The sequence below is a fragment of the Yersinia sp. Marseille-Q3913 genome (assembly GCF_963892745.1).
Lineage (GTDB): Bacteria > Pseudomonadota > Gammaproteobacteria > Enterobacterales > Enterobacteriaceae > Yersinia > Yersinia bercovieri.
This window is the reverse complement of sequence record NZ_CAWQAF010000022.1, coordinates 1-57,105: the sequence shown is the minus strand read 5'-3', so window position 1 is coordinate 57,105 and position 57,105 is coordinate 1. Positions and strand designations below refer to the sequence as shown.

Sequence of the window (57,105 nt, the reverse complement as noted above, 5' to 3'; positions counted from 1 at the left end):
TACCACCGATAGCACCCATCAGGCTGCTGGCCTCCAGCGGCATCATGATCACTTTGCTGTTATTGGCTGAACCAATGTGTTGCAGTGCGTCGGTATATTTCTGCGCCACAAAGTAGTTGATGGCTTGAATATCACCGGCAGCGATGGCTTCAGAAACCATTCTGGTGGCTTGAGCTTCAGCTTCAGCGCCACGCTCACGGGCTTCCGCCTGCAAGAATGCAGATTGACGTTCACCTTCCGCTTTCAGGATCTGTGATTGCTTCTCACCTTCAGCACGCAAAATTGCGGCCTGACGAACCCCTTCGGCTTCCAGAATGTCGGCACGTTTAGTACGTTCCGCTTTCATCTGCGCATTCATCGCAGAGATCAATTCAGCAGGTGGGCGCACGTCGCGGACTTCAATACGGGTGACTTTGATGCCCCATGGGTTGGTAGCTTCATCAACGATATGCAACAGGCGGCCGTTAATGTTGTCGCGTTGGGACAACATTTCATCCAGCTCCATGGAGCCTAAAACGGTACGGAAGTTGGTCATGGTCAGGTTGATGATGGCCGATTCCAAATTGCTGACTTCATAAGCGGCTTTCACCGGGTCAATAACCTGGATAAAGCAGACAGCATCGATCGCCACGTTGGCGTTATCGCGGGAGATGATCTCTTGGGATGGGATATCCAAGACTTGCTCCATCATATTGATTTTACGACCAACACGATCCATAAATGGCACAACGATATTCAGGCCCGGCATCAGCGTTTTGGTATAGCGACCAAAACGTTCGACAGTCCACTGAAAACCTTGCGGGACGATTTTGATTGAAGAAAACACCACAATCAGGGCGACAACGATAAGAACAGGGATGACCGTAAACATATTTAACTTCCTGTCAGCAATGATATTTGTATCTTAATATTACGTGACGGGTCGTTAAATGCCTAACTAAAGGCAGGTAAAAGCGTGTAAATGAGAGAAAACTCGACTGGAGCAGAGTAAAACAGCGCGGGATGACCCCGCGCAGGAGTAAATAAGGGTATCGCCAAAAAAGGTTATGGCGATTAACTTTCGCGGTCAGTACAGCAATGAATAAAGTTGACGGCGATATTTGGCGGCCAGTGCATCACCTGTACCTAATGCGGCCAAAATATCCATTAATGTCTTGCGCGCCGTGCCGTTGGCGGCGGCTAAATCTTTTTTCAAATGGCCCAGCAACAGCTCCAGTGCCTCTTCGTTGCGGCCGACCTGATGCAGCTGCAATGCCAATTGCACCGCCAGCTCCACGTTATCCGGCTGCTCTGTCAGTTGTTGCTGTAACTGCTGGATCTCCGGGGTGTCGGCCGCCTGTTTCAGCAACTCGATTTGAGCAATCAGCCCTTGATAGCGGGTATCGCGGTCTTGCAGTGGAATGGTTGCTAACACTGCTTCGGCATCTTCACTGCGGTTCAACTGGATTTGTACTTCAGCCAGTTGCAGGCCAATTTCACTTCTTTGCCCACTCAGTGCCCAGGCATCTTTCAGCAACGGCAGGGCTTCCTGCACTTTACCTTCGCTGATTAATTGCGCGGCTTCAGCGGTTTTCAACTCTTCCGGTTTTGGCAGCACTCGTTGCAGCAGCTCGCGGATAACCTCTTCTGGCTGCGGCCCTTGGAAACCATCAACCGGCTGACCATCTTTAAACAGATACACTGCCGGAATGGAGCGCAGGCCAAACTGTGAAGCCACCATCTGCTGCGCGTCACAATCGACACGCGCCAGAATAAATTGACCCGCATATTCAGCGGCCAGTTTATCCAGCACCGGGGTCAATTGCAGGCAGTGCTGGCTGCGTTCGGACCAAAAGTAGAACAGCACTGGCACAGCCATGGATTGTTCTAAGGTCTGGTGTAGGTTCGCTTCAGTAATATCAATCGTAGTAGGTGCTAGCATAAAATATTTCTCTCATCCGTTTTATACCCGTCATACTTCAAGTTGCATGTGCGTTGGCTGCGCCCGTTACTCGGCCCATCCTTGGGCCTCGCCTCTACGAGGCCGCTGCGAGCAGCGTTCAAATCTGTTTCCGACAGATTTGTCACCCGGATCATTTACTGGAGTCAACTCCGGGACTCACTCAGTTGCCGCCTTCCTGCAACTCGAATTATTTAGGGTATAGCAGTTAATTGGGGCGAGTTAGGTTGCTTCAACCCTCAACCCTCATCACTATTATCAATAATTACCACGTATCAAGAGTTACCACGCAAGACTTTATCTAACATTCGCCCCGGCAAAATGCGGCGCAGTATCGTCAGTGCATGGGCGACCAGGGTGACCGGATAACGCAATTTCGGGCGTGGGCTCTCCAGTGCGTGGCGCAATTTCGGCAATATAGCTTCCGGTGGCAGCGTAAAACGCTGCGCGATACCGGGATTATTGACCGGTTTATTGGCTTGCGCCTGATTCACATTTTGCGTGAAATGGGTGCTGATAGGGCCGGGTTCGATCAGGCTGACATGGATCCCGCTGTCGTGCAGCTCCATGCGCAGTGCGTCCGACCAGGCCTCTAGCGCATATTTGCTGGCCGCGTAAGCACCACGCCCGGCGGTCGAAACCAACCCCATCACCGAGCTGGTTTGGATGATACGCCCTTCGCCATGGGGTAGCATGGCCGGTAACAGTAATTGTGTCAGTTGGTGGGTGCCGAACAGATTGGTGGAGAATTGCTGCTCCAACTGCTGGCGGGAGATAGTTTGCAATGGGCCATATAAACCAAAACCACCATTGTTAAACAGACCATACAAGCGCCCGCCCGTCAGTGCGATAACCTCTGCTGCCGCACGCTCGACACTGGCACTGTCATCCAAATCCAGCTCAATACCTTCCAGCCCCAACTGTGTCATCTTTGCCACATCATCGGGTTTACGGCAGGCCGCCAGTACGCGGTAGCCTCGGTTTTTCAACTCTTGTGCCGCGACCAGACCAATGCCACTGGAACAACCGGTAATTAATACTGCTTTTTGCATAACTTTACCTAGTGAGTGAATCTATTTGCTTGAACAAGTGGTTAACTAAAGCATTATTACTGTTTATTAGTCACTAACGGCTTGAGTTGTTGTGCCATCCAATCAGCGATGAACGGCTGAGCCTCGGCGTTAGGGTGTAAACCATCATCCTGCATCCACTCGGGCTTTACGGCAACTTGTTCCATAAAGAAAGGAACCAGCGGAATGCCAAATTGTTGTGCAAGCTGTGGATAGATATCGGTGAAGGCATCAGTATAACGGCGACCATAGTTAGGTGGAATGCGGATTTGCATCAATAAAGGTTCGGCTTTCGCTTCCTTTACCAGATTGATAATTTGTGTCAGATCCCGTTGAATATCCTGCGTTGGAAAACCGCGCAGCCCGTCATTGGCACCCAGTTCAATCAGCACCCAGCGTGGCTGATGTTGCTTGAGCAGCGCAGGCAGGCGGGCCAAACCTTGGGCGGCAGTATCGCCACTAATACTGGCGTTGACCACTTTCGGTAATGAGGAGCTGGTCTGCCATGTTTTATCCAGCCGTGTAGGCCAGGCCTCGGCAATGGGCAAGCGGTAACCGGCGCTCAAACTGTCGCCGAGAATCAAAAGTGTATCGGTTGCGGCGGCACGCAAACTGAATAATCCCAACAGTAATAGGAAGGGAAGATGCCAGCGGAAAACGTTCTTGAAGTTCATCATCTTAATAAGCACGTCGGTCAGGGTGAGCAACAGCTCTCCATCCTTACCGGAGTTGAGCTCGTTGTCAAACCCGCTCAGACAATCGCACTGATTGGCGAGTCAGGCTCAGGTAAATCCACCTTACTGGGCATACTGGCGGGTCTGGATGACGGCAGCAGTGGCGAGGTGAGCTTACTCGGCCACTCTTTGACGGCGATGGATGAAGAGGGGCGCGCGCAACTACGGGCAGAGAATATTGGCTTTGTCTTTCAATCGTTTATGCTAGTGCCGACACTCAATACATTGGAAAATGTCCAACTCCCAGCCTTGCTGCGGGGAGAGAGCGAGCGCGAAAGTAAAGCACATGCGATCGAGCTGTTAAAGCTGGTGGGGCTGGACCAGCGCCTTCATCATCTTCCGGCCCAGCTTTCTGGCGGCGAGCAGCAGCGGGTGGCACTGGCCCGCGCCTTCAGTGGGCGGCCTAAAGTGTTATTTGCCGATGAACCCACCGGTAACCTCGATCGCCATACCGGTGACCGCATCGCCGATTTGCTGTTTTCCCTTAATCGCGACTACGGCACCACGTTAATTCTGGTCACCCATGATGTGCAACTGGCGGGTCGTTGCCAGCGCCGGCTGCGCTTACAGGATGGTAAATTGTGGGAGGAAGCATGATTTGGCGCTGGTTTTGGCGTGAGTGGCGCTCACCCTCACTGTTAATTGTCTGGCTGGCATTAACGCTGGCGGTGGCCTGTGTGCTGGCGTTAGGCACCATCAGTGACCGCATGGAGAAAGGGCTGAGTCAGCAGAGCCGCGATTTTCTGGCGGGTGATCGGGTGCTGAGTGCCGCGCACCCTGTGCCAGAGGGCTGGTTGCTGGAGGCGAAGCAGCAAGGGCTGGCTGTCAGCCGCCAGCTCTCCTTTATGACTATGACTTTTGCCGGTGATCGTCCGCAGTTGGCGGATGTCAAAGCCACCGATTTGGCTTACCCGCTGTATGGCAAGCTCGAGACACAGCCCGCCGGCGCGGTACTTGAACCGGGCACAGTGCTGGTGGCTCCAAGGCTTTTATCGCTGCTGGGGGTGAAGGTCGGTGACAGGTTAGAGGTGGGGGATACCTCGCTGAAAATTGTCGGCGAAGTGATTCAGGAGCCGGATTCTGGGTTTAATCCGTTCCAAACCTCGCCGCGTATTTTGATCAATCTGGCCGATGTGGAGAAAACGGGCGCGATACAGCCGGGCAGCCGCCTGACCTATCGTTACATGTTTGCTGGCTCACCGCAGGCGGTGGCGCAGTTCAGCGACTGGCTCACCCCGCAATTGAAGCCGGAGCAGCGCTGGTATGGCCTGCAAGAGTCCGGTGGCGCATTGGGGAAATCCCTGCAACGGGCGCAGCAATTCTTGCTGTTATCGGCGCTCTTGACGCTATTACTCTCGATTGCCGCCGTGGCGGTGGCGATGGGGCACTACTGCCGCAGCCGCTATGACTTGGTTGCGGTGCTGAAAACCTTAGGGGCCGGGCGCCGTGCGCTACGGCGGCTGATTATTGGTCAGTGGCTAGCGGTGCTGGTGCTGGCGGGCCTGTGTGGCAGCCTGATTGGTCTGCTGTTCGAGGGCATTCTGGTGCGCTTATTGTCACCGGTATTGCCGGCGGCACTACCCGCCGCGGGTTTATGGCCATGGGTATGGTCAATGGGATCGCTGATATTGATTTCGTTGCTGGTGGGTATTCGCCCCTATCGGCAACTGCTGGCGACCCAGCCATTGCGGGTCTTGCGCCGCGATGTTTCCGCCAATGTCTGGCCGCTGCGCTACTTTATTCCGGTGATGATGGCTATCGTGGTGGGGCTGCTGGCGCTACTGATGGGGGGCAACTCCCTGCTGTGGGCCATTCTCGCGGGCATGGTAGTTTTGGCGTTACTGCTCGGGGTGATAGGTTGGGGCGGTTTGTTGCTGTTACGCCGCCTCACCGTCACCCGTTTGTCATTGCGATTAGCCATCAACCGGTTGCTCCGCCAGCCATGGATGACGCTGACGCAACTGGCGGCATTTTCTTTATCTTTCATGCTGTTGGCGTTGCTGTTAGTGTTGCGCGGCGATCTGCTGGATCGCTGGCAGCAGCAACTGCCGCCAGATAGTCCAAACTACTTTTTGCTGAATATGACACCGCAACAGGTGCCGCAGGTGACCGAATTTCTGGCGCAACATCAGATAACCCCTTCGACCTTCTATCCGATTGTTCGGGTGCGATTGAGTGAAATTAACCAGCAACTGGCCACTGAGCGGGTCCATGAAGATGATCCCGGCGGTGAAGCGGTTAACCGCGAATTGAATCTGACCTGGCAGCAAGATTTACCGGCGCACAATATTTTGACTGCCGGCCAGTGGCCGCCAAAGGCAGATGAAGTGTCGATGGAGCAGGGGATCGCTGATCGACTGGGCATTAAAATCGGCGATAAGCTGACATTCAGTGGCGATACCCAGTCATTTGAGGCTACCGTGAGCAGCATTCGTCAGGTGGACTGGGAGAGTTTGCGACCTAATTTCTACTTTATTTTTCCGCCGGGTGCGCTGGATAAGCAGCCACAAACCTGGCTGACCAGTTTCCGCTATCACGGGGATGGGGAAGCACTGACACAACTGAATCGCCAGTTCCCGACACTCAGCTTGCTGGATATTGGCGCGATGCTAAAACAGGTAGGGCAGGTGCTACAGCAGGTCAGTCGCGCGCTGGAAGTGATGGTGGTGCTGGTCATTATTTGTGGCACCTTGCTGTTGCTGGCACAGGTACAGGTAGGGATGCGCCAGCGCCGTCAAGAGCTGGTGGTCTATCGTACGCTAGGCGCAAGTAAACGCTTACTGCGCGGCACATTGTGGTGGGAGTTTGCTCTGCTGGGGCTGGTGGCTGGTCTGGCGGCCGCTATCGGTGCGGAAGCCGCACTCTGGGCGCTACAGCGGTTGGTGTTTGACTTCCCGTGGCAGCCTAATTGGGTCATGTGGTGGCTATTGCCGCTGGCGGCGGCGCTGCTATTGTCACTCTGTGGCGGCTGGCTCGGTGCGCGGCTGTTGCAGGGGCGGGCTCTATTCCGCCACTATGAGGGGTAGATTTTATTCGCGGGCAGCATGAGTTGCCCGCGAATTATTAGTTTCCTGCGAATGATTTACAGCTTCGCCTGCGCCCAACGCAGTGCGTTTTGGTACTCAGTTGGGAGCAAAGGGGCCAGCTTGGCCAGTGCAGCACTTAATGCCGCGCCATCGGGATCATTCAAATTCAAATGACCCACTTTGCGGCCTTCACGCACCTCTTTTTCGTACCAGTGCAGATGCACTAATGGCAGTGATAGCCACTCGACATTCACTGGCGTGCCAATCAGATTGACCATTGCAGATGGGGTGTTCACCACCGGCTCAGGCAGCGGCAGATCCAAAATAGCGCGCAGATGCAGCTCGAACTGGCTGATGGAGGCGCCATTTTGGGTCCAGTGACCGCTGTTATGCACTCGCGGTGCTAACTCATTGATCAGCAAACTGTCGCCGACAATAAAGCACTCCATCGCCATCACACCGACATAATTTAGCTCATCCATAATGGCAGAGAGCATCTGTTCTGCTTGTTGCTGTAAACGGCTATCCGGCTGAGGGAGTGCCACACTGACGCGCAAGATGCCATCTTCATGCAAATTGTGGGTCAGCGGGTAGAAAACCGATTTGCCTTGATGGCTGCGAGCACCGACCAGCGAAACTTCGCCGGAGAAGTTAATACCCTGCTCGACAATACACTCGCCGTAAGCATCGGCAGGTAGGGTATCTTGCTCACCTGCGCGCAAACGCCACTGACCACGGCCATCGTAGCCGCCGACTCGACGTTTCACGATGGCAAGTTCGCCTAGGGTGGCGAAAACCTGCGGCCACTCGCTGGCACTGGCCAATAGCTGCCAAGGAGCAGTCGCCAGATTCAGGCTATCGAGCAGCTGTTTTTGTGTCAGGCGGTCAGCCAGACGCGGGAAAATATCGCGGTTAACAAAGGCGGTATGTGTCGCCAGCTCGCGGGTTAAGGCGGTTTCCGGCCAGCGCTCAATCTCAGCGGTGATCACACTGTGCTGATAAGGCACCGCTTCCGGTTCGGCATCTAACCCCACCGGATAGACGGCAATGCCTAGCGGCTCACCTGCCTGGCGCAACATACGCCCTAACTGACCGTTCCCTAATACGCAAACCGGCTTCATGCTTCATCCCTCGGATCAGGATTTTCCAGCACTTCGTCCGTTTGGCTTTGACGCCAATTAGCCAGACGGCCAGCCAATTCAGTGTCATGCAGCGCCAATATTTGTGCGGCGAGCAATGCAGCATTCGCCGCCCCAGCTTTACCAATAGCCAGTGTCCCCACCGGAATGCCACGCGGCATCTGCACGATGGAATAGAGGCTATCGACGCCGCTTAACGCCGCACTTTGCACCGGAACACCTAAAACCGGCACCAGTGTTTTGGCCGCGATCATTCCCGGCAGGTGAGCTGCACCGCCCGCGCCCGCAATAATGACATGTAAGCCATTGGCATCCGCTTGTTCGGCAAAACTGAACAGCTTATCGGGGGTTCTGTGTGCAGAGACAACTTCGACATGAAACGGAACATTGAGCGTGGTGAGCACGTCGGCGGCGAACTGCATGGTGGCCCAGTCACTTTTGGACCCCATTACGATAGCGATTTTAACCCCGGCTGCATAAGCCGAATCGAGGTTGGCTCCCATGAGGGTAAGGCTCCTGTGATTGCGCAAGCGTCGGCCAGAACGAAGTTAGATCTCGTGGCTGGCGATGAGGGCGTAGAGCATATCATGAGCCAAAGGCGAGGAAAACGGTTGCGTCGCGGCTTTTAGTGGGATTTTGCGGTTTTTTTAGCGGTACACTAATGATAAATAGGGGGGTGCTAATGATAAATAGCGCCGCAGTTATTGACCATCAGGCGGTTAAAACGGGAATTTAATCAACTCAACACTTTCAGCCGTGACTTTTACCATCGAACCTTCAACATGCCAGGCACCCAAAACCACCCGATGCGCTGTTGCTGCGGGCAGTGCTACATTATGAACCGCAGGGCGATGAGTGTGCCCATGGATCATCCAACTGACCTGATTCCGCTGAAATGTATCAATGACAGCTTGTGGATTCACATCCATGATGAGTTGCGACTTACCGCTATTGTTCTGTTGGCTTTGGTTGCGCATATAAGCGGCAATACGTAAACGAAAGCGCAGCGGTAACCATAGGAAAAGTTTTTGAATCAGGGGGTTGTGAACTCTGCGCCGAAAATGCTGATAGTCGGTATCATCGGTACATAAAGTATCACCATGCAAAATAACGACTCTGCGGCCATACAGCTCGACGACCTTTTCTTCCGCGAGTAGTGTCATACCGCTTTCAGCCGCAAAGCGTTTACCGAGCAGAAAATCGCGATTGCCGTGGATAAAGTAGCAGGGTACACCCTGTTGCTGGAGTGATTTTAACGCAGCGGCAACTTGCCGATACAGTGGATCGGGGTCATCATCACCAATCCAGGACTCAAATAAATCGCCCAGGATATATAAAGCATCAGCATGAATAGCATCACGCTGTATAAAATGCAGGAAACCGGCAGTGATTGCCGGTTCCTGAACGCTAAGATGCAAATCTGCAATAAAAAGCGTGCTCATTAAGTCGCTATTACTCGCTTACAGTAACGCTTTTAATGATGACGTCTTCTTTTGGCACATCCTGATGCATACCGCTGCGACCTGTTGCGACGTTTTTGATCTTCTCAACCACGTCCAAACCCTCGGTAACTTCAGCAAATACACAGTAGCCCCAGCCATCTGGGCGCTCTGAACGGAAGTTCAGGAAGTCGTTGTCTGCAACGTTAATAAAGAACTGAGCAGTGGCAGAGTGTGGATCGTTAGTACGCGCCATTGCCAGTGTGCCACGGGTGTTTTTCAGACCGTTATTGGCTTCGTTCTTGATAGGTGCATCAGTCTCTTTTTGATTCATACCCGGCTCGAAACCACCGCCCTGAATCATGAAACCATCAATAACACGGTGGAAAATAGTGTTATCATAGAAACCTTTACGGCAGTAGTTCAGGAAGTTCTCAACGGTAACCGGCGCTTTATCCGCGAAGGTGTTGACGACGATATCGCCGTGATTAGTATGAAACGTGACCATAATAATATTCCTGCTAGTGTAATAAGTGTGTTCACAAATGAGTCGTAACCCTTTAGACGGCTCTTATATCATATCTCTGAGATTGAGTCAGCACTCGCAACACGGCCAATATGGGCGAAAAAGTGCTGAATCACGGGCTGATTTACCGCATAATCTGATGATATCCTATTATACCCTTTGCCATTGAAGCCTCAGGGGCGTCTGCTTGCCGCTTTAGCTGCAACGTCAATGACTTTGAGTATGAACTCTGCATACCGCAAAAAAACAAAACCACGGAATGTCCCGATGCTAAAGATTTTTAATACACTGAGTCGCCAAAAAGAGGAATTCAAGCCTATCCATGCCGGTAAAATTGGTATGTATGTATGCGGGATCACCATTTATGACCTGTGCCACATTGGGCATGGGCGTACTTTTGTTGCGTTCGACGTTGTTGCGCGTTATTTGCGCTATTTAGGTTACTCGCTGACGTATGTCCGCAATGTCACTGACGTTGACGATAAAATTATCAAACGTGCCATTGAAAATAGTGAAACCTGCGAGCAACTTACCACGCGTATGCTGGCAGAAATGCATAAAGATTTCGATGCATTGAACCTCGAACGCCCCGATTTAGAGCCGCGTGCGACTCACCATATCCCAGAAATAATTGAGCTGGTCGAGCGCTTAATCGCCCGTGATCACGCCTATGTAGCATCAAATGGCGATGTGATGTTCGCCGTAGACAGTGACCCGGATTATGGGCTGTTGTCCCGCCAAGATCTGGATCAGTTACAAGCGGGTGCGCGAGTTGAAGTGGCTGATGTTAAACGCAATCCGATGGATTTCGTGCTGTGGAAAATGTCTAAACCGGGTGAGCCAAGCTGGGAATCACCTTGGGGGGCGGGCCGTCCTGGCTGGCATATTGAGTGTTCAGCAATGAACAGCAAACAGCTAGGCGCGCATTTCGATATCCACGGCGGCGGTTCTGATTTGATGTTCCCGCACCACGAAAATGAGATTGCACAATCTACCTGCGCCCATGATGGTCCTTATGTGAACTACTGGATGCATTCCGGTATGGTGATGATCGACAAAGAAAAAATGTCGAAATCACTGAATAACTTCTTTACTATTCGCGACGTGCTGGCCTATTACGATGCTGAAACCGTGCGCTACTTCCTGATGTCCGGGCACTATCGCAGCCAACTTAACTACAGCGAAGAGAACCTCAAACAGGCGCGTGCTTCGCTGGAGCGCTTATATACCGCGCTGCGTGGCACTGACACGAATGCGGCCCCTGCTGGTGGTGCTGAGTTTGAAGCACGCTTTCGCGCAGCAATGGATGATGATTTCAATACCCCAGAGGCTTACTCAGTGTTGTTTGATATCGCCCGTGAAGTGAATCGCTTAAAAACGGAAGATATCGCTGCGGCGAATGGGTTAGCGGCAGAGCTGCGTAAACTGGCTCATGTGCTGGGCTTGCTGGAACAAGATCCTGAGCTGTTTTTGCAAAGTGGTGCACAGACTGACGGCGATGAAGTTGCGCAAATTGAAGCGCTGATTAAGCAACGCAATGATGCCCGTAGCAGCAAAGATTGGGCGCTGGCCGATTCTGCCCGTGATCAATTGAATGAGCTGGGGATTGTGTTGGAAGATGGCCCTCAAGGCACCACATGGCGTCGTAAATAACATACTGTTTTGTCGCGCCGGGCAGGGGGATTGCTTAGCGTGATAAAACTAAAAATATTGCGGTTCTGGCTCTGGTCAGCAACCGCATTTTTTTGCCTGAATCTTTGGCGTTAGCGAGCTTGAGCTCACCATTGCCGAGGTTGTTAGGCTTTAACCTGCACTTTCATACCTTGAAACTCAACGATCTGGTCAGCAAGAATTTTGCAGCGCTTGCGTGTTTCGACACTTCCGTCGACTTTTACCTGACCATCGGCGATGGCGGCTTTTGCTGAGGCGCCGCTATCGTTCCAGCCTTGTAATTTTAATAAATCACACAGCTCGACGTGCGGGTGTTTTTCCAAATGAAAAATGTCCATTACTGTCCTTTCAATCAATTTTCGTTGATGTCGTGATATTCCTCGCAGGCTTGCAAGGTATTTTGTATCAGTGTCGCAACGGTCATTGGCCCAACGCCACCGGGAACCGGTGTAATCCAACCCGCACGTTCAACAGCGACATCAAATTCTACATCACCGACTACTTTACCACTTTCCAGGCGGTTAATGCCGACATCAATCACGATAGCACCTGGTTTTATCCACTCACCGGGAATAAAACCGGGTTTACCCACTGCAACTACCAATAACTCAGCATTTTCGACATGCTGACGCAGATTCTTGGTGAAGCGATGTGTTACGGTGGTGGTGCAACCCGCCAGTAGTAGCTCAAGGCTCATCGGGCGGCCAACAATATTTGAGGCACCGACCACGACGGCGTTCAGACCGTAAGTCGGGATCTCATAGCGTTCCAGCAGTGTAACGATACCGCGTGGGGTGCAAGGGCACAGTTTCGGCGCACGCTGACACAGACGGCCAACGTTATATGGATGGAAACCATCGACGTCTTTATCAGGATGGATGCGCTCCAGTACTTTGACATTATCAATGCCAGCAGGCAGTGGCAGTTGTACCAGTATCCCGTCAATCTCATTTTCGTCATTCAATGAATCAATTAATGCCAACAGTTCAGCTTCAGTGGTGGTCATCGGGAGGTCATAGGAGCGAGAGATAAAACCGACCTCTTCGCACGCCTTACGTTTACTGGCGACGTAAATTTGTGATGCTGGATTATCGCCTACCAATACAACGGCAAGACCGGGAGCGCGCTTACCCGCAGCCAGACGTTTCTGTACTAGCGCAGCAACTTCGTTTCTTACCTGCTGCGCAATCGTTTTACCATCAATAATTTTTGCTGACATCAGTGGAGGGGTCCATCAATTAAAAAAGCGGGAATCTGTCTATTTTGTCAGAAGCGGGCCGCGCTGTCAGGCGCATAATAACGATTAATTAACGATTAAATAGCCAGTTGATAAACGGTAAGGTGAAAACCCATTGACTCAAAAGCGACTGCCCGTATAATCCAACCCGCAACTGACTACCCACAGCGTTCTATGCTGCGGTGAATATCAAATGCGCCCTTAGCTCAGTTGGATAGAGCAACGGCCTTCTAAGCCGTAGGTCACAGGTTCGAATCCTGTAGGGCGTACCATTGAAATCAATGAGTTACCCTCCATTTACCCCCTAATTATCAGCAACCTTTTTCAAAAGTGCCAGATTAGTGACATTAATCCCCATTACCTCATCAATTTTACGCGCATGTTAAGTTAAATGATTCGGGGATACGTGAGCATACCTGCGTACCATTTCGATTGACTCCCACCCGCCCATCTCCTGAAGTGCTGACAGTGGTACTGGGTTGGTTAATCCAATCGTTGTGAAACAGTACTCAGAGGAATGTGGTGAAGCGGTTAAGTCCAAAGCCCGCCAAGGGGATATCACAGCAACACAGCTTACCCACAGACGAATAATTGAGATCACACTCTCATTTTTAGCTATTACCCTTTGCTCGGGAGACTCTGCCGTCATTAATGTCAGTCTCGTCGGTTATACGGCATCCTTAAGCTTATTTATCGCTGATTATAAAAGCGATTTTTCCGCCATCAGCTCATTTATTTGAGCTGTTGTCTCAGCAAAGAGATGATGACATTAAGTTCAGGGGGTCGATGGCGGGGTATTTTTAATTACAAAAGCACACAGGGTTAAGTCGATGAAGGGTTGCCCGGAGATATCCAGTGTGCTTACTTATTTTCCGCCATTAGCTCAGGAGGATAGAGCGGTCATGTCTGTGGATATGAGGGTGCAGGGTTCAAGTCCCTGATGGCGGTCCAAATGAGTCACAATAGAAAAGCGCGTCGGGTTGTTTGATTGGTATTATCGGCGTCTTCTGGGGAATGACCCGATGCGCTCCTCCATTTTGACTTAGTATAAGTATTATGAAAAACGCGAAGCCCTGACTCTAACCAGTCAGGGTTTTTGCTTTCTACATTTGCCTGAGCATCACTGAATAACGGGTTCATATCCCAATCTATTCAGGCCATTGTTGCAGCAATGGTTGGTGTTCAGCCGAATGTGGTGAATACACGACCTACTACTCGTGATGAAAAGGGCATAGAATGATTACTCCTCTGAATTGGAGGTTGCATGATCAAGAAGATTTTAAACAGTAAGTTGGCAGGCTATATCGTAGGAATACTGATTGCGATTGGCCTTGGCGAAAGCTTCATCACTACTCGCGAAGAAGCTGAGAAATTCGCTAAATAAGCCAATAATCAAGTTCAAGGCTGCCTATTAAGGTGGCCTTTTTTCGTTTTAGCCCATCAGTCACCCAATCAACTCCACACACATTACTGCTAATGAGTGGCTGCGCTGGTGGGCTAAATTTCTCAAAACAATACCCGACAATGCCGGAAATAAGCCGGTGGTTAGGGATGTCGTCTAGGCGTTGGCAATGCCACCAGTCGCGTTATTGCTACAAAGTATCAGTATTGAGAATGGCTGATTACCGTTTTTTCTTATGATGCTTCTTGCCGTGGTGATTGGTCGGTTTAACCTTATCTTTTACCTTCGCTGCTGCATTTTTCTCTTCAATGTATTGTGAGTTTTCAGGGTTGATAACCGGGCCAGGGCCGCGTGCGATAGGTGGCGTAATTGCTGTCGATGTATCTGCGCTGGCTTGCGTCGTTACTCCACCCAATCCCAGCAACAGACCTAGTAAAGTGCTTATGGCTAACTTGTTCATTTTTTAGTCTCACTTGCAAGGAAGAGAGGTAGCGGCGACAGGGGCTAATAATATCCCCTGCGCCGGTGGGTATAAGGTTACTTACGTAATGAACGTAGCACTGACTTCTCGGCATTCTGAATAGCTCTCTTTTTGGCTTTATTCTTGCCTGATTTTTTCACTTTTTGTTCCAGGGTATTTTTTTCTGCCGGAATATCTGCTTTTTTTGCTTTAACCGTGGGTGCAATGACAGACGATGATGACAAGATTTCTGTTGTTGGTGCAGCCATTACGTTCATGGTCCCAAAGCTCAGCATCGACACCAGCAGTACACCGATTGATAATTGACGCATAAGATCTTACCTCTGTCGTGAAATGAGTCTACAACGTGTAACCGGGAGGTACTGGGCGTCAAGAGTGCCCCTAATCGGCATTAATGGTTTGGGCAATTTTGTTATATTCGTCCATCAGGGTGCCAATGCGTTGGTCATATAATTGCGACAGGCAAGTATAGTTTGCGCCGCACTGCTGCCGCTTTTTGAGCCACTTGCCCTGTTCATCCTGTAAGGCACCACGAGCGCCCATTAATAACAGTCCTTTGAGCAAATTATATGTTGTGGTCATTTGAACATCTTTTTCGCTCAGCGTACGGTCTGCACAAATAGCTTTTTCATCTACAGAAGCGGCCTGCTTGCAGTCAAAGCTCGCCGCTGAGGCGTATAATGACGGGGTAAGCGCAATCATAAAGAGGGAAGCTATTGCGATGGCTTTAAAGGATTTCTCTCTAGTCATGGGGAAGTATTCTCCTGTGTGATAGATATAGCTTCAACATATTGCCGAGAGTGTGCTGACGTCAATATGGCCTGTGGGCGCGCTACCTTACCCGTGTTGCTTTGGTTCCTGTTCTTGCGACAGAGCCAACCGGTATCGACAAACTCAAACAGTTCGTAGGTTAATTTTTACTATATACAGGGCAGTTATGCTGCCCTGTCAGGGGGTTTTATGTTACTGGCAGGAGCAATTTTCATTCTGACCATAGTGTTGGTTATCTGGCAGCCGAAGGGGTTAGGGATTGGCTGGAGCGCCATGTTAGGCGCGATACTGGCCCTCATCTGTGGTGTGGTACACATCGCCGACATTGCGGTAGTTTGGAATATCGTCTGGAACGCCACCGCAACCTTTATTGCCGTGATTATCATCAGCTTGCTACTGGATGAGTCTGGCTTTTTTGAATGGGCAGCACTGCATGTTTCCCGGTGGGGAAATGGCCGTGGTCGCCTGCTGTTTACCTATATCGTTCTGCTTGGTGCTGCGGTGGCAGCGCTATTTGCCAATGATGGTGCGGCTCTCATTCTGACACCGATTGTTATTGCCATGCTGCTGGCGCTCGGGTTCAGTAAAAGCGCTACGCTGGCTTTCGTTATGGCTGCAGGGTTTATTGCCGATACCGCCAGCCTGCCGCTGATTGTGTCGAATCTGGTCAATATTGTTTCAGCTGACTTCTTCGGTCTGGGATTCACAGAATATGCCTCAGTGATGGTGCCTGTGGATATTGCCGCCATTATTGCCACGCTGGTGATGCTGCACCTGTTCTTCCGCAAAGATATCCCACCAACTTATGACCTGAACCGACTGAAAGAACCTGCACTCGCTATCAAAGACCCGGCGACGTTCAGAACTGGCTGGATTGTATTAATCCTTCTGCTGGTAGGTTTTTTTGTGCTTGAGCCGTTGGGTATTCCGGTCAGCGCTATTGCGGCGGTAGGTGCAGCTATCCTGTTTGTCGTCGCTAAAGGAGGCCATGCCATTAACACCGGTAAAGTACTGCGTGGTGCGCCCTGGCAGATTGTGATTTTCTCGCTGGGAATGTATCTGGTTGTTTATGGCTTGCGTAATGCCGGGCTAACAGAATACCTCTCTGGCGTGTTGAATTTACTGGCTGACAAAGGTCTTTGGGCCGCCACATTTGGCACGGGATTCCTGACCGCGTTCCTGTCATCCATCATGAACAATATGCCCACCGTGCTGGTTGGCGCACTGTCGATTGATGGCAGTACCGCGTCTGGCGTTATCAAAGAAGCGATGATCTATGCCAATGTGATTGGCTGCGATCTGGGGCCGAAAATTACCCCTATTGGTAGCCTGGCAACACTGCTCTGGCTGCATGTACTTTCACAGAAAAACATGACAATCACCTGGGGATACTATTTCCGCACCGGGATTATCATGACTCTGCCTGTGCTGTTTGTAACGCTGACCGCACTGGCGCTACGTCTCTCTTTCACTTTGTAATGAGATACTGATATGAGCAACATCACCATTTATCACAACCCAGCCTGCGGCACCTCGCGCAACACGCTGGAGATGATCCGTAATAGCGGCACGGAGCCGACCATTATTCATTATCTTGAGACACCGCCCTCACGCGATGAACTGGTTAAACTTATTGCCGATATGGGGATCACTGTACGGACGCTGCTGCGTAAAAATGTCGAACCTTTTGAAGAGTTAGGGCTTGCAGAAGAGCGCTTTACTGACGACCAGTTAATCGACTTTATGTTGCAACATCCTATCCTGATTAACCGTCCGATCGTGGTGACGCCGCTTGGAACCCGTCTGTGCCGCCCGTCAGAGGTGGTGCTGGATATTCTTCCGGATACACAGAAAAACGCTTTCACCAAAGAAGACGGTGAAAAAGTCGTTGATGATGCAGGTAAGCGACTGAAGTAAACATCAAGGGGGCAAATGCCCCCCTTATCAGTTATTGCGCCATTTCTTCCAGCAGGTCGATACCAACAGGCTCTTGACGCCAGAAAACAGCCATACACGAATTGAAAGCAATCACATCACTCATGCCATACCTCAAATTTTGTTCTGATTGACTCGCCGGGATAGTTCTTCTGCCGACTCTTTTCGCTCACTGTAGTGATCAACGAGATAAGCAGAGTTGCCTCTGGTCAGTAGGGTAAATTTCATCAGTTCTTCCATCACGTCGACAATGCGGTCGTAATAAGATGATGGCTTCATGCGGCCATCATCATCAAATTCCTGCCAGGCTTTTGCCACTGAGGACTGATTCGGGATGGTGAGCCATACAGCATTAGAATGCGAGGTGGATGTGGAACAACAGGTACGCCAAATTGAACTGCTATAGCAGGCCTATTATTTTGTTGGCAAGTGACCGGCTCTCCATTGCTCCGCTGTGCACCAAGTGTGAGTTCCAGATCCCCTGATACCGGCCGAGAGATTTTTGCTTAGCCAAAGCACTGTCTTGACCCATGACAAGGCGGTCAGGTTGTTAGCCACTTTATAATCAGGCCTATTTTTTCTCACTGGTGCGAAGCATGGCTTATCAACTGAATCTTAACTGGCCCGAATTTTTAGAAAAATATTGGCAAAAACAGCCTGTGATATTAAAAAATGCATTTCCGAACTTTGTCGATCCAATTACGCCGGACGAACTGGCGGGTCTGGCGATGGAAGCAGAAGTAGACAGCCGTCTGGTCAGTCATACCAATGGGCAGTGGCAGGCGAGTAATGGGCCATTTGAGCATTTTGATAATTTGGGTGAAACGGGCTGGTCGCTGCTGGCTCAAGCGGTTAACCATTGGCATGCTCCCTCAGCTGAACTGGTGCGCCCATTTCGCGTGCTGCCGGACTGGCGCTTAGACGACCTGATGATCTCTTTTTCTGTTCCAGGTGGTGGTGTCGGGCCACACATTGATCAGTATGATGTATTCATCATTCAGGGGATGGGCCGCCGCCGTTGGCGTGTTGGTGATAAACTGCCGCTAAAACAGTTTTGCCCCCATCCGGCGCTGCTGCACGTTGAGCCTTTCACGCCGATTATTGATGAAGATCTCGAACCGGGCGACATTTTATATATTCCACCGGGTTTCCCACACGACGGTTTCACTCATGAAACGGCGTTCAACTACTCGGTTGGTTTTCGTGGACCAAACAGCAGGGATTTAATCAGCAGTTTCGCTGACTATGCGCTGGAAAATGATCTCGGTGGCGAGCACTACAGCGATCCTGATTTAACCTGTCGAGAACATCCGGGGAGGGTTGAAGAGTATGAACTTGAGCGCCTGCGCGGCATGATGGTTGATACGATTAATCAGCCGGAAGATTTCAAACAGTGGTTTGGCCGCTTTGCCACCACGCCACGCCATGAGCTGGATATCGCACCAGCAGAGCCGCCTTTCGAAGGGGAGGAGATTGTCGATGCTCTGATGGGCGGTGAAGTTTTGACCCGTCTGAGTGGGTTGCGGGTTCTGCAAGTTGGCGACAGCTTCTTCATCAATAGCGAACGGCTGGAAACGTCCGATCCTAAAGCTGTCGATGCGCTGTGCCGTTACAGCAGTGTGGATAAAAAAGAGTTGGGTGGGGCGCTACAGAATCCAGCTTTCGTTGCTGAGTTAACCGAACTGATTAATCAGGGCTATTGGTTCTTTGACGAATAATAGGTGAATAATAAAAGTCCCACTCAATCTGCGTGGGACTTTTTGCGCCTCATTTTTAGCCGCTTTGGGACTATATAGCTAATTAGTTTTTAGCGGTTTGATCAGTTGTGCCGGTGGTTTGCCCCTGGCTGATAGAGAAGGTGCCTTTATAGCTGTCATGGTCACCGATATTGGCCATTGAAACTGTTGGTGCCAAGATTGCTGCGATCAGGGTCAGTGCTGCGATAGTTGTTTTCATAATATGTTCTCTTCGGTTTGTATAAGTGAAAGCGGATTGCTTTCGATAAAAGGAATGTTACGCCGATCACATTTTTTGGATATCGAAGAGAATTGCTCATCTTGGTCAAAAAAACTGTATAGCCCAATTAGGCCATTACATTGATACGTGGCAGAATGTAAAAAAACAATTACAGCTGTTTCACCTGAGATGACAAAGATATAAATATGGATCGCTCCCGCTTACTCAAGTTCCTGCTGCCCTATCTGTGGCCAAAGAATAACCCCCAACTTCGCTACTACCTGATTGCCGCCGTCATATTTATGGTGGTTTCTAAAGTCAGCACAACACTGGTGCCACTAGCCTATAAGGCGATGATCGACACATTAAGCAGTGAAAGCGCCAGAATGTTAGCTGTTCCGATCGGCCTTATTATCGCCTATGGGATCGCGAGAATTAGCGCCTCTTTATTTGAAGAGCTGCGCAACGTGATGTTTATTCATATCAGCCAGAATGCGACTCGGCTACTTGGATTGCGGGTATTTAAGCAGTTACATGAGTTAAGTTTGCGCTTTCATCTTGACCGACAAACCGGTGGTTTATCTTTGTCGATCGAGCGCGGAACACAAGCGGTTGCTACGGTACTTTCACGCCTGCTGTTCTCCATATTCCCCATTTTGTTTGAAATAACACTGGTCTCTTTGATCATGTGGCATCTACTAGATGGCTGGTTTGCGCTCGCTATTTTGGTCACGGTCGCCTGCTATATCCTATTTACGGTGATGGCTGTCAGTTGGCGAACCCGCTTTCGGCGTGAACTCAATCAGGCTAATGCGGATGCCAACACTAAATCTATCGACAGCTTACTCAATTATGAAACCGTAAAATATTTTGGCAATGAAGCGTTTGAAGCCGAACGTTTCAATAAGTCGCGGCAGCTGTATGAACATGCGGCAATAAAAAATCAATTCAGTTTTACTGCATTAAGTCTCGGGCAAACGGCCATTATCTCAGTAGGATTAGTTGTCATGATGGCGATGGCAGCGAAAGGTATTACCCAAGGTCGAATGACTATCGGTGATTTTGTCTTGGTCAATGCCTACCTCTTACAATTATATCAGCCGCTTAATTTTTTTGGTTTTATTTACTCTGAGATCAGACAGGCATTGATTGATATGGAGAATATGCTCAATTTGTTGATGGTTGAGCAAGAGATTACCGATAAGCCGGATGCTGCGGCATTACAGTTGACCCAAGGTGAAGTGCGCTTTGACTCAGTCAGTTTTGGTTATGATCCGCGTAGACCTATTTTGAATAACGTGAGTTTTACCATTCCGCCAGGTAAAACGGTGGCGGTTGTGGGGGCTTCGGGGGCGGGCAAGTCAACACTCTCCCGTTTGCTGTTCCGTTTTTACGATGTGACTGATGGCGCGGTGCTTATTGACGGGCAAGATATCCGCAATGTCACTCAGGCCAGCCTGCGCAAGGCGATTGGTATCGTACCTCAAGATACCGTGCTATTTAATGACACGCTGCGCTATAACATTGCTTATGGCAGAACATCAGCCAGCTTTGAAGAGATAGAACGGGCCGCAAAACTAGCACATATTCACAATTTTATCAGTAGCTTGCCAGATGGCTATGACACCCGAGTCGGCGAGCGGGGGCTTAAATTATCTGGCGGAGAAAAACAACGGGTAGCGATTGCCCGCACTATTCTCAAAAATCCGGCCATATTGGTTTTCGATGAAGCCACCAGTGCGTTGGATACCCAGACTGAACGTGAAATTCAGGCCCATTTGCGGGAGGTCAGCCGTGATCACACCACGCTGGTTATTGCCCACCGTTTATCAACCATCATTGATGCTGATGAAATTATTGTGTTGGAAGCGGGTTCGATCGTTGAGCGTGGGCGTCATGAGGCGCTGCTGCTGAAAAATGGCCGATACTCAGCCATGTGGCAAAATCAATATCATGAAGAAGAACAACTCGTGGAGTGATGAGTTGCTCTTAAATTTTAATCAAAAGAGTGCATTAGGGTGACTGCGCACTCTTTTCTCTGATATTGATTGATCTCTGGCACTAATCGTCTGAAATGCGCTGTGGCGCAATGTATATCCAGAGCGGCTTGATCTGGCCACTCTTCAATAAAAATAAAGTGGCCGGGATCTTTATGGTCGATAAATAGATCGTAGGATATACAGAGTGGTTCAAGTTTTGTACATGCGACTAACTCTTGGTAGAGCGGCATAACATCATCAATGTGTTCCAGTTTTATAAAATCTTGGGCAATTACTTTTAGCATGAGTTTGGTTGCCTTAAGCTCCGGTAAAATAGGTGTAAGCGAAAACCGCTAGCGCCAGCGCTATCATAATTAGGGTTGTTTTTCTCAGTTTCACACTGTTCTCGTTATCAGTTGTTGGCATTCATCATAGCCCAAGAAGATAGCGGAAAATGAGTTAGAAAACATCGACTCACTCAAAATAGTCAGGTTCAGTTGGCATTTTCAATCGACTGTCGCGTCGATGGTATGACTTTCTTATCGCAGGAGTGACCTTTCAATGTTGATATTGGTCACAGTTTAAATATAATTATTTGTGCTAATTTATACAGTGTGCTGGGTAGTGTGGAGGTGTGAAATGTCAGCACTAGAGAAACTTGTTTCCGTATATTGCCATACCAGTCTGGACTTTGTGGCATCCACGATTGCCTTTATGGAAAACCAAAAGAAGAAAATTAGGATTGATAAAATTGAAGCGAAACTTTCGTCCGATGAGCTTGAGTTCTTCCGGGAAAGATTAGCTCACTACAGAGAGATTTATCGGCCTTTGTAGTCCATCAACCTTAAATAAGCCGCCTGTGTGCGGCTTATCTTATTGTAAAAACACAGGTCCTCTGCAATTAGTCTGTTTTTTGCTCAAATAACACTCAAATCAACTAAAATTAATACAGGCAATGCACTCACTGTGGGGCCTGTTATGTACCATAAAATAGATGGTAGCGAATACCGACGTATCTTTGTTGTCGGTGATATTCATGGTTGCTATAAAAAGCTGATGGATGTTTTGGATCGTGTGCAGTTTGAGCGCTCTGCTGATTTACTGGTTTCTGTCGGGGATTTAGCGGATCGCGGTCCACAGAATATTGAATGTTATGAGCTAATCAATGCTCATTGGTTTCGTGCTGTTCGTGGCAATCATGAACAAATGGCGATTGATGTGCTGGCAGGTGGTGAAGTTGATACCTGGATGGCGAATGGTGGCCGCTGGTTTTTCTTACTCGATGACAGTAAGAAATCTCAGGTTGAAGGGCTAATTAAGCGGGCTGAGCAGTTACCCTTGGTGATCGAAATTACAACTGAGCACGGGAAGTATGTTATCGCCCATGCTGATTACCCTTCAGATGAATATGTGTACGGTAAACCCATCAGTGAGCATTTAGTCGTATGGAACCGTAAACGCCTCAATGCTGCCATGAAGGGAGAGAGTGAGGTCATTAAAGGGGCGGATAAATTTATATTCGGCCATACACCATTGGTAAAACCGTTGCTGTTTAAAAACCAACTTTATATCGATACTGGTGCGGTGTTTGGTAATACATTAACCCTGATTCAGATTCAATAAATAAGTAAAGTGATAGGATCGCCTGCTTACTGAAAAGTGATAGCCTCCGTTTAGGGCAGAGGCTATTTAGGTCATATCAATCAAAATGAGATAAATCGCGATGTGTACTTATTGAGTAATAGGAGTCGTGATAACAGTACCGACGCGGCAAATACCGATAACAGAAGTGTAAATCTCAGTGTCACATCTGATAAATTATATGCACTGGAAATAAAATAGAAAATACCATCGTGTAATATATAGACCCCAATCATTGAAGGGCTGATATAGGCTAAGGTTTTCCTTATCCACTCATGCTTAGTGTTAAAGTTATCAAATATGACAAATAAGCATAAACTTAGAATTAAAACGTGTAAGTTATCGAGGAAATAGCCTGCATTCACTGTTTTGTATACATGTATCGACATAAAACTTTCATAATAATACATCGAAATAGCTGTCGGGATTAACAGTATTTTAGCAATGAAACGTATTCTTGGTAGCTTTGTTATTTTCTGACATATCCTTGAGCACAAAAATCTACCCGTCATATAATAGAAGATCCACGTCCATAATCTAAAGTATTGTGGAAAATCAATCAGGTATGGTCTCTCGGTAAATGTACTGATAAGGTCGATAGAGACAGAGAAGATGACCAAACAGGAAAGGGTAATTATTGCAGTTCTGTTGCTTTTTAAGACTTTAGAGATTATCGGATTAATCAGGTAAATAATGGCAATGCTGAATAAAAGCCAACTTTGCAGGAAATAACCCCGTTTGAATCCATCCTCATTGATAAAGTAGAAGAGAACGTTCCAGAAGATGATAATAGTTATGATTGATTTTAACTTTCTGAAGATATCTTTTTGATCTATTTGATCATTAGAGTCGATATACCCAATAATCATGAAAAACAGAGGGGTTGCGATGATCGAGAGAAAGTACAAAACACTCATCACTTCACCACCTAAAAAACACTGATCAGTGCAGGTTTTACTGGCGGAATAGAAGGTTACAGCAGAAAAGCAGCTTAAGGTTTTTAGGGCATGTAAACCGACGTTTCTCATAAAGTAGTTTGACTTACAATAAGGTTAAATGAGAAAGCAGCGTCATAGGGGATATGGTTTTCATCAGGCTTTTCCTATTCAGACTACTAATTTCTCTATATTTTTGCATACAATCTGAGAGCTGTCACGCTCAGTAAAATTTATCATAAGTAAACAGCTAAGAAATATTTTCTATAGAAAAAGACATTTCCTACATCTTCCGGTGTTGACATCCTATATATCTTCGAATCTCTCTATGGTTTACTGAGGAAACAGAGGTGTGTCCTGGGTTATCTTTATAATTTTTAATGATATTTATTTCATTATAACCAGGTCTGAGTTAATGATTTATGGGGTGCTTAGGCACTAGCGGGTGTGACCAATATGATAAGCTGTATGATAGTCGATAGCGATAAATATCAAACACTGGGTATGGTAGCTATCGTAAAAAAAATATTCACATCGTTAGGGTTTAAGAAAGAGATTAAATTCTATCGGAAATCATTCTATTCAGCGGATATAATTTTTATTGGTGTCGATGAATTCAGTTTTTTCGATGCGCTAAAAAGCTTGGACAGATCGCCATCAGAAGCGGATGTCTTTTTGATTTGCGATGCGAGATTAAATAGTTTCCTACAGGGAATTCCGCGATTCAGTAACGTGACGATGATCTTCAGAGAAGACTCACTCGAAGCCGTAACCAATAAAATTTCAACGGTATTCAAACGCAAGCTTCGTGGGCTTAAAGAAAACTTAACCGAGCGCAAAAGTACTCATGTATTAAGTCTGGCGTCATCAGAGCGTCAGTATTTGACACCTAATGAAAATATCGTGCTGAAGTTATTTAATGAAGGTTTCTCCGGTGGTGATATCGCCAGAATTCTGAAAAAAAGTGAAAAAACAGTGAGTGGACAAAAACGCTCAGCGATGAAAAAATTGGGTGCCCGTACAGACGTTGAATTAATTAAAATGTTTATGTTCAAATAGTTAATATGAAAAATGGACTGGATTTTTTGTTACTTTTACCGTCAATACCAGAGAATATCTAAGGGATGTTTTAATTATAGCAGGCAGGGATGCCAGCATTAAAACACCGGGGATACTCGGATGACCCCAAAGCTATTTGGGGCCATTTATCGGTGCGGATACCAAACTATCTTAGTAGAAAACAGTCAGCATCAAATACACTTCAACTTAGCAACCGTACTCTCAATATCGACTTCGTGTTCTGAAAATGTATAAGTTACATTTTGGAATGTGGTTATCGACAGCATTTTCAGTGATACCGTTTTTTCCGCAATATCTTCTTCCTGCGGCCGGATTTTATTCATCAGCAAATTCACTGAGAGGACGGTATTGGCTTTGTCGACTTCAGCCTGTGCAGGAACTTCTTTAGTGAAAGTATTGAATGACTTAATGCTGGTGAGTTTGATTCTCTCGTTGGCGATGAATATATATTTACTTTCAATAGCCACTTTCACCGCAAATGCGGACAACCCTTTGGTATTGGTTGTTGGCTCAAAAGTGACTTCAGCCCCTTTTTTGATCATCTCGGGATTAGCAACTTTAATAACGTGAAAATAACGGTTATCTCCGTTCTCATCGGTGATAAAACCAAAACCTTTATCTTCAAAAAAAGTTGTTATTCTACCGTTCATCATGCATCTCATATTAGCGTATCCAATGGGTAAGTATAATACAGGGGAATAGCTTTCAGATACAGTCTGGCGGGTCTTTAAGCCCAGTGAAGGTGAGCTGAAAATAGAAAAAATGCGGATTTCTGTGCTGAAAATGAGAGCAAAAAGGTGGGGTTTTCTCTTTTTATCTCTTTTTTGTGATCTCTGCTGTGGACAAGAATCGGTTCTATTGCTGTACTGTATCTGACACACATTTTGTGTCCAACATTCACGTAAAGGTAAGTTTGATGTCTAAGATTAAAGGTAGCGTTAAGTGGTTCAATGAGTCCAAAGGTTTCGGCTTCATTACCCCAGAAGATGGCAGCAAGGACGTTTTCGTTCATTTCTCAGCCATCGCTAGCAACGGTTTCAAAACTCTTGCTGAAGGCCAGCGTGTAGAATTTGAAATCACGAACGGTGCCAAAGGGCCATCTGCTGCTAATGTTATCGCTATCTAAGTAGCCCATATCTCTTAAAACCCGCCTCAATAGGCGGGTTTTTTATTTGTGGTACTGAATAGCGAAGGAAGTGGTGTTAGCTAAAAGAGATATATTTTTAGAAAAATCACGGTGATAGACAGGCAAAAAATCACTGTCAACCACTCAACCCGCGTCTTAGGTAATCCAAACATAGCAATATCCGACACTTCAGCCACCACCATCGGTTAACTGTTCTCTACCCAATGATTATCGGGTCTGTAGATTAAGAAAACATTAAGAGAGGGTGTGGCCCTTGGCATTACTGCCCTGCGAAGTGATTGACCAGCAGAAAGGCCAGCATGGTCATGGCAAGTGAACCTGCCAAATTAAGTAAGATACTACCTGCGGCCCACGCCAGTCTGCCATCCTGAATCAAATAAACTACTTCGACAGAGAAAGTGGAAAACGTGGTTAACCCGCCACAAAAACCGGTAGTAATCAGTAACTTCCATATAGGATCAATATCAGTAAGGCGGGTGAAAAGTGCCAATGCCAGACCAATAATAAAGGCCCCAATCAGGTTTACAACCAGTGTCCCTAGCGGGATATTAGGTGATAGATTGTTGAGCTTCATGCTGACCAACCAACGGGCTACGCTGCCCACACCACCACCAATAAATACTGCCAGTAACGTATTAAACATAAACACCTTTCTTGATGAACACCTGTGGTGTGGGGGCTTTATCACCTGCAACTTATTAACTGGCCAACTCAATGCGATTGCGGCCATTATCTTTTGCCAGGTAGAGTGCCGAATCGGCGGCTTTTAACCATTGTTGATAGTTAATCATGTCATGCCTGTAATCAGCAATGCCGGCGCTGACTCTGAGTTGCAGGGACGGTGCTTGCTCAAAAACTAAATCGGCTAACTTTTCCTGAATTCGAGTTAATACTTCCCGCGTTTGCTCGGCAGTGGTATTTGGCAAAATAGCGCCAAATTCATCGCCACCATAGCGACCCACAATGTCGATGGCCCGTAACCCCAGTAATAACTCTTCGGCAAGGACCGTAATAGCATCGTCACCGACGGCATGGCCAAAGGTGTCATTAATAGATTTGAAGTTATCAATATCAAGCAAAATCAAGGTAGCGCCGTGCTGATAACGTCGACAACTGTCAAATTGATTATGTAACTGATGCTCCCAGTGCCTGCGGTTATATAACCCAGTCAATCCATCTCTGACGCTGATGCGTAACAGCTCTTCTTTATTTTCGGCCAGACGTTTTGCCGTTCGATAGGTTACTAATCCAAGTAGGGAGGGGTAGACGACTATCATTGGCAGGCAAGCATAAACCTGAAGCGGTGAGGTTTCTGGTTTAAAGGGTAAATTAAATATCCACGCGGTCAATAAGCTACAGGCAATTTGTAATGCCAGCCCTTTGCAAAAGACATTTTTGCCGCCTGAAGCAATATTATTCATACTCATCATTGATAAAATAACCACCGATGGCAGGGCATTGAACGACATGATTGCCACCCAAACTCCACCTAGGGCTGAGTCTATTTTCATGTTGAGTATTTCTTGCTCAAACGGCTCTTCAGAGCGCGAGGCCAGCAGGAATGCGATGTGTGGCCAGACTAATCCGTTGAGTGCGAGCACTATCCATAACCAGAGTGGCGCATTCTGAGTGTAGAGTACCGAGCTAACACATAACATGCCAATGCCTAAGCCAAATGCTCGAGGTAAATAGGTCCTTTTAGCAAAACTTAATCCCGATCGCCGGGTATTTATTCTACTTGAATAAGGCAATTGGCGGTTCCCTCGTTTTTTGCTTTGGGGGGATGTTAACGGCAATGTCTCATCCGGAATGAGTCAAAATGAGTGAGAATAGACTCTTGAGTAAATCATAGTTCACTAACGAAATCTGTTACATATTACTGTTGTTTTAATCGGAAATTTATTCGTAAATAGCTCATGATTTAATGAACTGAACTCTCATCAAGAAGGCATATATGGAAGGTATCAGCATTACCAAATTGTTGGTCGTTGGTATATTGATTGTGTTGTTGTTTGGCACTAGCAAATTACGCACACTGGGTGCGGATTTGGGCGCAGCTTTGAAGGGCTTCAAAAAAGCCATGGGTAATGATGATGCGCCAGTAGCAAGTGCGACTGCTGAGTCCAAAGCGGCAACAGAAACTAAAGCGACACCGCCGATCGAACATAAAGAGTGATTGTTGCATTGGGTTTAGCCAATATTGTGGCTAATACGAAAGAACACTCACCCTAATTAGATTGTTATCGGCAATAATATTATTCCTGATAACAAAAAACGGATCTCCAATGGAAATCCGTTTTTTGTGTCTGCGACATAAGGTGTAATAAGTTATTTCAGTGATACTGGGCCTGAATGGATGTTCAGGCCCCAGCTTATTTGACCTCTAACCCTTTTGCTTGCAGGTCAGCGTGGTAAGAAGAGCGAACAAACGGGCCACAAGCAGCATGGGTAAAGCCCATCGCCATGGCTTCCGCCTTCATTTCGTCAAACTCAGCCGGGCTGACATAACGTTGTACCGGCAAGTGGTGACGGCTAGGCTGTAAATATTGGCCTAGTGTCAACATGGTTACTCCGTGACGGCGTAAATCCCGCATCACTTCAACGATTTCGGCATTGGTTTCACCCAAACCGACCATCAAACCAGACTTGGTTGGAATATCAGGATGCGCTTCTTTAAAGCGTTCCAATAATTTGAGCGACCACTCGTAGTTAGCACCGGGGCGCACCTGGCGATAGACCCGTGGCACGTTTTCCAGATTGTGGTTAAACACATCGGGTGGTGTCGCCGTCAAGATATCTAATGCGCGATCCATACGGCCACGGAAATCAGGCACTAACGTTTCAATCTTAATGGTTGGATTCTTGGCACGAATAGCGGAGATACAATCAGCAAAATGTTGAGCACCACCATCACGCAGGTCATCACGGTCAACCGAGGTGATAACGACATAGCGCAAGCCCATATCTTGAATGGTCTGGGCCAGTTTTTCCGGCTCATTGGCATCCGGGGTAACTGGGCGGCCATGTGCCACGTCGCAGAATGGGCAACGGCGGGTACAGATAGCGCCGAGGATCATAAAGGTCGCAGTACCGTGATTGAAGCACTCAGACAAGTTAGGGCAGGAGGCTTCTTCGCAAACCGAGTGCAGACCGTTTTTGCGCATTGCGGCCTTAATGCCCTGAATACGGCTGGAGTCGGCAGGGAGTTTGATTTTCATCCATTCGGGTTTACGCAGCAGCTCCTGACGTTCGGTAACCACGGTTTTAATCGGGATTAACGCCATTTTATCTGCGTCACGGTATTTTACGCCGCGTTCCATCTGAATCGGTTTACTCATAATCGTGCAGGTTCCAGTTCTGAATCTCTCAATTTGAGATTTTTTATTGAATTCAACGTGATGCGGCGATCGTTAAAAAATATTTGAAAATTGTATAAAAATTATATCATCTGTTGTGGTCAACTAAAACTGGCCACCCCATTCTGCCCCCATTTATTCTTCTTACCCGATGTTGTCGGGGTGTCAACTGGGTCACTTACAATGCATCAGGGGAGAGATAATCACTCAATGACCAGGGTTGCAGTTCGGCGTCGGGGTAACCTAGCTGGCGGGTGAATTCGCGCACTAATACCGGCTGGATATCAGCCACGGTTGTACCCGCTTGCAATGCACTGACTTGAGTCATCTGCATGCCCGCATAGCCACAGGGGTTAATGCGCTGGAAGGGTTCCAGATCCATGGCAATATTCAGTGCCAGACCGTGAAACGAGCAGCCTCTGCGGATACGTAGCCCTAGTGAGCATATCTTTTGCTGACCAACGTAGACGCCGGGTGCATCCGCGCGGGCCTGTGAATTAATGCCAAAAGATGACAGTGTCTGTATCACCGTATTCTCAATAGCAGTCACTAATTGCCGCACGCCCATTTTGGCGCGTTTGAGGTCAATCATGACATACATCACCTGCTGTCCGGGGCCGTGGTAGGTAACCTGGCCGCCGCGGTCACTTTGGATAACCGGAATATCGCCGGGCATCAGAACATGTTCAGCTTTTCCTGCCTGACCCTGAGTAAAGACTTGTTGATGCTCCACCAGCCAGATTTCATCCGCCGTGGCATCAGTGCGAAACTCAGTGAAGTCATGCATAGCTTGGGATACGGGGGGGTAGGGTTGCAACCCCAATTGGCGTAAAATGATCTTGTGTTGTTGCAAGCGAGTCATCATCTGGTTACAGAAATGGTGGCGTGAGTATACCAGCCCAGTTGTGCGGGGCTACTATTTTGGCATTTAAAAAATAGGACCCGGAGTGGGATTCACCCGTCCGGGCCATCAGCTGAGTAGATTGGATATTTTCCCTGTCACCAAAGATACCGGTTACAGCACCATCCGCACCAGTTCAAGCTTACCTAACTCTTCGTACAGTGTCTCCACCTGATCAATATGGGTGGCGGTGATGGTGATGGAGACGGAGTGATAGTTGCCTTTGCTGCTCGGTTTTACCTGCGGGGAGTAGTCACCCGGAGCATGGCGCTGTACCACTTCAACCACCTGGTTAACCAATTGAGGTTCAGCAATGCCCATTACCTTGTAGGTAAAAGAACAAGGGAACTCAAGCAGTTCGTGCAGTTTAGTTTTCATGTGCGCTCCTGGGTTGGTAGCCGAATGATAAAGAGCATTCGACTATAAAATTATAACTCCCGCCGGAGCGGGAGTTATAGATTATTTATAATGTGGGGGCAATTTTCTGGCTTTCAAGCGCCAGCCGATTAGCCGAACCAGCGGTGGAACATCAGTTTGATGTAATCCACCATGCGGCTAAAGATCCCGCCCTCTTTCACTTCGTTCATCACTACTAGTGGGCGCTGGTCGATGGTTTTGCCATCTAACTGGAAGTTAATCATGCCAACAACCTGATTTTTCGCCAATGGAGCATGAATCTCAGGTGTGTTCAGCACATAGCTGGCTTTCAGATCTTTCATGCGACCACGTGGGATAGTCAGGTAAACGTCTTTATCAACGCCCAACTGCACGCGATCACTATCACCGAACCAGACTGGCTCTGAAGCAAACTCTTTACCGACTTTCAGTGGCGCTACAGTTTCAAAGAAACGGAAGCCCCAGGTCAGTAGTTTTTTACTCTCAGTTTCACGGCCTTTATAGGTGCGACCACCTAGCACTGCTGAGATCAACCGCATCTGCCCATCAGTGGCTGAGGCCACCAAATTATAGCCAGCAGAGGCAGTATGGCCGGTTTTGATACCATCAACATTCAAACTGGTATCCCACAGTAGACCGTTACGGTTCATCTGGCGGATATTGTTGAAGGTGAACTCTTTCTCTTTGTAGATAGCATACTCATCCGGTACATCACGGATCAGTGCCTGCCCAATCAGCGCCATATCGCGCGCAGAGCTGAATTGACCCTCGGCATCTAAGCCGTGCACGGTTTTGAACTGGGTATTTTTCAAACCCAGCGCGTTAACGTAGTTATTCATCAGGTTAACGAATGAGTCCTGGCTACCGGCGACGTAATCGGCCATAGCAACACAGGCATCGTTACCCGATTGCAGGTTGATACCCCGGGTCAGTTTAGAAACCGGGACGCGGTCGCCGGGTTTCAGGAACATCAACGAGGAACCTTGGAACTCTGGATTACCCGTCGCCCAGGCATCTTTACCCACGGTAACCATATCTTCCGGCCCGATTTTGCCCGATTTGATTGCCTGACCAATAACATAGCTGGTCATCATTTTGGTCAAGCTGGCCGGGTTGCGACGCGCATCAGCATTCATTTCTGCCAATACTTTGCCGGAGTTGTAATCGATCAGAATATAGGCTTCCGCGTCGATCTGTGGCACGCCGGGGATCATGGTTTTCAGATTGACGTCATCAGCGTTTGCAGCAGAAGCTGCGCTCATAACAATAACAGTGCCGAGCGCCAGGCTCTTGATAATGCGAGAAGTAGTTACATATTTCATGATCAGGACAACAACATCCGTGGGAGTAAGTTAAGAACGTGCCACACTATAACATACCCTGTTCAATTGGCGTTGCAGCTGTGTTAGCCGCTCTCACTTATCCGAATCACTGACTTGAGTCAGCTCATTGGGATTCGCTCTTTTGCTGCCTTGCGGCAATGCTAATCAGTTTGGGGTGCACCAATGTGGCGTTTATACTTTCAACCGTAACATCCTGTTTGTACAGTCGGTTACGGTTTTCTTTATGAGATAAGCCTTAAATTGCTACAAGGTATGTAGATTTAAGGTGCAGTAACCACAAATGATTGCTGCTGTGCTTCGCTCGACAGGCGCTGTTGCAGTTCAACCGCCTGTTGACGGCTGCTAAACGGCCCAAGCTGGACACGATGCACACTGCCATTGGTTGCTACTTTGCCCGGCACGCCGAAACGTTGGCTCAAGCTTTGCTGCCAGCTTTGCGCCCGCTGAGCATCGCTCAATGCACCGACCTGAACCACATAACCGCCTGATGTTACCGTGGCAGTTGATGCCGCGGCCACTGATGACGTCACGGGGCCTGGGTTAGCAACAACCGGTGGGCTGACGGGCGCTGAGCTCATTGCTGATGGTGAAGTCACGACGGGTTCTGAACCTTCCAGCACGCCAACGGGAACTGGGGTCGATGCACGCAGGAAGCCGCTGCTTTGTGGCGCCACTGGCTGCGTGGCGTCAGCGCCAGACAAACTACTATTATCGATAGGACGCACCGGTGCACTGACTGCGGGCGCATCCTGCTGTATTGGTGTCCCCATTCCGCTGGAGCCTAAATCTGGACGGCTTGGCAATGCATAACTTTGCTTGGCGATAGTGGTGCCAACCATACCTGGGCCAGAGAGCGAGCCATCGGGTGCAACATTGATAAAATCAATCTTCACTTTGGTGTTATTGGAGATATTTAGGCGATCGGCAGCCGCTTTGGATAAGTCAATCACCCGCCCTGGGGTGTATGGGCCGCGGTCATTCACTCGGACCACAATCTGGCGACCATTGCTGATGTTGGTGACGCGCACATAACTTGGGATCGGCAGTGTCGGGTGGGCGGCGGTTAAAGCATTGGGATCAAAGGTTTCACCCGTCGCCGTGGTGTTGCCGTTAGCTTCTTCACCATACCAGGCAGCAAGGCCGGTCTGAGTGAAGTTTTGCGGATCTTTGACGATGCTATAGGATTGGCCATTAACCTTATAATCCTGATTGAAATTAGGATTATAAGGTTCGTAGCGCGGCTCAGCGCCACCGATCTCGACCACCGGGCCGTTGTACGTCTGCTGCACTTGTTGCTGGGGTGCCGGAGGCTGACTGGTACATGCTGATAACAGCACGCCTGCGATGCCGATCCAAAGCCATTCCTTACGCATTGCTCACCTCTATAAATTCTTAGATAACATTTTTCGATGAGTATGTATCGACATCACGATACCAAACCCGGCCATCAGAACTATCAGCGCCGAGCCTCCGTAGCTGACCAAAGGCAAAGGTACGCCAACCACAGGTAAAATTCCACTGACCATGCCTATGTTAACAAACACATAAACAAAGAGTATCAGCATTAATCCCCCGACCATAACACGGCCAAAGGTGGTTTGTGCATGGGCGGCAATCACCAGACCGCGCATGATCAAGCACAGGTAAAGTGCTAAAAGTACCAGGAAGCCAATTAATCCCAACTCCTCTGCCAGTACGGCAAAGATAAAGTCGGTATGGCGCTCCGGCAGGAACTCCAACTGCGACTGAGTGCCGTGTAACCAGCCTTTACCCGATAGCCCGCCTGAACCAATCGCAATTTTAGATTGAATAATATGATAACCCGCGCCGAGCGGATCACTTTCCGGGTCCAGTAGCATCATCACGCGATCTCGCTGATAACCATGCATCAGGAAGAACCACAAAATAGGAATAAACCCAGCGACCAGGACGGCAGCAATGGCGATTAAGCGCCAGCTCATCCCCGAAAGGAACAGGACAAACAGACCCGAGGCCGCAATCAGGATTGATGTGCCAAGGTCTGGCTGAGCGGCCACCAGTAAGGTCGGCATAAAGATTAAAATTAACGCGATACCGGTATTTTTCAGTGAAGGAGGGCAGACGTCACGGTTCATAAACCGTGCAACCATCAGCGGCACTGCAATTTTAGCAATTTCAGAGGGTTGGAAGCGGATAAAACCTAAATCCAACCAGCGCTGGGCCCCTTTACTGATCTGACCAAAAGCATCAACCAAGACCAGTAAAATCACGCAAACGAAATAGAGGTAGGGCGCCCAGCTTTCATAGACGCGTGGCGGTATCTGCGCCATCACTAGCATGACAACCAGACCCATGGCAATTTGGCCCACCTTGCGCTCCATCATGCCCATATCCTGCCCGCTTGCGCTCCACATCACGAAGGCGCTATAAGCCAGCAGCGCCAGGACGCAAAGCAGAAACGGCAGGTCAATGTGCATTTTGTACCACAAAGAGCCTTTTTGTTGATTATCAGTCATGAGTTACCTTAATCCACTTCAGCTAATCTGCTTCTACACCCGGAGGAAGAGGGGCCGCATCCGGTAAATCAGTATTGTTATCACCTAACAAAATGTGGTCGAGGATTTGGCGAGTAATAGTGCCTACCGCCGGCCCTGCGCCACCATTTTCCAGAATCATGGCGACAGAGACCGTTGGGTTGTCGTAAGGGGCAAAGGCAACCATCAATTTGTGGTCACGCAAGTGCTCCGCGACTTTGTGCGCATTATAGGTTTCATAGCTGTAAACCTGCGCTGTCCCTGATTTTGCCGCAGCCTTATACGGCGTGCCTTCAAAGAATTTACGACCCGTCCCGTTAGGGCGGTTAGCAACACCATACATGCCATCTTTAGCAATCTCCCAATAGCCGGAGTGAATATCGCCAATTTGCGTGGTATCTTCTTGTTTATAGGGCACTAATACGCCATCAACTCGGGTGCTTTGCAGCAGATGTGGGGTTTTAACCGCCCCATCATTAATCAGTGTCATCAACGCTTTTGCCATCTGAATGGGTGTGGCTGTCCAATAACCCTGACCGATACCTACTGGGATGGTATCCCCTTGATACCAAGGTTTTTTGTGGCGTTTTTGTTTCCATTCACGAGTCGGCATCAGGCCCGCCCGCTCTTCGGATAGATCAATACCAGTATATTCACCGTAACCGAACTTAGTCATCCAGGCGGATAAACGGTCAATCCCCATGTCATAAGCCACCTGATAGAAGAAGGTATCTGCCGACTCCTCCAGTGCCTTGGTGATATTCAACCGACCATGGCCCCACTTTTTCCAGTCACGGAAACGTTTTTCCGAACCGGGCAGTTGCCACCAGCCGGGATCAAACAAGCTGGTATTTTTGGTGATAACACCCGCACTCAGCGCAGAAACAGCAATATAAGGTTTTACCGTCGACGCCGGGGGGTAAACACCTTGCGTCGCGCGGTTAATCAACGGGCGATTAGGATCGTTTAGTAGCCCCTGATAATCTTTGTTGGTGATGCCATCAACAAATAGATTCGGGTCATAACTTGGATTCGACACCAACGCCAATATGCCGCCTGTACGTGGGTCAGTGACCACTACCGCAGCACGGCTACCGCTAAGTAATTGTTCAATATAGGTTTGTAGGTGTAAGTCGAGCGTCAGATAGATATCTTTGCCGGCCTGCGGCGGCTGCTCATGCAACTGGCGAATCACCCGGCCACGGTTATTGACTTCAACTTCTTCATAGCCGGTTTTGCCGTGCAATACGGATTCATAGTAGCGCTCAATACCGAGCTTGCCGATATCGTGGGTGGCGGCATAGTTAGCAAGAATGCCCTCTTTATCCAACCGTTCGACATCTTTATCGTTGATCTTGGAAACATAACCGATAACGTGAGTCAGGGCAGAGCCGTATGGGTAGAAGCGGCGCTGATAGCCTTTGACTTCAATACCGGGGAAGCGGAATTGGTTAACGGCGAAGCGGGCGACCTGAACCTCGGTCAACGGTGTTTTAACCGCAATGGAGGTAAAGCGACGTGAGCGCTTACGCTCTTTTTCAAAATTAGCGATATCCTCATCTGTCAGATCCACTATCGGGCGTAGTGCATTGAGCGTGGCGGGGAGATCTTCGATTTTTTCCGGCATCAATTCTAATTGATAAATGGTCCGGTTCATTGCCAGTGGGGTGCCGCTGCGGTCAAATATCATGCCACGGCTAGGGGCGATAGGAACCAGTTTGATGCGGTTTTCATTAGAACGGGTGCGATAGTCTTCGAAACGCACTATCTGCAAATTGTACATGTTTGCGACCAATACCCCGCTTAGCAGCAGGATACCGAGAAAAGCCACTAAGGCGCGGCGGACAAACAAAGCTGATTCAGCCGAATAGTCGCGAAAAGAGTTAGGTTCTTTTTTCATCCCGCAGCTACTTCATGTTGCCCAAAACCAGCATTTGTCCTAAAACTCGCACTTTACTCAATGCCATCATTTTACTCAGGTTCATCGCCCGCTTATTCCCGGTGATAGGGGTGATTGGTCGTAATACTCCAGGCGCGGTAGAGGCTCTCGGCCACTAATACACGCACTAAAGGATGGGGTAGCGTTAGCACGGAGAGCGACCAGCTCTGCTCGGCGGCAGCTTTACAGGCCGGGGCTAACCCCTCAGGCCCGCCAATCAACAGACTGACATCACGGCCATCCTGCTTCCAGCGCTCTAATTGCTGAGCTAATTGCGGGGTCTCCCAGGGAGTGCCTGGGATATCCAGCGTGACAATGCGGTTGTTCTTGCCAACCGCCGCCAGCATTAGCTCGCCCTCTTTTTCCAAAATGCGTTTGATATCTGCATTTTTGCCCCGCTTACCTGCCGGTATCTCTACCAGCTCGAAGGGCATATCTTTGGGAAAGCGGCGCAGGTAATCGGTAAAACCTGTCTGCACCCAGTCCGGCATTTTAGTGCCGACGGCTACCAGTTGCAGTTTCACCGCTTAGCTCCAGAGTTTTTCCAGTTCGTACAGACGGCGGCTCTCTTCTTGCATCACATGGACAATCACTTCGCCCAGATCAACCACAACCCAGTCAGAGACACCCTGACCTTCAACGCCCAGTGGGATCATGCCTGCAACACGGGACTCTTGTACCAGATTGTCTGCCAGAGCCATAACATGGCGGGTAGAAGTACCGGTGCAGATTATCATGCAATCAGTGATACTGGACTTACCTTGAACATCCAGAGCAATAATGTCCTGGCCTTTCAAATCATCGAGCTTGTCGATAACAAATTCTTGGAGCGCTTTACCTTGCAAAGGTTCCCCCTCGGGTAATACCTGAAATTTAGCGGCGGAGTATAACATGGGTCAATGCGTCGCGATATAAACCCTCAGCCGCGATACAAACCTTGTAATTCAATATATCGCTGCACAGCACGTGGTAGCAGGTCATCGCAACTTTCACCATGATGACGTCGGTGGCGAATATCAGTTGCAGAAATGTCCAACAGTGGTGTATCTGCCAAATAGATTGCCCCCTGTGGTCGCAGGCTCAACGCGTGTGGATCAAAAACCTGGTGTTCGTCGAGCCACTGCTGCAACTCTGGTGTTTCCAGTGTTTGGGCATAGCCAGGACGGGCACAGACCAACAGATGGCACACATCTAACAGTGATTCCCAGCGATGCCACTTATGCAGTGACAATAATGAATCCTGCCCAATGATAAACGCTAACGGCACTTCAGCACCACGTTCTTTACGCAGAGATTCAAGTGTATCGATGGTGAATGATGGCGTGTCACGTAATAACTCTCGTGAATCAACGCTAAACAGCGGATTACCGGCAATCGCCAACTCAACCATTTTCAGCCGTTGCTGTGCATTGGCCTCAGGTTGAGGACGATGGGGCGGCACATGATTAGGCAGTAAGATAATGTGTTGCAGGCCCACTTGTTGCGCCAAAGCTTCAACTGGCTTCAAATGGCCATAATGAATCGGATCAAAAGTACCGCCGAACAGGGCATGTAGGGTGCGAGTCGGGGAGTTATTGGGCATTAAAAAAGCTCTCAGGTAATATTTTGCCACACATCAGCATAGATAGCGTTTCTAACTCAGGCCAGATTGATTGACCATAATCCTGCTTCAGGCGAATTTCCATTTGTGTCAGCAAATGAACGGCTTGTTGCAGTTGCTGCATGGAGAGACGCTGTAGTGCCTGAGTCATCATTGGGCGGCGGTTCTGCCACACTTTGAATTGATCAAACAAGGTTCGTAGCGGCACCTGATCCATACGGCGCTTTAGTGTTAACAACTGCAATAATTCACGCTGTAGAGTGCGCAGCAAAATAATGGGTTCGCTATCTTCTTGCTGTAACTGTTGCAGGATATGCCAGGCGCGTTTGCTTTTACCGGCCAATAAGGCATCCAGCCAGTGATACGGCGTAAAATGCGCGGCATCATTGACCGCTTGTTCTACTTTTGGCAGTGTCAATTTGCCATCGGGGTAGAGCAATGAGAGGCGTTCCAGTGCTTGCGATAGCGCCAGCAGATTGCCTTCGTAGCAGTAACACAGCAGTTGAATGGCGGCATCATCAATGTCGAGATTCAGGCTCTTGGCTCGCGTGCTGACCCAGCGTGGTAGCTGTGCCTGTTCGGGGGTTTGGCAACTAACAAAAACGCCGTTCGTGCTAAGTGCCTTAAACCAGGCACTATTTTCTTGTGCTTTGGTGATCTTGTTTGCCCGCAAAATCAGCAAAATATCAGGGTGCAATAGCCCAGATAATTTGACCAATTGCTCATTCATCGGCGCCGTCAACCCACTCTCAGGGAAACTCAATAGCAGTGTCTGGCGGTTGGCAAATAGGCTCAGTGCCTGACAGAGGCTAAAGATACCCTCCCATTCAGTATGGGCATCTAGCGTAAAACTGAAATGTTCGGTGAAATCATGTTGTGCTGCCACCCGACGAATATGGTCCTGACTCTCCTGCAACAGTAGCGGCTCATTGCCACATAGCAGGTAGCTTGTGCGCAGCCCCTCATGGAGCTGCGCGACAAGTTGTTCAGGATAGACTCGGATCATTGGGCGGGGGTACTGACTGCGGGTTTGCCAATATTGATCTCTTTGACAGGAGCCGTTTTAGTGGTGCCGGTTGTGTTGTTGCCGCCAACCGATTTATCGCCATTCTCCTGTCCATTTTTGATTTCCGCAGCATGTACGGTAAGGAGCTGCCGCACTAACTGCTGGGCTGCCTGATCACGCATCTCTTGGCGAAGAACCTCAGCTTCTGCATCTTTTGCAAGTGCAGTCAACGGGTTATCGAAGAAGGTGCGGAAGATATTGACCCGCAGTGGGTAGATATCATGGCCCGGAATCAATACCTGCGCCTGCACATGCAACACTAACTGATACTCAGCCGTTACACCGTTACGGAAGATTGACACAGTATCCTGATTTTCGGATGAGCCAATAATCCGCAAGGCCGGTAGGTCTTTGCGCATCGGGTCATCAACAATGGTGACGTTACTTAAACGCAATTGTTGACGCACTGCACGGGTTAGCGGGCCATAAGGGTCAGCACTTTCCAGCAGTAATTTTTGCAGTTCAGGCGGCACCTGAGTGGTGCCCCGCAGATTAAAGCCACAGCCAGCAGTGACCAGCACCGCCAGCCCCAGCAACAGCGTCAGAATACGATGTCGCACAACTCCTCCTTGTCTTAACCCACAACCAGGTTAAGCAGTTTGCCAGGGACATAGATGACTTTACGCACAGTAACCCCATCCAGGTATTTAGCCACCAAGTGCTCTTGACCAGCACGTTCGCGAACTTGCTCTTCAGTGGCATCGGCAGGCACAGTAATTCTGCCACGCACTTTACCATTAACCTGTACGACAACTAATTTAGAGTCTTCGATCATCGCTTGTTCATCGGCGATTGGCCATGGTGCGGTATCGATATCACCTTCACCACCCAGCGCTTGCCACAAAGTGAAGCAGACGTGAGGGGTAAATGGATAAAGCATACGCACGACTGCCAGTAATGCTTCTTGCAGCAGAGCGCGGTCTTGCTCAGTTTCCTGAGGTGCGCGGCCCAACTTGTTCATCAACTCCATTACTGCAGCGATGGCGGTATTGAAAGTTTGGCGGCGACCCACGTCATCGGTGACCTTGGCAATCGTCTTGTGCAGGTCACGACGCAGGGATTTTTGCTCATCCGTCAGGCTGGCAATATCCAGCGGGGCAGTTGCGCCTTTCGCTGTTTGATCAAAGACCAGACGCCAGACACGTTTCAGGAAGCGGTTAGCCCCTTCAACGCCAGACTCTTGCCACTCCAGCGTCATCTCTGCCGGGGATGCAAACATCATAAACAGGCGTACGGTATCCGCACCGTATTTCTCTACCATAACCTGCGGGTCGATACCGTTATTTTTCGATTTCGACATTTTGCTCATGCCGGCATACACCAGTTCATGGCCTTCAGCATCGGTCGCTTTAATAATGCGGCCTTTATCATCACGCTCGACAATAGCATCTACAGGCGAAACCCAAATACGTTCACCGACGGTGCCGGTGTAGTAGAAGGCATCAGCCAGTACCATTCCCTGACACAGCAGACGTTTGGCTGGCTCGTCGGAATCCACCAGACCTGCATCACGCAGCAGTTTGTGGAAGAAACGGAAGTACATCAGGTGCATGATGGCATGTTCAATACCACCGACATACTGATCGACCGGCAGCCAGTAGTTAGCGGCGGCGGGGTCTAGCATACCTTCATCAAATTGTGGGCAGGTGTAGCGTGCGTAGTACCAGGATGATTCCATAAAGGTATCGAAGGTATCGGTTTCACGCAGGCCCGGCATACCGTTCACGGTGGTTTTAGCCCACTCAGGGTCAGCTTTGATTGGGCTGGAAATTCCGTCCATTACCACATCTTCTGGCAGAATAACCGGCAGTTGATCTTCTGGTGTTGGCACCACAGTGCCGTCTTCCAGTGTCACCATTGGGATTGGGGCACCCCAATAGCGCTGACGGGAGACACCCCAGTCACGCAGGCGGTAATTGACTTTGCGCTGGCCGACACCGAGTGCGACCAGTTTGTCGGCAATAGCATTAAAGCCATCTTCATAATTCAGGCCATCAAACTCGCCAGAATTGAACAGGGTGCCTTTTTCGGTCAGGGCCTCTTTGGTGACATCTGGTTCGCTGCCGTCCGCGGCCAAAATAACCGCTTTGATTGGCAGGTGGTATTTGGTGGCGAACTCCCAGTCACGGGCATCGTGGCCTGGAACGGCCATGACTGCGCCAGTGCCGTAATCCATCAAGACAAAGTTAGCAGCCCAGATAGCCAGTTTCTCGCCAGTCAGCGGGTGGATGGCGTAGAGACCGGTCGCCATGCCTTTTTTCTCCATGGTAGCCATTTCAGCTTCGGCAACCTTGGTGTTACGGCATTCAGCAACAAAATCGGCCAGTGCAGGGTTGGTTTCAGCCGCTTGCAGTGACAGAGGGTGACCGGCAGCAACCGCCAGGTAGGTCACACCCATAAAGGTATCTGGACGGGTGGTATAAACGGAGAGTTTCTCTTCGCTATCCAGCACCTCAAAAACGATATCAACGCCTTCGGAGCGGCCAATCCAGTTGCGCTGCATGGTTTTCACCTGCTCAGGCCAGCTTTCCAGGGTGTCCAGATCATTAAGCAACTGATCAGCGTAATCGGTGATTTTGATAAACCACTGTGGGATCTCTTTACGTTCAACTTTGGTATCACAACGCCAGCAGCAGCCGTCTATCACTTGCTCGTTAGCCAGCACGGTCAGATCGTGTGGACACCAGTTCACCGCAGAGGTTTTTTTGTAGACCATGCCTTTTTCGTACAACTTGGTGAAGAACCACTGCTCCCAACGGTAGTAGTCAGGTTTACAGGTGGCAATTTCACGATCCCAGTCGTAGCCGAAGCCCAGTAGTTTTAACTGGTTCTTCATATATTCGATATTGTCGTAAGTCCAGGGGGCTGGCGCGGTGTTGTTTTTTACCGCAGCGCCTTCCGCAGGCAGACCAAATGCATCCCAGCCGATCGGTTGTAACACGTTCTTGCCCAGCATACGTTGGTAGCGGGAGATAACATCACCAATGGTGTAGTTACGAACGTGCCCCATATGTAGACGCCCTGAAGGGTACGGCAGCATAGATAGGCAGTAATATTTTTCTTTGCTAGCGTCTTCAGTGACTTTAAACGTCTGCTTCTCTTGCCAGTGAAGCTGTACTTGCGTTTCGATATCTTCTGGGCGGTATTGCTCTTGCATGGCGGCCAGTGGTCCTATAGTGAAAAACAGCTACGCCTGTAGCATCATCTGTTTCATATCATAAAGAGAGATCCGCATAGCATAGCCGATAAGCGGCAGTGGCAACAACACTCAGCACCCCACCGACGGTTTTTTCTGCGTAGTGGATGGCAGAAATCAGCAAAGTGAGGGAGAAACAACCTGATGATGCAGTGACTTCAGTCATTTACGACTAAAATTATTAACGTTAACTTTATTATCTAAGCAACGGGGTTGAAACCCAAAAGTCAGAGAGTCACCTGCCGTAGGGAATTTCCCTGCTGACTGTTTTGTTTCATCACAACTTTGCTTCATCATAACTGTGCTTTATCACACCCGTGGATCGAGGAGACAATATGAACAAGGTAGCTCAATATTATCGCGAGTTAGTGACATCACTGACTGAACGCTTGAAAAATGGTGAACGTGATATCGATAAGCTGGTGGACAGCGCCGAACAGCGGCTGGATGCCGTTGAAGAGTTAACCCGCAGTGAAGTTGAGCAGATCATTCAGGCGGTACGCCGTGATCTGGAGGAGTTTGCACGTAGCTATGAAGAGAGCAAGGACGAATTCAGTGACAGCGTCTTTATGCGGGTCATTAAAGAGAGTTTATGGCAGGAGCTGGCTGATATTACTGATAAAACACAGTTAGAGTGGCGCGAAGTGTTTAAAGACGTCAGCCACCATGGGGTTTATCACAGCGGTGAGGTGGTCGGGCTAGGGAATTTGGTCTGTGAAAAGTGCCATCACCACCTGGCCTTCTATACTCCGGAGGTGCTGCCGCTCTGCCCAAAATGTGGTCATGACCAATTCAATCGCCGGCCATTCCAGCCCTGAAGATATTTTTAGCTACTGAGTGTTGGCAATCAGGTACATTGATAGGGCTGTCTATAAATAGATAGCCCTGATGCCGCTTGATTATTAACTTCTCTAAAGTAGCGTAAAGATGATTAAGGGGAGGGGAGTGTTATCCAGCACTGATTAGAAACAGTATGGTATTGCTGCGAGCTAGAAACGCCCTTATCCGAAGAATCATATGCGCCCATTGCTTCAACCAGCTTATTGATATTTGATCCAGTGAGTATTTCATCATTCACTGTTATTTGCTTAATAGTATTTAATCCTTTTTTATAGTAGTCGGTGATTTTCAGTTCACTTCTTGAATTTCTATTACTTATTATCAGATTCACCCCTTCTTTTTTTAACCATAGATTTTTTCTGTAAATACCATCAAGTTTTATTTCGTCAAAATCATCTTGGGTGTTACCCGTTGAGTTGATGACATTTTTTTGATCTAAATAAGCACCGAAATTGTAGATGTCACTGCCAGCACCACCCGCAATATTATGTTCTCCTATATCGATATTTATGTAGTCATTACCATCTAAGCCGTTCACATCTTTATTTTTTTGACTGACATGAATATAGTCATTTTCATTTGAACCATTGATAGTAGTGACAGTGTGGTTATTAATCCACTTAACACTGGCTATGTTCTTATTCCAATGGTTCCATTTTTTTTCTTGTGGGGAATCTCTGGTTTCCTGGACTAAACGAAGAGTGTTAATCTCTTCGGTTGTGAGTGTAGATGCATCATATTGGAAATTTGATTGATGCAATTTCCGCCACAAGGATAATATAATTTCTTTATTTCCATGGACTCTGTGATAATAATATTCCATATTTTCGTATGTAATAGCTGTTGTGTTAGTTGTCGTTATTACACTGGGTATTACGGGTGATGCAGGTATTGTCGGTTTTTCTGGTGCGGTTCTTTCTTTATAGTCTTTGGTATGATCAATTATTGGTTTCTGAGCTTGAGGAGATATTGCAACATGGTGTGTATCAGGCCCATAAGAGAGTTGCAAGGCTGCGATATCATTAACTGAAAAGTATTTTGAGTCCTTGTTGGTAAAAGATCTGTTTATGTTACTCATTACCGTCGAGTGCCGAGTACCATCATCATACTCTAACTCTAAGTGTGTAAGCCCCAGTGCATGCCCAATTTCATGGGCGACCAATCCATACGATGACTCTTTACCACTCTCGATTGTTATTATGCTATGGTCACTATTTTCTTTACTAAGCGGAAGGGTTAGTCCTATGTTAGATCTTATTTTGCTATCCGTAGATTTATTATTAAGAGTAAGGAAATGCAAATTACTTTCTTCAATGTTCTCAGTTTCATGAAATTCCAGACCAATATTTTTTCCAAGGTCAGTTAATACTAATCTTACGATGGGTATTAATGTTTCATTAGCATCAATTAATGATACAGAGGAATATGCCATCCTCTCATCTTTGGTTGAACCATCTAGAATATGATGATCGAATTTATAGAGGTAATCAAGGATGTTTATTGATGGTGTTTTGTCAAAAGAGTAATAAATCACTCTTTCTTTATTGGGGTTTTTAAACCACTTATATTTATAACTATTAATTTGTCTTATTACTTCTTCGTTTTTGTTATTCATTTATCTCTCCTATTGTTAATAATGATGATGTTTGATTTTATATAATGATACTTACTGAGTTTGATTTATTGTTGTTAATTGGCTTGTTTTGTGAAATATGGAGAGAGTCTTTATATAATAATTAAGTTATTTTATTTATTATATAATGTTATTTTTATTATAAATAATGTTTTTGGTGATGAATGCAGCGTTAATCGAGGGATAACCTATCCACGAAGGGATAGGTTAGGGGGTAATATTTAGAATGATTATATTAATGCAGGATTTTTGCCAGGAAGTCTTTGGCGCGATCAGATTTTGGGTTGTTAAAGAAATCATCTTTGTTGCTGTCTTCGACGATCTTCCCCTCATCCATAAAGATAACCCGGTTAGCCACTTTACGGGCAAAGCCCATCTCGTGGGTTACCACCATCATAGTCATTCCTTCCAGTGCCAGTTTGACCATCACATCCAGCACTTCATTGATCATTTCTGGATCAAGGGCTGAAGTTGGTTCGTCAAATAGCATCGCGATGGGGTCCATACAGAGTGCGCGCGCAATCGCCACACGTTGCTGCTGGCCACCAGATAACTGAGAAGGGAATTTATCGGCGTGGGTAGTCAGGCCGACACGCTCCAACAGCTTCAGGCCCTTTTCGCGGGCAGCGGCTTTATCGCGCCCCAACACTTTAATTTGCGCCAGTGTCAGATTTTCAATGATTGACAAGTGTGGGAAGAGTTCGAAATGTTGGAACACCATGCCCACTTTGGAACGCAACTGCGCCAAATTGGTCCCTTTATCATTCACACCAATACCATTAACCGTAATGCTGCCTTTTTGAATAGGTTCCAGCCCGTTAACGGTTTTGATTAAGGTTGATTTACCTGAGCCAGAAGGGCCGCAGACCACCACGACCTCACCTTTTTTAACTTCTGTGGTGCAGTCAGACAGCACCTGAAAGTGGCCGTACCACTTAGAAACATTTTTCAGGGAAATCATCAAACAGTCCTTTTCTTCAAATAGTTAACCAGCATCGACGCGGCAATACTGATAACGAAATAAACTAAACCGGCAAACAGCACCATTTCGACCCGAGTACCGTCCCGCTCGCCAATGTTGGTGGCGGTGCGGAAGAAATCGGCCAGGCTAAGGACATACACCAGTGATGTATCCTGAAATAACACTATTCCCTGAGTTAACAGCAGCGGCACCATGGCGCGGAAAGCTTGTGGCAGGATAACCAATCTCATCGACTGGCCTTGTGTCATCCCCAACGCCAGGGCGGCAGAAGATTGCCCACGGGAGATACTTTGGATACCCGCACGGATAATTTCTGAGTAATAGGCCGCTTCAAACAACGAAAAGGCTACCATGGCGGAGATTAACCGAATATCAGTTTTTGGTGATAAGCCCAGCACATTTTGTAATAAGCTCGGGACCACCAGATAGAACCACAGCAGCACCATGACCAGCGGAATAGAGCGGAACACGTTGACATAGACGGTGGCAAACCAGCTGATGGCTTTAATCGGTGACAGGCGCATTACCGCCAGAACCGTCCCCCAGATAATCCCAAACACGATAGCGGTAAGGGTTATCTTGGCGGTAACAATCAAGCCTTGCAGCAGGTAAGGAATGCTAGGGCCGATAGAACTCCAATCAAATTCGTACATTATTTACTCCCCAGATTGCCGGGTAACTGCACTTTCTTCTCAACTAATCGCATCACCAACATGATAACGGCATTGATCAGCACATAACCAAGAGTGATGGCGGTGAAGGACTCATAAGCGTGAGCTGAATAATCCAGCAATTTACCCGCTTGTGCTGCCATATCCACCAGACCGATTGTTGAGGCAATCGCTGAGTTTTTAACCAGGTTAACCATTTCTGAGGTCATCGGGGGAATAATCACCCGGTAAGCATTAGGCAGTAAAACATAACGATAAGTCTGTGGCAGGGTTAACCCCATTGCCAGACCAGCTGCTTTCTGACCACGAGGCAGTGATTGGATCCCTGCGCGCACCTGTTCGCAAACCCGTGCCGCAGTAAATAAGCCAAGGCAAATCACGGAAGAGAGGAAGAACTGTATGTTGGGGTCCAACTCACTTTTAAACCACATGCCAATATCAACTGGCAACAGTTCAGGGACCACCAGATACCAGGTAAAGAATTGTACAATCAGAGGAACGTTGCGAAACAGTTCAACGTAACAGGTGCCTATTCCTGACAGAATGCGATTGGGGACGGTTCTTAAAATGCCAAACAGTGAGCCGATGAAGAAGGCGATCACCCATGCACACAGTGACAACGCGACGGTGACTTGAAAGCCGGACCAAATCCAGCCGAGATAGGTGGTATTGCCGAAGGGGGCAGCTTGCAAGAAAATGCCCCAGTTCCAGTCTATTGACATAACGAACTCCCTTAAAAGGATGGATAAGCCATCCTGATGACTGATGATTCAATGCGTTGCGGCCTCCCGAGGGTGAACAAAAAAATGCGGAGTGGGGAACGGCCACCCCGCATCCTGTAGCCCAATCGGTCCATCATCAATCAGTAGGGCAGGCAGCGCCCGCCCTGATTATTATTGTTAGTTCAATGCTTTATCGTTAGGTGCTTTGAACAGCGCCTTCATTTCATCAGACAGTGAGAAATTCAGGTTAAGATTTTTAGGTGGAATTGGGTTTTTGAACCAGCGGTCAAATGACTTCTCAGCCACACCAGAAGTTTGTGCGGTGGCGATGGTTTCATCCAACAGTGTTTTGAACGCAGGGTCATTTTTACGCAGCATACAGCCGTAAGCTTCCTGAGACTGCGCGGTGCCGACGATATCCCATTGGTCTGGTTTCTTCGCTTTGGCACGTTCGCCAGCTAACAATGCATCATCCATCATAAAGGCGACTGCGCGACCACTCTCCAGAGTGCGGAAAGAGTCACCGTGGTCTTTGGCGCTGATGATGCGCATATTCATTTTGTCTTTTTCATTCAGCTTATTCAGCAGAACTTCAGATGTGGTACCGGACGTTACCACGACAGTTTTACCTGCCAAGTCTTTGAAATCTTTAACTTCAGACCCTTTTTGGGTCAGCAAACGGGTGCCGACAACAAAAATGGTATTAGAGAACGAAGCTTGCTGCTGACGTTCCAGATTATTGGTGGTAGAACCACACTCGAAATCAAAAGTACCGTTTTGCAGTAGTGGAATACGGTTTTGTGACGTGATCGGAATCAGTTTTACCTGCAAATCAGGTGCATTAAGTTTTTTCTTAACGGCATCAACGATCAGGTCAGAATAGTCTTGTGCATAACCCACCACTTTCTGCTGATTATCGTAATAAGAGAAAGGAACGGAAGACTCACGGTGACCCACCACGATAACGCCACTGTCTTTAATCTTCTTCAGAGTATCCGCGGAGGCTTCCGCTTTCGCTGCGGGTTGTGCTGCCGCTTCTTCTGCTTGGGCTACGCCACTTGCCATCCCAGCTAACAGTAGCGCTAACGCCAATTTACGCATATGCATGGTCCAACTCCTTTGCTGTTGTTTTATTACTTAATGTTGTGTTTAAAAACAATGTCATACAAAAAATGTCGTACAAAAAAACGGTGTACAGCTAAATGTTGTTAGGCGAAAAATCGTGTTTGTTTCGTTTTGGCGGTACAACCACCGATGTTTTGTTGGCTAACACTCGATTTCGCTGTTACTTGTATCAGATTATCTTTAAAAAATAGCAAATTGTTATGCAAATGATGAATAAATGTTTGTTTTTTGAGACGCAAATCGCACCAAATAGAGGCAATAAAACAGCCGTGCACTTTGATGGTGCGTGATGCGCCCTAAAAATGTGCGGGCGAAAAACCGCGATCCTTCATTCGAAACTAACCTTTGTCTGCCGGCCGCGGCAATACCCTACAATAGCTAAATGGTTGACCGGTATTTGCCGATAGCTAACACATTATGATTAGAAACAATGCAAGGTCTGTGCCAGCCGCGAGGAAACAAGGAGGATAAAGCCCTGCTCATTGAGGGCGATAGGAGCAAATCGGGGGGAGTGTTAATGAACCAGTGTCCAGGTGGCGACTGCTTACTGCGGGTCAACTTAACTGATGATTATTGAGCGCCAGATGGGCCTTAAATACGTCTAACGCCGTTGGAACATCTTCTTTTCCCACATGTTTTTCAGGATTCCACAGGTCGGCAAAGGTAATCGCACGGCCACAATGGATAAATACCTCATCCACTTCAATCACTAATACACTGCGGGCAGGGTGGCCGTTTTGGCTGAAACGCTCACAAAGTTGCGGATCAACCGAAATTTTTGCGCGACCATTCACTCGAAAACCTTCGGTCCAGCCTGGGATCAGGAACAAGATACCGATAAACGGGTTATGCAGCAGATTGCGGATACCATCAAGGCGATTATTCCCCGCACGGTCTGGCAGCATCAAGGTTTTGCTGTCCTGTACATGGATAAAGCCCGGCTCCCCGCCTTTTGGCGAGCAGTCTATCCCATTGGCACCCAGTGTACCCAACACGGCAAAAGGCGCAGCGGCGATCAGCTTTTTGGCGTAATCATCAATGTGATCTATTTGTTTTTTCAGTACATTTTTATTAGGAGCGGCGTAATGCTCATTTAATTGCGCTTCGGTGGTGAGGATAAATTCAGGATTCAGTGACATAAGGCTCTCAAATTGCAAATCATGCTAATTATTTGTACCAGACGGCAAGATAACCGCCGTGATAACGATTCGCAATACCGACAGTGGGGGAGTATATGTGAGGCTACGGGCATGTTGATGACATGCCCGCACGAGGCGCTATTTTTTATCAGTCTGGCACTTCTTGTCAGCGCGGCAGCGCAGCGCACGATAGAGGGTTAATACCCCAAGAACCAGTGTGATGATCCACAGCGGCCATGAGCCAAAACGGGCGTAAGGTGTGACACCGGTTGTAGGCGTGACTTTCACTTCAAGCACCTGCTGAGTGAATTGCGGCAGCTGCGCCAGCACTTCACCACTGGGGCCAACTGCGGCAGTAATACCATTGTTAGTGCTGCGCAGCAAAGGACGGCCCAATTCTAGCGCGCGCATACGTGCCATCTGAAAATGCTGCCAGGGGCCGATAGAGTGACCAAACCATGCATCATTTGAGATAGTCAGCAGGAAGTTGGTATCAGGGTTAAAGTTATCCCTTACCTGCTGACCCAGCACGATTTCATAGCAGATGGCGGCAGTCAGGTTAAATCCGGCGACATTGAGCTGTGGTTGTACGTAACCCCCGCGGCTGAATGATGACATCGGTAAATCAAAGAATGGGGCCAATGGGCGCAGCAGGGATTCTAGCGGCACAAACTCACCAAAGGGAACCAGGTGGTGTTTGCTATAACGATTGCGGGTTGGATATTGGTATGGCTCTTTACCTCCCAACACAATGATACTGTTGAAGAAGTGGTAACCCGCGCCCTCTGGACGACGTTGAGCATCAACAATCCCGGTAATCAGGCTGCTGTGATTTGCCCGCATCAAGCTATCGACCATGGTCAGGAAGGGGGCTTGATCGGTTTCAATATCGGGAATGGCCGACTCCGGCCAGATGATAATCGGGGCTTTCCCCATAAACGGGCGGGTTTCATCCAGATAAATTTGTAGCGTGGTCAGCAGGACTTTGGGGTCCCACTTCATTGACTGAGCGATATTACCTTGCACCATCGCAATATTGACCGCGCGTTCAGGCTCTGGCGTGAACCAATGCAATTGGCGCAATGGCCATGGCAGCAATAACAGCGCCAGCGCAATAACCGCGGCAGTCACACGGCGTTGATAGCCGGCATAGACCAGTAACCCGCTGATTGTCATCAACATAAATGTGATGCCATCAACACCGAGAATCGGCGCGATCCCCTGTAGTGGGCCATTAATCTGGCTGTAACCAAATTGCAGCCACGGGAAGCCGGTCAACACCCAGCCGCGCAGGAACTCAGTCAGTTGCCACACTACCGGTGCGGCAATGGCTAACCGCCACCAGGTCGCTTTTGGGCAGATGCGCGCTAATATTCCGGCAAATAGCATGGTGTAGAGCGACAGATATGCGGCGAGTAGTACCACCAGGAAGATATTGATTGCCGTCGGCATACCGCCAAATTCGGCAATACTGACATACACCCAGTTAATACCAGAACCAAACAGCCCCATCCCCCAACAAAAACCAATAAATGCGGCTTGTTTGGTGCTGCGATCCAGTGTCAGGCCGAGTAGGCCAAATAGCGAAACAATAGCCGCCGGCCAGTGGTCGAATGGCGAATAGGCCAGTGTACCGCAGGCGCCAAAAAATAGCGCCAGTAGGGCGCGAACCCACTGGCGTTGAAGGTATGAAGCAATAGGCATCGAGGATTTATTCTTCCAGTTTGGGTTGCGGAGCATCATCCGGGATTTTTACGTGAACCTGAATGATACGTCGGCTATCCGCCATGGCAACTTTAAATAAGTAACCTTCAATTTCAATGGTTTCACCTCGGGAAGGTAAGTGGCCAAAAGCTTGCATGACCAAACCACCGATAGTGTCCACTTCATCGTCGCTGAAATGGGTGTTAAACACTTCATTGAAATCTTCAATTTGGGTCAGCGCCCGGATCGTATAGGTGTGCCGACTGAGTTGACGGACATCTCTGTCCTCTTCATCGTCATACTCATCTTCTATCTCGCCAACGATCAGCTCAAGAATATCTTCAATGGTCACCAGCCCTGAAACGCCACCAAACTCATCAATGACAATGGCCATGTGATAGCGTTGAGAACGGAACTCCTTCAGCATCCGATCGACACGCTTACTCTCTGGCACCACAATCGCCGGCCGTAAGACTTTATCAATGCTGAATGGCTCGGAATCTGTGCGCATAAACGGCAGCAGGTCCTTGGCCATCAGAATACCTTCAATATGATCTTTGTCTTCGCTGATCACCGGAAAGCGGGAGTGAGCAGATTCAATAATCACATCCAGACACTCATCCAGCGTTTGATTACGCTTTAATGTGACCATCTGAGAACGGGGGATCATGATGTCCCGTACGCGCTGTTCGGCGATATCCATCACGCCCTCCAGCATGTCTCGGGTATCGGGATCGATCAGATCGTTCTGTTCAGAATCACGGATAAGCTCTACCAGATCGCCGCGGTTTTTAGGTTCACCGTGGAATAACTGGTTAAGGATAAGAGTAAAGAACCCTTTCTTGGGACTGGGGCTATCATTGTTTTGTGAGTGGTCGTCGCTCATGGCGTTTTAGTTAAGTTTACCCATATTAAGTGATCATCATTTCAGCCGCGGTAAATTCACGCGGCTGACGGTTTAGTCGGGGTCTTTCTCTGAAATATAGGGATCTGGGTAACCCAGGCTCTGCATGATTTCAGTCTCAATCGACTCCATCTCTTCTGCTTCATCGTCAACGATGTGGTCATACCCTAGCAGATGGAGACTGCCGTGAACAACCATATGCGCCCAATGAGCAAATAGTGCTTTCTCTTGCTCGACAGCTTCTTGCTCAACAACCTGACGACAAATGATTAAATCACCCAATAATGGCAGTTCAATTTCAGGCGGGGCCTCAAAGGGAAAAGAGAGCACATTGGTCGATTTATCTTTGCCACGATAGGTCATATTCAACTGATGACTTTCTGCTTCATCCACCAGGCGGATAGTGACTTCAGAGACTTCTTGAAACTGAGGTAACACCGCTTCCAGCCACTGCTGAAAATCGGCCTCTGTGGGTAAACCCTGGCTATCGGCGCAGGCAATTTGTAAATCGAGTATAACTTGGCTCACGGAGCCTCCTGCTCAGACGGGGTATGATTTTCCCGCTTACGTTGTTCGGCAATGGTATCTTTGCGTTTCTGTTCCGCAGCTTCCCAGGCTTCATAGGCGATAACCACCTGTGCGACCACTGGGTGGCGCACCACATCTTCGCTATGGAAGAAGTTAAAGCTCAGCTCTTCTACCCCAGACAGCACCTCAATGGCGTGGCTTAAGCCCGATTTCTGATGACGCGGTAAGTCAGTTTGCGTGATATCACCGGTAATCACTGCTTTGGAGTTGAAGCCCATGCGGGTCAGGAACATTTTCATCTGTTCGATGGTGGTGTTCTGGCTCTCATCCAAAATGATGAATGCATCATTCAGGGTACGCCCCCGCATGTAGGCCAGCGGCGCGACTTCAATCACGTTACGTTCAATCAATTTCTCAACCCGCTCGAAGCCCAGCATTTCAAACAGGGCGTCATACAGTGGGCGTAGATAAGGATCCACTTTCTGGCTCAGGTCACCGGGTAGGAAGCCCAGTTTTTCGCCCGCTTCTACCGCCGGTCGGGTCAGCAAGATACGCCGCACATTCTGGCGCTCCAGTGCATCGACCGCTGCGGCAACCGCCAGATAGGTTTTGCCTGTACCGGCTGGGCCAATGCCGAAGGTGATATCGTGATCGAGAATATTGGCAATGTACTGCGCCTGATTGGGTGTGCGCGGTTTGACCATCCCACGTTTGGTTCGGATATTCACGGCCTTACCGTAATCCGGCACACTTTCGGCGGTTTGCTCTAGCACGCGGCTCTCTTTCACCGCGAGGTGGATATCTTCTGGCGAGATATCTGGGATAACCCCCCGAATCGGGGCGGTATCAACATACAGATGGCGCAGGATATCTGCCGCAGCAACCACGCAGATACTCTTACCGACTAACTTAAAACGGTTATCACGACGATTAATTTCGATCCCTAATCGGCGCTCTAACTGCTTAATGTTATTATCAAAAGGGCCGCATAAACTCAGTAGGCGCTGATTATCGGCGGGTTCCAACAAGATCTCTTGTGTCACTACGTGCAAACTGTTTCTCTGAGTCACTGCGTTCCTCTGGGTATATCATTCATCGATATAACGTCAATCATACATGTCATTTGGTAATTATTCATGGTACACGACACAGACGCAAGTTTACGGCTTTCCGTGCCTATTCAAATAGCGGTTGCTGGGTGGTGCAACTTAAGAAGTCTGAATCTGCGCAGCCTCACGCTAAAATAAAATAGGCACTGACAATGCAGCGCCTACTGATGCGAGTTAACTCGCATAATTGGGTATCGGGGAGTTCAGTATCAGGGTTGATATTGAACCACGCCGATCTCATTCTCTTTGCGTGTGCGCGCAATAACTGATTGCGGTGATTCATGAACTCGCAGATCCATCTGCTCTTCGGTACGCAGCAAGATACCGCGCAGTGAGCTGGCATAAACGTCAATAATTTCCACATCAACGAATTGACCAATCATGCTCGGCGTACCCTCAAAATTCACCACCCGATTATTTTCAGTGCGGCCAGCCAGCTCCATGGCATTTTTACGTGAGGAGCCTTCCACCAGAATGCGCTGCACAGTGCCAATCATCTCGCGGCTGATCTCCATCGCCTGTTGAGTGATGCGCTGTTGCAGAATATGTAGCCGCTGTTTTTTCTCCTCTTCCGAGACATCATCTGGCAGATCTGCCGCTGGTGTACCGGGGCGTGAAGAGTAAATAAAGCTGTAACTGGTATCAAAACGGATATCCGCCACCAGTTTCATGGTTTGCTCAAAATCTTGCTGAGTTTCACCGGGGAAACCGATAATAAAATCAGAACTAATTTGGATGTCGGGTCGCGCCTGACGCAGTTTGCGGATGATGGCTTTGTATTCCAGCGCAGTGTGGGCGCGTTTCATCATGGTCAAAATACGGTCAGAACCACTCTGTACGGGCAGATGCAGGAAGCTCACCAGCTCTGGGGTATCACGATAAACATCAATGATATCGTCGGTAAATTCAATTGGGTGGCTGGTGGTAAAGCGCACGCGATCAATGCCGTCTATGGCAGCAACCAGCCGTAATAGCTCGGCAAAACTACAGATATCACCATCATAGGTGGCACCACGATAGGCATTCACATTCTGACCGAGCAGATTCACTTCCCGCACACCCTGAGCCGCTAACTGCGCGATTTCAAAAAGAATATCGTCACTTGGACGGCTGACTTCTTCGCCACGGGTGTATGGCACCACGCAGAAAGTACAATATTTATTGCAGCCCTCCATGATAGAGACAAAGGCGGTCGGGCCTTCGGCGCGAGGCTCTGGCAGGCGGTCAAATTTTTCAATTTCAGGGAAGCTGATATCCACCACTGAGCTGTGGGTGCCTTGGACGTGGTTAATCATCTCCGGCAGGCGATGCAGGGTTTGTGGCCCGAAAATAATATCGACGCAGGGCGCGCGCTGACGCAGATGCTCCCCCTCCTGTGACGCCACACAACCGCCAACACCAATGATCAGTTCGGGATTTTTCTCTTTTAGTAATTTCCAGTGCCCCAGCAGACTGAACACCTTCTCTTGGGCTTTTTCGCGAATTGAGCAGGTATTTAGCAACAGTAAATCAGCCTCTTCGGGGATCTCTGTTAACTGGTAACCATGGGTGCTGGCCAGCAAATCAGCCATTTTAGATGAATCATACTCATTCATCTGGCAGCCCCAGGTTTTGATGTGCAGTTTTTTAGTCATTAGATTATTCATCATAAAAATCACATCGCATGGCATTTTGTGCAGTGTCTGCAAGCGAGAGTGGTGCCCCGCAATTGAGTAGTGGTTAGCGTAAAGGCTCAGTCGTTAAGGAATATTGTAGTCATTTGCCGGTGCGATGACCACCGCATAACGGCTTACTTATTCTGTTGCAGGGTGAAAAATCCGGTACACTTATGACAAACAGAATACTTGCCTATGCAAGTACGATTTTAACTCTTAAAGCACAACTAAAATGAATAAATCGCAATCAAATTATGATGTTGTGGTCGTCGGTGGCGGCATGGTTGGTGCGGCGGCGGCGTTAGGGCTGGCACAAACTGGCTGGTCAGTGGCGTTACTAGAACATGAAGCACCAGCTCCGTTTGATGCCAATAGCGTACCGGATTTACGAGTTTCCGCCATTGGTTGTACCTCGGTGGCGTTGCTCAAGCAGCTCGGAGTCTGGTCAAGGGTGCAACAGATGCGCTTTGCCCCTTATCGTCGGCTGGAGACCTCGGAGCAGCCTGGCTCGCAAGTTATCTTTGATGCGGCATCACTCTCGTTACCTGAACTGGGTTTTATGGTTGAAAACCGAATTTTGCAGTTAGCGCTGTGGCAACAGATAGCAGAGTGCCAAAATTTGACGTTGCTATGCCCGTCACGGCTGCAAACTATGGTCAGAGTAGATAACTACTGGAAAATTACGTTAGATGCACAGCAAGAGATACAGGGGCATTTAGTGATAGGCGCTGATGGTGCCAACTCTTTGGTGCGGCGTTTATCGGGTATTGGCACCAGTGGCTGGCAGTATCGCCACTCCTGTATGCTGATCACGGTAGAAACTGATACCGCTCAGCAAGAGACCACCTGGCAACAGTTCTTCCCCTCTGGGCCGCGGGCTTTCCTGCCGCTGTTTGAAAATTGGGCATCATTGGTCTGGTATGATAGCCCACAGCGTATCCGCCAGCTTCAGGCGATGTCGATGGTGCAATTGAATCAGGAGGTCGCGGCAGCCTTCCCGTCCCGGCTGGGGGCTGTTAAGGCAGTCGCCGCTGGCTCTTTCCCGCTGGTCCGTCGCCATGCGCAGCACTATGTACAGTCTGGGTTGGCCTTGCTAGGAGATGCCGCCCATACCATCAATCCGCTAGCCGGGCAGGGGGTTAATCTGGGGTATCGAGATGTTGACGCGCTGCTTAATGTGTTGAATCAGGCCCGTGAACTGGCGGAACCTTGGCATAGTGAACAGGTATTACTGCGTTACCAGCGCCGCCGACGTACTGATAATCTGATTATGCAAAGTGGCATGGATCTCTTTTACACCGCCTTCAGCAATGATCTACCGCCAGTAAAATTTGTACGTAATTTAGCGCTGATGGCGGCTCAGCGTGCGGGCAAACTTAAGGAACATGCGTTGAAGTATGCGTTGGGGTTATAGGGAACCTGCTTGACGTTGAGCGCAAGATTACGGGGGCGGGCTACCGCTCTGCGGCCCCGGCTCAGTTACAGAGCATGATAAGGGGGTAAACCCAAAACGCAAAAAGCCCGCCGAAGCGAGCTTTTCTAAATTTGGCTGGGGTACGAGGATTCGAACCTCGGAATGCTGGAATCAGAATCCAGTGCCTTACCGCTTGGCGATACCCCAAAAGATGGTGGCTACGACGGGAATCGAACCTGTGACCCCAGCATTATGAGTGCT

General features: G+C 48.6%; 58 protein-coding genes, 3 tRNA genes and 2 pseudogenes (1 of these 63 only partly in view). 16 read left to right on the top strand and 47 right to left on the bottom strand.

Going from position 1 to position 57,105, the window contains the following annotated elements:
* From AACW11_RS10550 to tesA, 4 genes are all read right to left on the bottom strand, one after another.
* A protein-coding gene (locus AACW11_RS10550; protein ID WP_004704953.1) for an SPFH domain-containing protein crosses the window boundary here: on the bottom strand, positions 1–871 show its 5' portion. The gene continues 44 nt to the left of window position 1, outside the view; 871 of the gene's 915 nt are visible here — the first part of the coding sequence; it begins with the start codon at positions 869–871; the stop codon falls past the left edge of the window.
* A 195-nt stretch (positions 872–1,066) separates the two neighbouring features.
* A complete protein-coding gene (locus tag AACW11_RS10545) occupies positions 1,067–1,921 on the bottom strand; it encodes a co-chaperone YbbN (RefSeq protein ID WP_212584247.1) in 855 nt (284 codons plus the stop codon).
* A gap of 293 nt (positions 1,922–2,214) precedes the next feature.
* Positions 2,215–2,991 (bottom strand): SDR family oxidoreductase, encoded by a 777-nt coding sequence (locus tag AACW11_RS10540; protein WP_212584246.1) that lies wholly within the window; start codon positions 2,989–2,991, stop codon positions 2,215–2,217.
* A gap of 56 nt (positions 2,992–3,047) precedes the next feature.
* The gene (tesA, locus tag AACW11_RS10535) at positions 3,048–3,683 is read right to left on the bottom strand and encodes a multifunctional acyl-CoA thioesterase I/protease I/lysophospholipase L1 (RefSeq protein WP_212584398.1); all 636 of its coding nucleotides are present in this window, start codon (positions 3,681–3,683) and stop codon (positions 3,048–3,050) included.
* Here tesA and ybbA point away from each other — a divergent pair.
* Both ybbA and ybbP read left to right on the top strand, forming a co-directional pair.
* A complete protein-coding gene (ybbA, locus tag AACW11_RS10530) occupies positions 3,654–4,340 on the top strand; it encodes a putative ABC transporter ATP-binding protein YbbA (RefSeq protein ID WP_212584245.1) in 687 nt (228 codons plus the stop codon). The genes tesA and ybbA overlap by 30 nt on opposite strands.
* Positions 4,337–6,769 carry a putative ABC transporter permease subunit YbbP gene (ybbP, locus tag AACW11_RS10525; protein ID WP_212584244.1) on the top strand — a complete coding sequence of 811 codons (2,433 nt, stop codon included), beginning with the start codon at positions 4,337–4,339 and terminating at the stop codon, positions 6,767–6,769. Before ybbA ends, ybbP begins: the two co-directional genes overlap by 4 nt.
* Positions 6,770–6,825: 56 nt before the next feature.
* Here the strand turns inward: ybbP and purK are convergent, their stop codons facing one another.
* The 4 genes from purK to ppiB all read right to left on the bottom strand — a co-directional run bounded on the left by purK (position 6,826) and on the right by ppiB (position 9,855).
* Positions 6,826–7,890: a 5-(carboxyamino)imidazole ribonucleotide synthase gene (gene purK / locus AACW11_RS10520; protein WP_212584243.1), complete on the bottom strand. Its 1,065-nt coding sequence runs from the start codon at positions 7,888–7,890 to the stop codon at positions 6,826–6,828.
* Entirely contained in the window at positions 7,887–8,411 is a 525-nt protein-coding gene (gene purE / locus AACW11_RS10515) for a 5-(carboxyamino)imidazole ribonucleotide mutase (RefSeq protein ID WP_212584242.1), read from the bottom strand. The genes purK and purE overlap by 4 nt, the downstream gene beginning before the upstream one ends.
* Before the next feature lie 216 nt (positions 8,412–8,627).
* Positions 8,628–9,350: a UDP-2,3-diacylglucosamine diphosphatase gene (locus tag AACW11_RS10510; protein ID WP_212584241.1), complete on the bottom strand. Its 723-nt coding sequence runs from the start codon at positions 9,348–9,350 to the stop codon at positions 8,628–8,630.
* Between the two features lie 10 nt (positions 9,351–9,360).
* Positions 9,361–9,855 carry a peptidylprolyl isomerase B gene (gene ppiB / locus AACW11_RS10505; RefSeq protein WP_004873351.1) on the bottom strand — a complete coding sequence of 165 codons (495 nt, stop codon included), beginning with the start codon at positions 9,853–9,855 and terminating at the stop codon, positions 9,361–9,363.
* Between the two features lie 285 nt (positions 9,856–10,140).
* Here ppiB and cysS point away from each other — a divergent pair, with 285 nt between their 5' ends.
* A complete protein-coding gene (gene cysS / locus AACW11_RS10500; protein ID WP_212584240.1) occupies positions 10,141–11,526 on the top strand; it encodes a cysteine--tRNA ligase in 1,386 nt (461 codons plus the stop codon).
* A gap of 143 nt (positions 11,527–11,669) precedes the next feature.
* Here the strand turns inward: cysS and ybcJ are convergent, their stop codons facing one another.
* Positions 11,670–11,882: a ribosome-associated protein YbcJ gene (gene ybcJ / locus AACW11_RS10495; RefSeq protein ID WP_005277036.1), complete on the bottom strand. Its 213-nt coding sequence runs from the start codon at positions 11,880–11,882 to the stop codon at positions 11,670–11,672.
* A gap of 14 nt (positions 11,883–11,896) precedes the next feature.
* On the bottom strand, positions 11,897–12,763 hold the full coding sequence (folD, locus tag AACW11_RS10490; RefSeq protein ID WP_212584239.1) for a bifunctional methylenetetrahydrofolate dehydrogenase/methenyltetrahydrofolate cyclohydrolase FolD: 867 nt from the start codon (positions 12,761–12,763) through the stop codon (positions 11,897–11,899).
* A gap of 213 nt (positions 12,764–12,976) precedes the next feature.
* Between folD and AACW11_RS10485 the strand changes: the two genes are divergently transcribed.
* A tRNA-Arg gene (locus AACW11_RS10485) sits at positions 12,977–13,053 on the top strand.
* 113 nt (positions 13,054–13,166) lie between these two features.
* Here the strand turns inward: AACW11_RS10485 and AACW11_RS20840 are convergent.
* Positions 13,167–13,259, bottom strand: a pseudogene (locus AACW11_RS20840) (tyrosine-type recombinase/integrase); the annotation flags it as partial.
* A 394-nt stretch (positions 13,260–13,653) separates the two neighbouring features.
* Here AACW11_RS20840 and AACW11_RS10475 point away from each other — a divergent pair.
* Positions 13,654–13,732, top strand: a tRNA-OTHER gene (locus tag AACW11_RS10475).
* A 671-nt stretch (positions 13,733–14,403) separates the two neighbouring features.
* On the opposite strand, the gene AACW11_RS10470 is transcribed toward AACW11_RS10475, so the two are convergent.
* The 3 genes from AACW11_RS10470 to AACW11_RS10460 form a co-directional block, all read right to left on the bottom strand.
* A complete protein-coding gene (locus tag AACW11_RS10470; protein WP_212584238.1) occupies positions 14,404–14,643 on the bottom strand; it encodes a hypothetical protein in 240 nt (79 codons plus the stop codon).
* 77 nt (positions 14,644–14,720) lie between these two features.
* Positions 14,721–14,975, bottom strand: coding sequence for a hypothetical protein (locus AACW11_RS10465; RefSeq protein WP_212584237.1), 255 nt, complete (start codon positions 14,973–14,975; stop codon positions 14,721–14,723).
* A 70-nt stretch (positions 14,976–15,045) separates the two neighbouring features.
* Positions 15,046–15,414, bottom strand: a complete 369-nt coding sequence (locus AACW11_RS10460; protein ID WP_445285813.1) for a lysozyme inhibitor LprI family protein — start codon at positions 15,412–15,414, stop codon at positions 15,046–15,048.
* 210 nt (positions 15,415–15,624) lie between these two features.
* Between AACW11_RS10460 and AACW11_RS10455 the strand changes: the two genes are divergently transcribed.
* Both AACW11_RS10455 and arsC read left to right on the top strand, forming a co-directional pair.
* Positions 15,625–16,914 (top strand): arsenic transporter, encoded by a 1,290-nt coding sequence (locus AACW11_RS10455; protein WP_212584236.1) that lies wholly within the window; start codon positions 15,625–15,627, stop codon positions 16,912–16,914.
* A 12-nt stretch (positions 16,915–16,926) separates the two neighbouring features.
* Positions 16,927–17,352 (top strand): glutaredoxin-dependent arsenate reductase, encoded by a 426-nt coding sequence (gene arsC, locus AACW11_RS10450; protein WP_212584235.1) that lies wholly within the window; start codon positions 16,927–16,929, stop codon positions 17,350–17,352.
* Positions 17,353–17,484: 132 nt separating this feature from the next.
* Here arsC and AACW11_RS10445 read toward each other — a convergent pair.
* A pseudogene (locus tag AACW11_RS10445) lies at positions 17,485–17,712 on the bottom strand (arsenical resistance protein ArsH); the annotation flags it as partial.
* Between the two features lie 254 nt (positions 17,713–17,966).
* Between AACW11_RS10445 and AACW11_RS10440 the strand changes: the two are divergent.
* A complete protein-coding gene (locus AACW11_RS10440; RefSeq protein WP_212584234.1) occupies positions 17,967–19,088 on the top strand; it encodes a ribosomal protein uL16 3-hydroxylase in 1,122 nt (373 codons plus the stop codon).
* A gap of 82 nt (positions 19,089–19,170) precedes the next feature.
* Here the strand turns inward: AACW11_RS10440 and AACW11_RS10435 are convergent, their stop codons facing one another.
* The gene (locus AACW11_RS10435) at positions 19,171–19,326 is read right to left on the bottom strand and encodes a hypothetical protein (protein WP_212584233.1); all 156 of its coding nucleotides are present in this window, start codon (positions 19,324–19,326) and stop codon (positions 19,171–19,173) included.
* A gap of 206 nt (positions 19,327–19,532) precedes the next feature.
* Here AACW11_RS10435 and AACW11_RS10430 point away from each other — a divergent pair, with 206 nt between their 5' ends.
* Positions 19,533–21,305 (top strand): ABCB family ABC transporter ATP-binding protein/permease, encoded by a 1,773-nt coding sequence (locus tag AACW11_RS10430; RefSeq protein WP_212584232.1) that lies wholly within the window; start codon positions 19,533–19,535, stop codon positions 21,303–21,305.
* A 17-nt stretch (positions 21,306–21,322) separates the two neighbouring features.
* Here the strand turns inward: AACW11_RS10430 and AACW11_RS10425 are convergent, their stop codons facing one another.
* Positions 21,323–21,610, bottom strand: coding sequence for a putative quinol monooxygenase (locus AACW11_RS10425; RefSeq protein ID WP_212584231.1), 288 nt, complete (start codon positions 21,608–21,610; stop codon positions 21,323–21,325).
* Between the two features lie 334 nt (positions 21,611–21,944).
* On the opposite strand from AACW11_RS10425, the gene AACW11_RS10420 reads away from it, so the two are divergent.
* Together AACW11_RS10420 and AACW11_RS10415 are read left to right on the top strand one after the other, a co-directional pair.
* Entirely contained in the window at positions 21,945–22,139 is a 195-nt protein-coding gene (locus AACW11_RS10420; RefSeq protein ID WP_212584230.1) for a glycogen synthase, read from the top strand.
* A gap of 144 nt (positions 22,140–22,283) precedes the next feature.
* The gene (locus AACW11_RS10415) at positions 22,284–22,928 is read left to right on the top strand and encodes a metallophosphoesterase (RefSeq protein WP_212584229.1); all 645 of its coding nucleotides are present in this window, start codon (positions 22,284–22,286) and stop codon (positions 22,926–22,928) included.
* Positions 22,929–23,008: 80 nt separating this feature from the next.
* On the opposite strand, the gene AACW11_RS10410 is transcribed toward AACW11_RS10415, so the two are convergent.
* Positions 23,009–23,974 (bottom strand): acyltransferase, encoded by a 966-nt coding sequence (locus AACW11_RS10410; protein ID WP_212584228.1) that lies wholly within the window; start codon positions 23,972–23,974, stop codon positions 23,009–23,011.
* Positions 23,975–24,349: 375 nt separating this feature from the next.
* Here AACW11_RS10410 and AACW11_RS10405 point away from each other — a divergent pair, with 375 nt between their 5' ends.
* Positions 24,350–24,940, top strand: a complete 591-nt coding sequence (locus AACW11_RS10405) for a helix-turn-helix transcriptional regulator (protein ID WP_212584227.1) — start codon at positions 24,350–24,352, stop codon at positions 24,938–24,940.
* A gap of 191 nt (positions 24,941–25,131) precedes the next feature.
* On the opposite strand, the gene AACW11_RS10400 is transcribed toward AACW11_RS10405, so the two are convergent.
* Positions 25,132–25,611: a cold-shock protein gene (locus tag AACW11_RS10400; RefSeq protein WP_049647570.1), complete on the bottom strand. Its 480-nt coding sequence runs from the start codon at positions 25,609–25,611 to the stop codon at positions 25,132–25,134.
* Positions 25,612–25,877: 266 nt separating this feature from the next.
* Here AACW11_RS10400 and cspE point away from each other — a divergent pair, with 266 nt between their 5' ends.
* The gene (gene cspE / locus AACW11_RS10395) at positions 25,878–26,087 is read left to right on the top strand and encodes a transcription antiterminator/RNA stability regulator CspE (protein ID WP_002210315.1); all 210 of its coding nucleotides are present in this window, start codon (positions 25,878–25,880) and stop codon (positions 26,085–26,087) included.
* A 280-nt stretch (positions 26,088–26,367) separates the two neighbouring features.
* Here cspE and crcB read toward each other — a convergent pair whose 3' ends face one another.
* Complete coding sequence (crcB, locus tag AACW11_RS10390) at positions 26,368–26,751, bottom strand: fluoride efflux transporter CrcB (protein ID WP_212584226.1); 384 nt, start codon at positions 26,749–26,751, stop codon at positions 26,368–26,370.
* A gap of 55 nt (positions 26,752–26,806) precedes the next feature.
* Entirely contained in the window at positions 26,807–27,859 is a 1,053-nt protein-coding gene (locus tag AACW11_RS10385) for a diguanylate cyclase (RefSeq protein WP_212584225.1), read from the bottom strand.
* 203 nt (positions 27,860–28,062) lie between these two features.
* Between AACW11_RS10385 and tatA the strand changes: the two genes are divergently transcribed.
* The gene (gene tatA / locus AACW11_RS10380) at positions 28,063–28,284 is read left to right on the top strand and encodes a Sec-independent protein translocase subunit TatA (RefSeq protein ID WP_145560204.1); all 222 of its coding nucleotides are present in this window, start codon (positions 28,063–28,065) and stop codon (positions 28,282–28,284) included.
* A 196-nt stretch (positions 28,285–28,480) separates the two neighbouring features.
* On the opposite strand, the gene lipA is transcribed toward tatA, so the two are convergent.
* The 14 genes from lipA to AACW11_RS10310 form a co-directional block, all read right to left on the bottom strand.
* Positions 28,481–29,446: a lipoyl synthase gene (gene lipA, locus AACW11_RS10375; RefSeq protein WP_212584224.1), complete on the bottom strand. Its 966-nt coding sequence runs from the start codon at positions 29,444–29,446 to the stop codon at positions 28,481–28,483.
* A 196-nt stretch (positions 29,447–29,642) separates the two neighbouring features.
* On the bottom strand, positions 29,643–30,329 hold the full coding sequence (lipB, locus tag AACW11_RS10370) for a lipoyl(octanoyl) transferase LipB (protein ID WP_212584223.1): 687 nt from the start codon (positions 30,327–30,329) through the stop codon (positions 29,643–29,645).
* 150 nt (positions 30,330–30,479) lie between these two features.
* Positions 30,480–30,743 carry a DUF493 family protein YbeD gene (ybeD, locus tag AACW11_RS10365; RefSeq protein WP_048619572.1) on the bottom strand — a complete coding sequence of 88 codons (264 nt, stop codon included), beginning with the start codon at positions 30,741–30,743 and terminating at the stop codon, positions 30,480–30,482.
* Between the two features lie 128 nt (positions 30,744–30,871).
* A complete protein-coding gene (gene dacA, locus AACW11_RS10360; protein WP_212584222.1) occupies positions 30,872–32,083 on the bottom strand; it encodes a D-alanyl-D-alanine carboxypeptidase DacA in 1,212 nt (403 codons plus the stop codon).
* Positions 32,084–32,364: 281 nt separating this feature from the next.
* The gene (rlpA, locus tag AACW11_RS10355) at positions 32,365–33,477 is read right to left on the bottom strand and encodes an endolytic peptidoglycan transglycosylase RlpA (protein ID WP_212584221.1); all 1,113 of its coding nucleotides are present in this window, start codon (positions 33,475–33,477) and stop codon (positions 32,365–32,367) included.
* Between the two features lie 9 nt (positions 33,478–33,486).
* The gene (gene mrdB / locus AACW11_RS10350; RefSeq protein WP_005278071.1) at positions 33,487–34,599 is read right to left on the bottom strand and encodes a peptidoglycan glycosyltransferase MrdB; all 1,113 of its coding nucleotides are present in this window, start codon (positions 34,597–34,599) and stop codon (positions 33,487–33,489) included.
* Between the two features lie 22 nt (positions 34,600–34,621).
* On the bottom strand, positions 34,622–36,517 hold the full coding sequence (mrdA, locus tag AACW11_RS10345) for a peptidoglycan DD-transpeptidase MrdA (protein WP_212584220.1): 1,896 nt from the start codon (positions 36,515–36,517) through the stop codon (positions 34,622–34,624).
* 92 nt (positions 36,518–36,609) lie between these two features.
* On the bottom strand, positions 36,610–37,080 hold the full coding sequence (rlmH, locus tag AACW11_RS10340; RefSeq protein ID WP_212584219.1) for a 23S rRNA (pseudouridine(1915)-N(3))-methyltransferase RlmH: 471 nt from the start codon (positions 37,078–37,080) through the stop codon (positions 36,610–36,612).
* Positions 37,081–37,083: 3 nt separating this feature from the next.
* Positions 37,084–37,401, bottom strand: a complete 318-nt coding sequence (gene rsfS / locus AACW11_RS10335) for a ribosome silencing factor (protein ID WP_004873320.1) — start codon at positions 37,399–37,401, stop codon at positions 37,084–37,086.
* 74 nt (positions 37,402–37,475) lie between these two features.
* Positions 37,476–38,138, bottom strand: coding sequence for a nicotinate-nucleotide adenylyltransferase (gene nadD / locus AACW11_RS10330; RefSeq protein ID WP_212584218.1), 663 nt, complete (start codon positions 38,136–38,138; stop codon positions 37,476–37,478).
* Positions 38,128–39,162 carry a DNA polymerase III subunit delta gene (gene holA, locus AACW11_RS10325; RefSeq protein ID WP_212584217.1) on the bottom strand — a complete coding sequence of 345 codons (1,035 nt, stop codon included), beginning with the start codon at positions 39,160–39,162 and terminating at the stop codon, positions 38,128–38,130. Before holA ends, nadD begins: the two co-directional genes overlap by 11 nt.
* Positions 39,159–39,782, bottom strand: a complete 624-nt coding sequence (lptE, locus tag AACW11_RS10320; protein ID WP_212584216.1) for an LPS assembly lipoprotein LptE — start codon at positions 39,780–39,782, stop codon at positions 39,159–39,161. Before lptE ends, holA begins: the two co-directional genes overlap by 4 nt.
* A gap of 14 nt (positions 39,783–39,796) precedes the next feature.
* Positions 39,797–42,379: a leucine--tRNA ligase gene (gene leuS / locus AACW11_RS10315; protein ID WP_212584215.1), complete on the bottom strand. Its 2,583-nt coding sequence runs from the start codon at positions 42,377–42,379 to the stop codon at positions 39,797–39,799.
* Between the two features lie 58 nt (positions 42,380–42,437).
* Positions 42,438–42,584, bottom strand: coding sequence for a hypothetical protein (locus AACW11_RS10310; RefSeq protein ID WP_212584214.1), 147 nt, complete (start codon positions 42,582–42,584; stop codon positions 42,438–42,440).
* A gap of 169 nt (positions 42,585–42,753) precedes the next feature.
* On the opposite strand from AACW11_RS10310, the gene AACW11_RS10305 reads away from it, so the two are divergent.
* Positions 42,754–43,236: a zinc ribbon-containing protein gene (locus tag AACW11_RS10305; protein WP_005279103.1), complete on the top strand. Its 483-nt coding sequence runs from the start codon at positions 42,754–42,756 to the stop codon at positions 43,234–43,236.
* Between the two features lie 113 nt (positions 43,237–43,349).
* Here AACW11_RS10305 and AACW11_RS10300 read toward each other — a convergent pair whose 3' ends face one another.
* From AACW11_RS10300 to miaB, 11 genes are all read right to left on the bottom strand, one after another.
* On the bottom strand, positions 43,350–44,873 hold the full coding sequence (locus tag AACW11_RS10300; protein ID WP_212584213.1) for a hypothetical protein: 1,524 nt from the start codon (positions 44,871–44,873) through the stop codon (positions 43,350–43,352).
* A 253-nt stretch (positions 44,874–45,126) separates the two neighbouring features.
* Complete coding sequence (locus tag AACW11_RS10295; RefSeq protein WP_004873313.1) at positions 45,127–45,852, bottom strand: amino acid ABC transporter ATP-binding protein; 726 nt, start codon at positions 45,850–45,852, stop codon at positions 45,127–45,129.
* Positions 45,852–46,526, bottom strand: coding sequence for a glutamate/aspartate ABC transporter permease GltK (gene gltK / locus AACW11_RS10290; protein ID WP_212584212.1), 675 nt, complete (start codon positions 46,524–46,526; stop codon positions 45,852–45,854). The genes AACW11_RS10295 and gltK overlap by 1 nt, the downstream gene beginning before the upstream one ends.
* Positions 46,526–47,266, bottom strand: a complete 741-nt coding sequence (locus AACW11_RS10285) for an amino acid ABC transporter permease (protein WP_048619643.1) — start codon at positions 47,264–47,266, stop codon at positions 46,526–46,528. The genes gltK and AACW11_RS10285 overlap by 1 nt, the downstream gene beginning before the upstream one ends.
* 177 nt (positions 47,267–47,443) lie before the next feature.
* Complete coding sequence (locus AACW11_RS10280) at positions 47,444–48,373, bottom strand: glutamate/aspartate ABC transporter substrate-binding protein (protein WP_212584211.1); 930 nt, start codon at positions 48,371–48,373, stop codon at positions 47,444–47,446.
* Positions 48,374–48,945: 572 nt separating this feature from the next.
* Entirely contained in the window at positions 48,946–49,530 is a 585-nt protein-coding gene (locus AACW11_RS10275; protein ID WP_212584210.1) for an MSMEG_1061 family FMN-dependent PPOX-type flavoprotein, read from the bottom strand.
* Positions 49,531–49,668: 138 nt separating this feature from the next.
* Positions 49,669–51,234, bottom strand: a complete 1,566-nt coding sequence (lnt, locus tag AACW11_RS10270; protein WP_212584209.1) for an apolipoprotein N-acyltransferase — start codon at positions 51,232–51,234, stop codon at positions 49,669–49,671.
* Positions 51,235–51,241: 7 nt separating this feature from the next.
* The gene (gene corC / locus AACW11_RS10265) at positions 51,242–52,120 is read right to left on the bottom strand and encodes a CNNM family magnesium/cobalt transport protein CorC (protein ID WP_004873307.1); all 879 of its coding nucleotides are present in this window, start codon (positions 52,118–52,120) and stop codon (positions 51,242–51,244) included.
* A gap of 72 nt (positions 52,121–52,192) precedes the next feature.
* Entirely contained in the window at positions 52,193–52,666 is a 474-nt protein-coding gene (gene ybeY, locus AACW11_RS10260) for an rRNA maturation RNase YbeY (protein ID WP_212584208.1), read from the bottom strand.
* Entirely contained in the window at positions 52,663–53,736 is a 1,074-nt protein-coding gene (locus AACW11_RS10255) for a PhoH family protein (protein WP_212584207.1), read from the bottom strand. Before AACW11_RS10255 ends, ybeY begins: the two co-directional genes overlap by 4 nt.
* Positions 53,737–53,984: 248 nt before the next feature.
* Entirely contained in the window at positions 53,985–55,409 is a 1,425-nt protein-coding gene (gene miaB / locus AACW11_RS10250) for a tRNA (N6-isopentenyl adenosine(37)-C2)-methylthiotransferase MiaB (protein WP_212584396.1), read from the bottom strand.
* A gap of 253 nt (positions 55,410–55,662) precedes the next feature.
* Between miaB and ubiF the strand changes: the two genes are divergently transcribed.
* The gene (ubiF, locus tag AACW11_RS10245) at positions 55,663–56,844 is read left to right on the top strand and encodes a 3-demethoxyubiquinol 3-hydroxylase (protein WP_212584206.1); all 1,182 of its coding nucleotides are present in this window, start codon (positions 55,663–55,665) and stop codon (positions 56,842–56,844) included.
* A gap of 132 nt (positions 56,845–56,976) precedes the next feature.
* On the opposite strand, the gene AACW11_RS10240 is transcribed toward ubiF, so the two are convergent.
* Positions 56,977–57,051 (bottom strand) — tRNA-Gln (locus tag AACW11_RS10240).
* Positions 57,052–57,105: the final 54 nt, after the last annotated feature.

Coding starts and splice junctions, on each gene's coding strand:
- dacA (WP_212584222.1), bottom strand. CDS start 32,083: ATGAAATATGTAACTACTTCTCGCATTATCAAGAGCCTGGCGCTCGGC.
- AACW11_RS10460 (WP_445285813.1), bottom strand. CDS start 15,414: ATGACTAGAGAGAAATCCTTTAAAGCCATCGCAATAGCTTCCCTCTTT.
- nadD (WP_212584218.1), bottom strand. CDS start 38,138: ATGCCCAATAACTCCCCGACTCGCACCCTACATGCCCTGTTCGGCGGT.
- cysS (WP_212584240.1), top strand. CDS start 10,141: ATGCTAAAGATTTTTAATACACTGAGTCGCCAAAAAGAGGAATTCAAG.
- AACW11_RS10300 (WP_212584213.1), bottom strand. CDS start 44,873: ATGAATAACAAAAACGAAGAAGTAATAAGACAAATTAATAGTTATAAA.
- AACW11_RS10280 (WP_212584211.1), bottom strand. CDS start 48,373: ATGCATATGCGTAAATTGGCGTTAGCGCTACTGTTAGCTGGGATGGCA.
- ppiB (WP_004873351.1), bottom strand. CDS start 9,855: ATGGTCACGTTTCATACTAATCACGGCGATATCGTCGTCAACACCTTC.
- ubiF (WP_212584206.1), top strand. CDS start 55,663: ATGAATAAATCGCAATCAAATTATGATGTTGTGGTCGTCGGTGGCGGC.
- purE (WP_212584242.1), bottom strand. CDS start 8,411: ATGGGAGCCAACCTCGATTCGGCTTATGCAGCCGGGGTTAAAATCGCT.
- AACW11_RS10455 (WP_212584236.1), top strand. CDS start 15,625: ATGTTACTGGCAGGAGCAATTTTCATTCTGACCATAGTGTTGGTTATC.
- tesA (WP_212584398.1), bottom strand. CDS start 3,683: ATGAACTTCAAGAACGTTTTCCGCTGGCATCTTCCCTTCCTATTACTG.
- AACW11_RS10465 (WP_212584237.1), bottom strand. CDS start 14,975: ATGCGTCAATTATCAATCGGTGTACTGCTGGTGTCGATGCTGAGCTTT.
- AACW11_RS10305 (WP_005279103.1), top strand. CDS start 42,754: ATGAACAAGGTAGCTCAATATTATCGCGAGTTAGTGACATCACTGACT.
- AACW11_RS10540 (WP_212584246.1), bottom strand. CDS start 2,991: ATGCAAAAAGCAGTATTAATTACCGGTTGTTCCAGTGGCATTGGTCTG.
- gltK (WP_212584212.1), bottom strand. CDS start 46,526: ATGTACGAATTTGATTGGAGTTCTATCGGCCCTAGCATTCCTTACCTG.
- AACW11_RS10470 (WP_212584238.1), bottom strand. CDS start 14,643: ATGAACAAGTTAGCCATAAGCACTTTACTAGGTCTGTTGCTGGGATTG.
- ybeD (WP_048619572.1), bottom strand. CDS start 30,743: ATGAAAACTAAACTGCACGAACTGCTTGAGTTCCCTTGTTCTTTTACC.
- AACW11_RS10285 (WP_048619643.1), bottom strand. CDS start 47,266: ATGTCAATAGACTGGAACTGGGGCATTTTCTTGCAAGCTGCCCCCTTC.
- mrdA (WP_212584220.1), bottom strand. CDS start 36,517: ATGAAAAAAGAACCTAACTCTTTTCGCGACTATTCGGCTGAATCAGCT.
- AACW11_RS10295 (WP_004873313.1), bottom strand. CDS start 45,852: ATGATTTCCCTGAAAAATGTTTCTAAGTGGTACGGCCACTTTCAGGTG.
- lnt (WP_212584209.1), bottom strand. CDS start 51,234: ATGCCTATTGCTTCATACCTTCAACGCCAGTGGGTTCGCGCCCTACTG.
- AACW11_RS10400 (WP_049647570.1), bottom strand. CDS start 25,611: ATGAACGGTAGAATAACAACTTTTTTTGAAGATAAAGGTTTTGGTTTT.
- folD (WP_212584239.1), bottom strand. CDS start 12,763: ATGTCAGCAAAAATTATTGATGGTAAAACGATTGCGCAGCAGGTAAGA.
- AACW11_RS10545 (WP_212584247.1), bottom strand. CDS start 1,921: ATGCTAGCACCTACTACGATTGATATTACTGAAGCGAACCTACACCAG.
- holA (WP_212584217.1), bottom strand. CDS start 39,162: ATGATCCGAGTCTATCCTGAACAACTTGTCGCGCAGCTCCATGAGGGG.
- AACW11_RS10405 (WP_212584227.1), top strand. CDS start 24,350: ATGATAGTCGATAGCGATAAATATCAAACACTGGGTATGGTAGCTATC.
- lipA (WP_212584224.1), bottom strand. CDS start 29,446: ATGAGTAAACCGATTCAGATGGAACGCGGCGTAAAATACCGTGACGCA.
- cspE (WP_002210315.1), top strand. CDS start 25,878: ATGTCTAAGATTAAAGGTAGCGTTAAGTGGTTCAATGAGTCCAAAGGT.
- AACW11_RS10425 (WP_212584231.1), bottom strand. CDS start 21,610: ATGCTAAAAGTAATTGCCCAAGATTTTATAAAACTGGAACACATTGAT.
- purK (WP_212584243.1), bottom strand. CDS start 7,890: ATGAAGCCGGTTTGCGTATTAGGGAACGGTCAGTTAGGGCGTATGTTG.
- ybbP (WP_212584244.1), top strand. CDS start 4,337: ATGATTTGGCGCTGGTTTTGGCGTGAGTGGCGCTCACCCTCACTGTTA.
- AACW11_RS10410 (WP_212584228.1), bottom strand. CDS start 23,974: ATGAGAAACGTCGGTTTACATGCCCTAAAAACCTTAAGCTGCTTTTCT.
- tatA (WP_145560204.1), top strand. CDS start 28,063: ATGGAAGGTATCAGCATTACCAAATTGTTGGTCGTTGGTATATTGATT.
- AACW11_RS10415 (WP_212584229.1), top strand. CDS start 22,284: ATGTACCATAAAATAGATGGTAGCGAATACCGACGTATCTTTGTTGTC.
- corC (WP_004873307.1), bottom strand. CDS start 52,120: ATGAGCGACGACCACTCACAAAACAATGATAGCCCCAGTCCCAAGAAA.
- ybbA (WP_212584245.1), top strand. CDS start 3,654: ATGCCAGCGGAAAACGTTCTTGAAGTTCATCATCTTAATAAGCACGTC.
- AACW11_RS10420 (WP_212584230.1), top strand. CDS start 21,945: ATGTCAGCACTAGAGAAACTTGTTTCCGTATATTGCCATACCAGTCTG.
- AACW11_RS10510 (WP_212584241.1), bottom strand. CDS start 9,350: ATGAGCACGCTTTTTATTGCAGATTTGCATCTTAGCGTTCAGGAACCG.
- AACW11_RS10275 (WP_212584210.1), bottom strand. CDS start 49,530: ATGTCACTGAATCCTGAATTTATCCTCACCACCGAAGCGCAATTAAAT.
- crcB (WP_212584226.1), bottom strand. CDS start 26,751: ATGTTTAATACGTTACTGGCAGTATTTATTGGTGGTGGTGTGGGCAGC.
- miaB (WP_212584396.1), bottom strand. CDS start 55,409: ATGACTAAAAAACTGCACATCAAAACCTGGGGCTGCCAGATGAATGAG.
- AACW11_RS10435 (WP_212584233.1), bottom strand. CDS start 19,326: ATGAAAACAACTATCGCAGCACTGACCCTGATCGCAGCAATCTTGGCA.
- lipB (WP_212584223.1), bottom strand. CDS start 30,329: ATGATGACTCGCTTGCAACAACACAAGATCATTTTACGCCAATTGGGG.
- AACW11_RS10430 (WP_212584232.1), top strand. CDS start 19,533: ATGGATCGCTCCCGCTTACTCAAGTTCCTGCTGCCCTATCTGTGGCCA.
- rlpA (WP_212584221.1), bottom strand. CDS start 33,477: ATGCGTAAGGAATGGCTTTGGATCGGCATCGCAGGCGTGCTGTTATCA.
- AACW11_RS10440 (WP_212584234.1), top strand. CDS start 17,967: ATGGCTTATCAACTGAATCTTAACTGGCCCGAATTTTTAGAAAAATAT.
- mrdB (WP_005278071.1), bottom strand. CDS start 34,599: ATGACTGATAATCAACAAAAAGGCTCTTTGTGGTACAAAATGCACATT.
- ybcJ (WP_005277036.1), bottom strand. CDS start 11,882: ATGGACATTTTTCATTTGGAAAAACACCCGCACGTCGAGCTGTGTGAT.
- arsC (WP_212584235.1), top strand. CDS start 16,927: ATGAGCAACATCACCATTTATCACAACCCAGCCTGCGGCACCTCGCGC.
- AACW11_RS10310 (WP_212584214.1), bottom strand. CDS start 42,584: ATGACTGAAGTCACTGCATCATCAGGTTGTTTCTCCCTCACTTTGCTG.
- leuS (WP_212584215.1), bottom strand. CDS start 42,379: ATGCAAGAGCAATACCGCCCAGAAGATATCGAAACGCAAGTACAGCTT.